The sequence below is a fragment of the Pseudomonas cichorii genome (genome assembly GCF_003700275.1).
Classification (GTDB): Bacteria; Pseudomonadota; Gammaproteobacteria; order Pseudomonadales; family Pseudomonadaceae; genus Aquipseudomonas; species Aquipseudomonas cichorii_B.
Window position 1 is genome coordinate 1 of record NZ_RBRE01000003.1, and the last position, 57,671, is coordinate 57,671.

The window sequence follows — 57,671 nt, forward strand, 5'->3', positions numbered from 1 at the left end:
CTTGATTCAGTTGTTAAAGAGCGGTGGGTTGATCCTTTCGTCTCAACCGAGGCGCGCATTCTACAGCGTCCTCTGTATCTGTCAAGCGGTTATTTTCAGAAGTTTTCAAAGTTTCCTTTGCAACTTCAACCACTTGCGCCTCGATCAACTTGGAGTTGCTCGTCAGCGGGAGGCGAACTATACAGTACTTGAGAAACGTGTCAAACCCCTTTTCTCAACTTTTTTACACCCACCTGAAACCCCGCTTGCGCTGCTTATATAGAGCAGGAAAACCCGCTGCGGCTGGCTCACTTGTGTGGCACCGAATCCATGGCCTTTTTCACCATGTCCGCAGTCGAGCGGCACGTATGCATCCGCTTCGCCCATTCGCTCTGAACACACTCCTGAGAACTGACAGCCGTTCGGCAAGCCTCGGGCATCGTCCGTCGCAGGTTATCCACGGCACAGTCGGTCTGGTAACTGTTATAGGAAGCAGCGGATCGCTCCCTGGTGCCCCCAGGCTTGGACATGACTACAAAGCCGATCGACATCAGGCCGTAGAAAGCGGCAATAATCAAAATACCCAACAACGCTTTCCTGCCCTCGAACATCCGCCTCAGGGCGGCGTAGGGCCGAGGATAACGGTACGGCGCAAAAGCCAGGCATGTAAGTGTCACGGCACCGTGTAGCGCCAGCCCAAACCAGCCACACTGCCACCACATCCCTCCACCGACCACAGCCAGCGGCATTCCGTGCTGCAGGACCCTGGCGTTCACGCTTGGTCCACTGAGGGTATCGGGCAGCAGGCGAACGCTCAGCCACTCATCCTGCCCCCGGATAACGTCGCAGGCCGGACGCCATACGCAAAAGTAAACGACAAGGGCAAGAGAGAGCTGGATGGAATACTGGATCAGGAAAAGAATCAGGTCCTGCTCTTCCTGAACATACAGTGAAAGCCCGAACAGCAAGATGATGGACAGCGCCGACAACCCCAGCCAACGTCTGGCACCTGAAGAGAAAGGCTGATGCGAGCGCTTCCAGGTTTCCAGATCGGCATGAGGGAATTCCTCAAGAACGCCGGGATAACGCAGGGTCACTTGATCGACCAACTGCTGGCAGACTATGCGCACATTGTCATCGACGCTTCTGGCCAACCGCCTGCGTTCGAGAAGGCTGTAAGGTGCCAGCAATAAATGAACAGCATGCCCTTCGACACTAAATGGCTTAGTGCCCAGCAAACGATGCAGATGCCGGACAAAATCATCCCGCTCACCGCGCTCAAGCAAATGCAGCCATATGAAAGCAGGTTGCGGATGCAACCCCTTCTTCTCATCCCAGCCAAACAACGCACACACCTGCTCGAACAAGGCAGTACTCCAGCCCGGCGTGTTGTGCAGCAGGATCATGACCCAGGACTGCAGTTGCTCATTGCGCTCCAGCGACGCCAGCCAGGGCTGTTGTCGCAGCGCCTGCAGCGAATCGATAAAACCGCCCTCCTCATCCTCCTGAAGCCGCACCTGCAATGGCGCCTGATAAACATCAAGCAGGATCTGGGTAACCCTCCCCGCCTGCTCACCATCCATGTGCACTTGTTGCCACGGGGTCAGCCAGTTCAAATGTCGGGTAGCAACCTGAAGCAGTTCGATCTCTTCTTCTGGGTCGATCAGGCAACGCTGCAGCAGTTGTTGCTCAAAACCCTGCGCGCACCCCAGCGCCTGCGCCTGACGGTATTGCTCAGGCAAGTTATCGACTGTTGTCTGATCGACAAGGGCTTGCCATGGCGGCGACTCGGACACAATCGGCTCAGGCAACCCGGCAATCGCCTCATCCGGCTCATCGCATTCATCACGATAGCGGGCAATATTCAACGCCTGCTCATAAGCTTCACGCAGCCGCTGAAAGCCGTCAGCATCCTCATCGGGACGGTTGTTCTTGAGCAGACGAGCATATTGCCGTTTGATACTGCGCTCGTCGGCACCCTCGGCCAGCGCCAGAACCGTCCAACAATCAGTCATCACGGCCACCTACTGCATTTAAAGCCGCCAAAACACGCCCTCCAGCCGAGCTTTCCATTATTTCGCAATACCCCACAGCACGATGCCGAAGGCCATCATAACCGCAGCCGACTGATGGCTTGTGCAACTTAAATTCAGAAAATATCTGCATTTTTCTAAAGCTCAACCGCTCAAGGTCGATAGTTTCAGGCTGTCAACTCCCTCTCGACGGCACTTTCCATGACTCTCAGAAATCTCAACATCGCCCCGCGATCGCTACTTTGCTTCGGCTTTTTTGCCTTGCTGGTTACCGCACTCGGGCTGTTCTCACTGCTGCAGGCTTCCGGCCTGCAAGAGTCCCGGGAAACCCTGCAAGACAACGTACTGCCTACTGTGCAGACCATCGACCAGATCAAGAACGATCTCCTGACCATTCGACTTGGCAACAGCGGCTTGCGCCTGGCGCAAGATGCCAACGCCATCAATGCGGCGCAACAGCGTGTCGTTCAGGCCCGCAACAGCCTTGAAGGCGATGTTCGCAAGTTGCAGGCATTGCTGGTCAGCGAGGCTGGCCAGAAGACTTACACCAACATGCTGCGCAACATGAACAGCTACCTGGCCGTTCATTCGCGCTACCTGGAAGCCGTTACACAGAAACGCGAGGACGTGATCAGCGCATTGACCCAACCGACGGGCGAAATGACCGTGGCAGCCGATCTGCTGACCAGGGACATTGCCGAGATTGCTCGCCTGGCCGACCTCAAGGTAGTGGAGTCGGATACCCTTGCCGACCAAACTTACTCCCAGGCACGCAGTGTCACCATCATTGCGATTCTGGTCGCGCTCGCTGCCACCCTGTTGCTGGCAGGCATCTTTACCCGCAGCCTGACAGCCCCTATTGCCAAGGCATTGGCAGTGGCCGAGCAGATTTCGGACAACGACCTGAGCAAACCCATTGAAGCCGACGGCAAGGATGAACCGGGACGGTTGTTGGCCGCGCTCGCGATCATGCAGCAGAACTTGCGACGCACGCTGGGCGAGTTGGGCAACTCTTCCAATCAACTGGCTTCCACTTCCGAAGAAATGACGGCCGTCACGGAAGATTCATTGCGCGGAGTTCAGCGCCAGAACGATGAAATCAACCAGGCAGCGACTGCCATCAATCAGATGAGCGCAGCGGTTGAAGAAGTAGCCCGTAACGCCGCAATGGCCTCAAGCGCGGCCCAGGAATCCAGCAAATCGGCAGACCATGGCCGTCAGCGCGTGGACGAAACAGTCAGTGTGATCAACCAACTGCATGAATCGGTGAGTGCCACTGCCATTGAAATCGATGGCCTGGCGATCGAAGTGCAAAGCATCAGCGGAGTCCTGGATGTCATTCGCGGCATAGCCGACCAGACCAACCTGCTGGCACTCAACGCAGCCATCGAGGCGGCTCGTGCAGGTGAAGCCGGTCGCGGGTTTGCGGTGGTCGCCGATGAAGTACGGGCACTGGCACATCGTACCCAGCAGTCGACTGCTGAAATCGAGAAGATGATCGCTTCCATCCAGGGCGGCGCAAGCAAGGCCGTGAGCGCAATGGGCCAAAGCAGCGAACGTGCTCGTACCAGCCTTGAAGTTGCCCAGGCAGCAGGGCTCGCGCTGACGCAAATCACTGCGGCGATCGTACAGATCAACGAGCGCAACACCAGTATTGCCTCGGCGACTGAAGAGCAGGCACAAGTGGCGCGTGAAGTTGATCGCAACCTGACCAGCATTCGTGATCTTTCAACGCAAAACGCTACCGGTGCAAACCAGACTTCGGCCGCAAGTGCTGAGCTGTCGCAACTGGCAGTAGGCCTTAACCGACTGGTGCTACAGTTCCGGATGTAAAATCACCAACTGGCCGCAGAGCATTCGCTCGGAAGCGGCCAGTTCACTCCACTTGCTCTGTGTGGCGATCAGGTCGCAATCGCCATAGCAAGGACTGTCGCGCATGGGCCACTCGTGGCTGACGCAAGGCACTGGGTGTCCACAACAGATAATACTCGCGACTGGCCGGACCAACCGGGGCCGGAATTTCCTGCAACTCGCCGCGAGCGATGTAAGGACGGCATAAATAAGCCGGCAAGGCGCTCCAGCCAAACCCTTCCCTGAGCAAGCTGCATAATGTACGCAAATCCTGGCCCACCATTGCCGGCACCAGGTTAGGCGTCTCTATCCCGTTAACCGCCAGCCAGCTATCGATAAGCGGCAGGTCCAGGTTATAGGCAAGCACCGGCTCTTCCAGCAATGCACCGATGAAGTCCGATGCACGCGTCAGGCGCTGAACCACTGAAGGCGCAGCCACCGCCAGGACATCATCGACAAACATCAACTCACTGCGCAGCCGCTTGTTGTTGGGTGGCGCCGCAGAGATCCCGAGGTCGCAGTGGCCTTCGATCAACATATGCGCAATCGATTCCTGGTTACCGCTCTGCATCCTGATGCGTATGCCGACCTCCAGCAAAGGCAGCAATTGCCTGGCTACTACCTCAGCCAGAACATCGGCATGTCCGATGATCTGTAGCGCTCCGGCCAACTCCACCGACCGCGCCCTGGCCGACGACAACGCAGCTTCTGCAGAGTCGAGTTTGTCACCGATATCGGCTGCCAGATCATCCGCTGCGGACGTGGGCTCGACACCGCGCGACTGGCGCTCGAACAGGCTTCTGCCTATCGCCGTTTCAAGCCCGGAAATGTGTTGCGATACCGCAGGCTGAGTCAGGTTCAAGGTTCGCGCCGCGCCACTGATCGAACGCTGCCGGTACACCTCGATAAAGGTTCTCAAACGCACAAGAGACATACATGACCCATAAATTATTTTATGACTGCGCAAAAAAGCCGTTGTTATACAGCAGGCAAGACGCTGCATAAGATAGCCACATCGCTTGAGAAAAGCGCTCATGAACTACGAAACGAATGACATTGCACTGAACAAAATCTTATACCAGACCACGCTCACCGCCGTAGGTCGGCCTTGATGTTCAGCCCCGATGTCACCCAGACCACGTCAATAGCTCAGGAGCAAAGGCCATGCCTTTCCAACCAGACACCCAGGAATTGAAAGCCCTTCTGTTGAACATGAAACGCGCCCACACAGCGGCAGGCCCGGCTGATGTAAAGCTGCGCCAGGACCGACTGATGCGTAGCGCCAGACTGCTCAGCGAGAATCATGAAGTCATCGGCAAAGCCATCAATGCCGACTTCGGCAATCGCAGCCTCTATCAGTCGCTGATGGCTGATACCGTCATGACGGTAAAAATGCTCCAGCACTCTGCCGAGCATGTGGCCGAATGGATGAAACCCGAGCGGGTTGCCGAGCCAGGCCCCGGCATGCAGGCCTGGATCCAGCAGCAACCGCTGGGGGTCGTGGGTGTCATCAGCCCCTGGAACTTCCCGATCAACCTGGCATTCGGCCCACTCGCCGGTGTGTTTGCAGCAGGCAATACCGCCATGCTCAAACCGTCCGAGCTGACACCCAGAACCTCCGAGTTGCTGGCCGAGCTGATTGCAGGCTACTTCGACCCACTGGAACTGGCGGTTGTGCTGGGCGATGCCAATACAGGCGCAGCATTCAGCGGATTACCCTTCGATCACCTGGTATTTACCGGCAGCACCAGCGTCGGCAAACATGTCATGCGTGCGGCGGCGGAAAATCTCGTGCCCGTCACTCTTGAACTGGGCGGCAAGTCACCGGTAGTCGTGGACGAAGATTTCGATATCCGCACGGCAATAGAGCGCACCCTGACGATCAAGACCTTCAATGCCGGCCAGATCTGCCTGTCTCCGGATTACATGATGATTCCGAAGGCGAAGGTCGAAGCACTGACCATTGCCGGCAAGGACTTCATCGCCAGCAGCTTCCCGAGTATCCAGAGCAATCAGGAATACACCTCCATCATCAGCCAGCGCCACTACGATCGCCTGGTGGGTCTGATCGACGATGCAAGAAACAAAGGCGCAACCATCGTCAATCTGGCGCCCGACGGCGAGCCGGGCTTTGACAGCAAGACGCGCAAGATCGCCCCTCATCTGTTGCTGGATGTCACGGATGAAATGCAGGTCATGCAGGAAGAGATTTTCGGCCCGCTGCTGCCGGTCAAGACCTACACCGACAGAACCGAGCCGGTGGCTTACATCAATGCCAACCCGCGACCGCTGGCCGCTTATTACTTCGGCAATGACAGCGAACGACAGAACGCCTTTGCACTCCAAACCACTTCAGGCGCACTGGTGGTCAACGATGTGATGAGCCATGTTTCCATCGACTGCCTGCCGTTTGGTGGCGTCGGAGCATCCGGTATCGGTGCCTATCATGGCATCCATGGTTTCAGACGTTTTACCCATGCCAAGCCTGTCGTTATCCAGAGTGAAGACGGCGCTGCAAACCTGCGAATGCGTGCACCTTATGGCGACAAATCGGCACCACTCGAAGCTTTCCTGAAAGGCTGAGCCATTATTTGCAACAGAGATCATGCGCAGGCGATCGACCCGAAAGCCTGCGCCCACCTGACTCATGGACATTACGAGGAAACTGCAATGAAAGTATTGATGGTACTGACCTCCCACGACCAACTGGGCAACACTGGCAACAAGACCGGCTTCTGGCTCGAAGAGTTTGCCGCGCCCTACTACACCTTCAAGGACGCAGGCGCCGAGATCGTAGTTGCCTCACCTGCTGGCGGCCAACCGCCTCTGGACCCGAAAAGCGACCTGCCGGATTTCCAGACCGAACTGACCCAGCGTTTCAAGACCGACCCTGCCGCACAACAGGTACTGGCGAACAGCGTCAAGCTGGACAGCATCAACGAGCAGGATTTCGACACCGTGTTCTATCCGGGCGGCCACGGTCCACTGTGGGATCTGGCGGAATCGAAACGCTCCATCGCGCTGATCGAAGCCTTTGAACGCGCCAACAAGCCAATCGGTTTCGTATGCCATGCCCCGGGCGTCCTGCGGCACGTCAAGGCCGCCAATGGCGAGCCGCTGATCAAGGGTCGCCGTGTCACCGGCTTTACCAATGGCGAGGAAGCTGCGGTAGAACTGACCGATATCGTGCCGTTCCTCATCGAGGACGAATTCATCGCATTGGGCGGCCTCTATGAAAAAGGTCCTGACTGGCAGCCCTACCTGGTCGAAGACGGCAAACTGGTGACCGGCCAGAACCCTGCCAGCTCCGAAGCGGTCGCCAAGGCCTTGCTGAAACAATTGGCGTAAGCGTCTGCAGGAAAAAGGAAATCACGCTGATCGAGGCGTGATTTCCTGATTAGCCGAGAATGTTGATCGACTTTTTACCCATAAAGCCAATCGATCAGCTCTGGCTGAAGCGGATCCGGTTACCAAACGGGTCCAGTACTTCCAGCACCTTTCCCCAGTCCTGCTCAACGATATCAGGACGTCCGTAACCGTAGCGTTTCGCAAGCAACTCATCGCGTAACAGCTCGATATTCTGCATCGGTACAAAAATTGTCGAACCGGGACTGGCGTCACCATGGTGTTCGGAAAGATGGAGCTGCAGCCCGCTGCGACTGATTCCCAGATAAAGCGGCAGGTCAGCCTCGAATCGGTGCTCGAATTCGACACTGAAACCCAGGAAATCAAGATAGAACTCACGCGCCTTGGCTTCATCGAACATTCGCAAGATGGGAATGGATTTGTCGAACGTCACGGCGGGCTCGGTACTGGCTGGCTCAAGCATCGCCGAGGCGGTGTTCCAGTCCTTGTAACCCAGTTGCTGCGCAACCAGTTCAAGCGCAGCGGAGTGAGACAATTCCTGATTGCGCGTCGCCAGCGAGGCACGCAGCCTCTTGGCCATTTGCTTGGCTTGCTCGATTGAAAACATCGTTCCTCCTGTAGTCGAGGCATTCTGGTGCTCGCATTGCCAAAACTCGACCGTAAAAGAGATACGACAGGGTTCGGAACATCTAGAAATGCTTTCACCTTCCCTTGGGGAGCGAGCGGCGGGCAGCATCGGCCAGCGCCGAGGATAACCGGGCTTTCCTCTGAACGGAAGTTTCTCCGCCGGCTTTCACTCAATGTCCATGAACAGTCCACGCCACCAACCGGGCAACAATCGGACGCACGACGATCACACAGAGAAATGCCGCAGGCATGGCCACGCGATACGCATTCATTACATTTTCCATGTAATGTTCATCAATGCCGAATTCGGCGACGGTGATCACCAGGCACATGAGAAATGCCATGATGGTCGCCATATAGAGTGCAAAAACATAAGGCGCGGAACGCTTTGGCAAGCGGAACAGGGCAGTATTTCTATTGGATCTGGAAGTCATCGATTAACCCTCGTCGACCTTGCGTGGTGAAAGAGCGGCTAACCTAGCAAGCGCTGGGTGGCATCAGTAGATGCATTTCGCTTGAGTCATTATTAAGTAAAACCAACGAATGGAATAACGAAGAACCGATGGATATTCTGGGCCTGATCAATAGCTACATTCGCGTAGTGGAAACCGGCAGCATCGCAGCCGCCGCTCGTGCACAAGGCATGAGTGCCGCCGCTGTCAGCCAGAGCATCACCCGACTCGAAACACACCTGGGCGTACGCCTGCTCTCGCGCACGACCCGCAGGATGGCGCTCACCGAAAGCGGCACGCGCTATTACGAAAAAATCCGCCACATTCCCCAGGATATCGATCTCGCCTCGCAAGCCGTTTCCAGTGCCACCGAGCCTCAGGGACCACTGTGCATCGCCACCACCGCCGCATTTGGCCGACATGTGCTCGCACCATTGATGCCCGCCTTCAAGACCGCCTACCCGCGTATCGATGTCGAACTGATCAGCACCGACCGGCGCGTCGATCATCGCCTGGAAAGAGTCGACGTCAGCATCCGTATCGAAGCGCAACTGAGCGATGACCTGGTGGCCCGACACATCGCTTCGCGTCCATTCATATTCTGCGCAGCGCCGGAGTATCTCGAACGTGCTGGCGTGCCGACCAGCATGGAAGACCTCAGGCAACATGCCTGCCTGGTGTTCCGCTATCCAACCGACGGCCGCTTTCTACCCTGGAACTTCATCGTCAATGGCAAGCGTATCGAAGCGAAGGTCAATCCCGGCTTCGTCTGCGACGACATCGACATGCTCGCGCAGATTGCGGTGAATGGCGGCGGCATCGTTCGTCTGGCCAGCTTCATCGCCCAACCACTCATCGACCGCGGACGGCTGCTACCATTGTTTGAATCCGACACCGGACATGCCGCGTCTGCGGTTTCCGAGCCGATGAATATTTACGCATGCGTCGCCGAGCGCTCGGCGCTGAACGCCAAGGTGCGGGCGTTTATCGAGTTTCTTGAGCGAGCCCTGCAAGGCTCGTTTGCGCACCTTGAAGCCAGGCGCTGAAGTAACACCAGCGGCTGCTTTTACTGTTCCCCCGGCAACACTTCATCAGCATTTATAGCCATACACGAGCAGTCGCCTGATGAAGCAGGATTCGTAACCTACTGTAATTCATGAAAAACCCCAGTGGCACACATGCTGCACTGCCGAAGCGACACTCACTTTCGTCGCTTTCGGAGATACGTCATGAGCCACTTACCGATCAAGTTCGCCTACTGGGTACCTAACGTCAGCGGCGGACTCGTCGTCAGCAAGATCGAGCAACGCACCAGTTGGGATATCGACTACAACCGCAAGCTCGCCCAGATAGCCGAGCGCTCCGGTTTTGAATATGCCCTCACCCAGATCCGCTTTACCGCCGGTTACGGCGCAGATAATCAGCATGAGTCGGTGGCGTTCAGCCATGCGCTGCTGGCCTCTACCGAAAAACTGAAAGTGATCGCCGCAATCTTGCCTGGCCCGTGGACGCCGTCGGTGGCGGCCAAGCAGTTGGCGACCATTGACCAGCTCACCGCCGGCAGAGTGGCGGTAAACATCGTCAGCGGCTGGTTCAAGGGTGAGTTTCAGGCAATCGGTGAGCCTTGGCTGGAGCATGACGAGCGCTATCGACGTTCAGAGGAATTCATTCAGGCGCTCAAAGGCATCTGGACCACTGACAATTTCACCTTCAAGGGCGACTTCTATCGCTTTCACGACTACACATTGCGCCCAAAGCCCCTACAACGCCCGCATCCGGAAATCTTCCAGGGCGGCAGTTCGCGGGCGGCCCGTGACATGGCTGCGCGAGTGTCGGACTGGTATTTCACCAACGGCAATACCCTGGAAGGCATCAAGGCCCAGGTCGATGATATTCGTGCCAAAGCGGCTGCCAACGGGCATTCGGTAAAGATTGGGGTCAACGCCTTCATCATTGCCCGCGACACCGAGCAAGAAGCGCGGGCTGTGCTGGAAGAAATCATCGACAAGGCCGACCCCGAAGCCGTGAATGCCTTCGGCGACGCGGCAAAACAGGCAGGCAAGGCCAGCCCGGAAGGCGAAGGCAACTGGGCCAAATCATCCTTCGCCGACCTGGTGCAATACAACGACGGCTTCAAGACCAACCTGATCGGTACACCCCGGCAGATCGCCGAGCGGATTGTCGCGTTGAAAGCCATAGGCGTGGATCTGGTGTTGTCTGCATTTCTGCATTTTCAGGAGGAGGTTGAGTATTTTGGCCAACAGGTGTTGCCGCTGGTGCGCGAGCTGGAAGCGGCAGGGGTGCATGAGGTAGAAGAGGTCAGTGTCTGATTCAGGGTTTCAGGAGGCTCAGGCTCTCCCGCTGCCCCACACCTGAATCAGGGAACGGCGTGTTATCTTTAGGGCTGGCCACACCTATTGAACGAGCATGATGAAACCCTCAAAGACCTCACTCCGTGACGATCTTGACGTTTGCGCCTACTCCCGCGATTGCGTGAAGGTGCTGGACGCTGTCGGCAAAATTGTCTCATTCAATGAAGATGGCCTGCGAATTATGGAGATCGATCATCTCGATCAGGTTCGAGATGTTTTCTGGCCAGAACTCTGGCCAGAAGATGTACGGCGCCTGGCAAGCGAGGGGCTGACGACAGCCAGGTCAACGGGTGTCGCCTCCTTCAAGGCCCCCTGCCCCACGGCAAAGGGAACGCTGAAATGGTGGGACGTGACAATCGCCGCAATTCCCGGCGCCTCATTCAGTTTTGCCGTCATATCCAGAGACATCACCGAGCAGTACGCCGAGGAAATTGCGCAACGCTCCAGCATCGAAAGGCTTAAAACCGTCACGGACTCCAACCCGGACATTCTGTGGGATGTTGACCTGAAAGCCGATCGTGTCTGGTGGAGCGAGGGCATACAACGCTTGTTTGGCTATGGACCGGATCAGATCGGCGAAGGCACCTCATGGAGCAACGAGCATATTCACCCGGAGGACCGTGAACGAGTCGTCGCCGGCATCGCCAGGGCGGTCGAGAGCGACGCGACACTTTGGGAGGATGAGTTTCGCTACCGGGCTGCTGACGGCTCCTATATCACTGTACTGGATCGCGGTTCAATCATTCGGGATGCCAATGGCACAGCCATTCGCTTCGTGGGCGTAATGCAGGACGTGACTGCCCGAAATGAAAAGACAAAGTTCCAGGAACTGGTCACAGCCGAGCTGGCCCACCGAGTCAATAACCTTCTGGCGGTGGCCTCGGCACTGTTTCAACAATCCCTGAATACATGCGAAGACAAGGATGCTCTGGGGCGGGCATTCGGCGCACGCTTGCTGGCGATGGCCAATGCCAATAAATCGATTGTCAAAGGGTCGGCCGATGCTGCTGACTTTCATACGCTTGTCGATGCCCAGCTAAGCCCGTTCATTAGCGACGGTCGCCTGATCGCGAACGGCCCGGCGATTTTTGTCAGCGCAGAGATAGCCCAGCCGATTGCCCTGGTACTCAACGAGCTTGCCACCAACGCTCTGAAATACGGAGCGCTGTCGGAAGATGCCGGCAGAGTGACGCTGGATTGGAGCCTACAGCCTGCAACATCGGCGGTTATCATTGAGTGGACCGAAAGAGACGGCCCCATAGTGCAAACGCCTGCCCACGTGGGGCTGGGCTCCCGGCTCATCCAGCACTGCATTCCCAAGGCCAAGGTAGAGCGTCGGTTTGATGCTGAAGGTTTTAGCTGCCTTATCGAGATATCTCTTCCCCACAAGCCGCACTGATCCATAACTGATCGCGCGGGCGTCAGAGCCAGCATTACTCAAAAGCCAGGTTGTAGTGGGCAGCACTGCCCATTGTCAGCCAGGCTCTTTGAGAATATCTTGTAAAAACTTATACAAGAGACGCTGCCATGTACAAGAAATCGACGTAACCACTGACCCTCTATTTTTACGGCCAATGCCTGCTCTGCGCTCGGGAAATCCTGATGGCGGCCCTGGCTGTCGTGACGCCTCCCTCTGATAATTGTCCCACTGGACTGGAACTACGCTGGATCTATTGAATGAAGCACTCTAACCGGCTGTGCCTGGTCCTGGGCGACCAGTTATCTTTCGACCTTGCCTCGTTGCAAGGGCTGGATAAGGAGAGTGACACGGTTCTCCTGGTCGAGGTGATGGAAGAAGCCAGCCATGTTCCCCATCATCCGCAAAAAATCACCCTGATCTTCAGTGCCATGCGTCATTTCGCCGAGGCACTGCGCCAGCGTGGAATCCGGGTGCAATACGTCACGCTCGATGATCCGGAAAATAGTGGATCAGTGGCGAGCGAATTGCAGCGCTGGCAGGCCTTGATACATCCAGATGAAATACACATCACGGAGTGCGGCGACTGGCGCCTGGAGCAATCACTCAAGGAGTGTGGCCTGGCGATCCAGTGGCATTCCGACAGCCGCTTTCTCTGCACACGTACCGAATTCTCTGACTGGGCCAAAGGCAAAAAGCAGTTGCGCATGGAGTTCTTCTACCGCGAGATGCGGCGCAAAAATAGCATGTTGCTTAATGGTGATGGCAGCCCGGTCGGCGGCGCCTGGAACTTTGACGCAGAAAATCGCAAGGCCTTACCCAAGGGAGTGAGGCCGCCATCACCCGCCCGGTTTACTCCAGACGCAATCACCCATGATGTCCTTGCATTGGTTGCCAGACACTTCACCAGCCACTACGGCACCCTCGACACATTCGACTACCCGGTGACACACGCAGAAGCCCAGGCGCTGTGGGATTATTTCCTGGACTGGGGCCTTGCGGCCTTCGGCGACTATCAGGATGCCATGGCCAGCGACGAGCCTTTTCTGTTTCATGCCCGGATCAGCGCCGCGCTCAATATTGGCCTGCTGGATCTTCGTCAGCTTTGCAGCGATGTAGAGTCGGCGTACTGGTCGGGCAGCATTGCGCTGAATGCTGCCGAAGGCTTCATTCGCCAGTTGATCGGCTGGCGGGAATACGTCCGGGGCGTCTACTGGCTGAAAATGCCTGATTATGCCGACGGCAATGTGTTCGGTAACACAAGGTCGCTTCCAGAGTTCTACTGGACGGGCGAAACCAGAATGAAGTGCATGCAGCAGGCCATTAGCCAAAGCCTTGAGCATGCCTACGCTCACCACATCCAGCGGCTGATGGTAACCGGCAACTTCGCGCTGCTCGCCGGCATCGCACCAAGTCAAATATGTGAATGGTATCTGGCGATCTACATGGATGCCTTCGACTGGGTGGAGCTGCCCAATACGCTGGGCATGGTCATGCACGCCGATGGCGGTTACCTGGGTTCCAAGCCTTACTGTGCCAGCGGCCAATACATCAAGCGGATGTCCGACTACTGCCGTGGCTGCGCCTACAAGGTGAGCGAAAGCACCACTGACGATGCTTGTCCTTTCAACGCGCTCTACTGGCACTTTTTGATGCGTCACGGTGACCTTCTGCGCGGAAACCAACGCATGGGCATGATTTACAAGAACCTCGACCGCATGCCTGAATCCAGGCAGGAGGCGCTTTGGCAACGTGGCCAGTCGTTGCTCGCCAAACTGGATGAAGGCGGGTCATTTTGAAAAAGAGTGAGCTTCCAGTCAAAACCTGCGTGACATGCGACCTTCCCTTCACCTGGCGGAAGAAATGGGCTCGCTGCTGGGAGGAAGTGCGCTACTGCTCGGAACGTTGCCGACGCAACAGGCCTGATAAACACTGAGTCCCAAAAGAGCCATGGCACCGACCTGGCAATCGTCCGCAAGTGCCAGTGCAGCCCACGGGTTTAACCGGGGGCCACACTTTTGTGCTGCTGGCTAGCTTACAAAGGCATCAATGGCCTGCGTGTCCGGCATCCCTGGAGGTGGACGGGTCCGCAGAGTCGCCAGCGAGGTAAACATTGACGCGCTGCATCATGCCGTTGTCCTCATGATCAAGGATGTGGCAATGCAGGACGTATTCGCCGATATAGCGCTCGTAGCGCGTGCGCATATAGACCTTGTAGCCCTGCTTGACGAACAGCGTATCTTTCCAGACCCCTTTCAGGTCGATGTACTGCGGATCCCCACCCTCCCATTGCAGCCGCTGGGCACGTGAGTAGTTCGGGTTGGTGACGTCCAGACAGCCGTCGTTCCTGGCCGCTTCAGCCTTGAGTTCTGCGGAGTCATCATCGCCGATATTCTTGCAGATGCGACTGACGATGAACGGGTTCACGTGAATGTGGAACGGGTGGTTTATCAAGGAGTTTGAAGACTGGATTTCATTGTGCGCTTCCAGCACCCATTCTTCTGCCGTTCCCAATTTCAGGTTGCGGGTTGGCATATCCTTGTCGCCAAAGGACTTGCCATCGATCATGAATTTAAATCCATCCTTGGGATTGCCTGCGATGGCGAAAGCCAGATGCTGCCGCTGCTCAAGAAGCTCGTCATCCGGGATGGGCTTGTGCTTGACGAAGTGGCTGAAAGCAATGGTTTCCTGCTGCAGATCGCTGACCACGGCTGCGCGAATGTCATCGGGCAAGCGCTTGGCCGCCGTCAACAGGGTCTGGCGGATGACTTCCTTGCTGTCCAGTGTCCCTTTGGTGGAAGCGGTCTTGACCTCGACGAAGCCAAGCAACTGGCTGGGCGTCTGCAGAGTCCGTTTGTTGGCGTTGATCGAGGCGGCCGAGACGGTCTTCTTGTCGATGACGCAATACTGCCCAGCCTTGTCGAAGACAGTGAGGAATTCCGTACGGTAGCCCGGTTGCAGCACGTTGCTTCTGATCGGCATCAGATGCGTCTGGGTCAGACCATCCGAGGCGTACTGCCACTGCACCTGCGCAGCGCCTGGTTCACCCTGAGCATCATCGTTCAGCCCTTCGCAGTTTTCCTGAATCCACATAGCTTCGGCACCGGGTTTCTCCGGGAAGGGCGCGGCATCTGCCTTGACCTTGTAGAACCCAAGATCGACGGTATCGCGGATACCGGCATGGACGACCCGCCAACGCTCGACCCGCCCGGCCACCGCATCGTCGAAGCGAGGTTGTACCATGCCATTGAGTGTGGTGTAGCGATTGGATTCGTCCCAACTGCTGGGCCCCAGATCTTCCAGATTATTGATGACACCGATATCGCCTTCGTCGCATGTCCAGCCGATGACTTCCCCACTGGACGTGGTGGTTTTCTTGATGTTGCCTTCCTTGTCCCGGCAGGCGTACTGGATCTGTTGCAAGACCACCACCCGCTCTGGGAGTTTTTCGCCATTCGGGGCTTTGAGGATGGTGTCGAGATCGCCGGTCTTTTTCAGCGTCGGCACCCGGTTGCCCTCGATTATCAGCGCGCCGCCCATACCGCCAGACACCTGGATGGCGGTCGAACCATGGGTATGCGGGTGATACCAATACAGGCCGGACGGGTGGTCAAGTGGCACGTTGTACTCGTACTGGAACTTGACTCCGGGCTTGATGCTCAACAACACGTTATCGCTGTTGCCCGCAGGCGAAATCCAAAGGCCGTGACTGTGCAGGTTGGTTACATTCAAAGCAGATTTGTCGTCTTTGCAATGTTCTGGAAACCTGGCCTGGTCGCAGATCAGTTGGTTATCCACATTCATGCGGACAGTGTCGCCAGGGCGAACGTGAACAGTCGGTGGAATCAGTTTCCCGTTGTAGGTGCGAACCTGCAGGTGGTCCAGCCGACCGGACATTGCATTGCGCACCAAAGTCTTGGCCGGGTCCGAGAACGTGAGTTTCAGATCGATCTCTGTCTCGTTACCCACCACGTCCACGAATGACTGGCCGGCCTTGGCATTTTGCTGAACGCCCGGCTGGGCCTGTCCCGGTGTGGCCAGGACGCGATAGTGCGTGCGCTCGCCGGTAAGTTCGCTGGGGTTGCCGACGCGGGGTATGCGCCCCTCATCCAGAGAAAGGGCCAGGGCCATTGGCGGGCTGAGCATGGTCAGGGCCAATGCACTCGAGAGAACGCTTGCGTGACGTTTGCGGCCCGACCGGGCCTCCTTGTTGACACTGATCATCCTGATGCCTTCCTTGTATTAGTGCCGGCCACGGGATACTGCTCGGCGACTGTGGTGTACGGATGGATTGAGTCGATAGGCTTGTATGCAGAACCACTTCAAGGATCGAGCCTGACTCTACATGTGTGGAAATGTACTCCTGATCCAATGACTGTAAAATGAATATTTGGCACATTGCCACCATTACTATTCAGGTCCGAATGCTGCGGCTATATAAGCTTCCAGCGGAGCGACGATCTGCTCCGCGCAGCCACCCACAAGGCAGATCCCGCCCGGAGCTCTTGGTCAGCAAAATGGCAATGCATTCAAGAGGGTTACAGCTCGCTGGGGGTGTTCTGTGAGGTGGTCCATGCTCTGGCGCCAGAGCACGACGATCTGTTCCCGGGGGGATTTAGCTTCGATGATTTCTGGTCTTGAGCGCGCCGGGACAGGCTTCAGAATATGAGCGAGCCGCAGCTCTGATTGACGGTTTTACGTGCAGCAGTGTTGGCAGGCAAAAGCCGAGAATTTGGGGCATTCGTCGATGCGATCCAGAGCATGGGCGCCGAGGCAGTGATCCCATTCAGAAAAATGCATTAACTCTTTGATTAGTATGGTGTCCCAGGGCAGGTTCGAACTGCCAACCTTCCCCTTAGGAGGGGGATGCTCTATCCAATTGAGCTACTGAGACACTGAGTTGCCAGCACACCGATTGGTGCCAGCGAGGACGGCGTGCATGTTAACGGCATGGAGGGATTTTGTCATGTCGTCATTGCCTTCGATAATCGTAGTCCACCTCCCGGCGCAGAGCGCTCGCAGGGCGGGTCGTGCATTTTGCATTACCCCAAAAAGCCATCATTGCAAAACGCAATATTCAGCCTCCAAAAACAAAACATAAGTTATTGTTTTATAAGGTTTTTTTAGGCAAATAAACTTGGCATGCAGGCTGCATTATCAGTACCTGTGACGATACTCCACGTAAGGTACCTGAAAATGAACATGACTCTCTCAGTGTTGAACGCAGTAGCTCTGGTGGCTCTTGTAGCATTTCATTTTCAGGATACTCATATTCAAGAGGATCGAATCAGCTCCCATCCTCAATCCCATGAGCTGGTTCGCCAGGCACCGCAATTGGCGGTCATGAGTGACAGAAGCGCCAATGCAGCTACGCTGAGCCTTGAGGTCAAGGAAGCCCCGCTGCCAAATCGTGCTGAAGAGCGTTGGATCTTCTGAGATCGTCACACGTAGCCCACCTTCACGAGAGAGTAGCCATGTCAAAACCCGCATTGTCATTCATGATCCTGGCACTGATGGCTGTTGCCGTTGATCTTCTTCTCCCGGAGCAGGCGCACGCATTGAACTCCGTCTCCAGAATTGCTGCCGGGCTGTTTGCGAGCCTTTTCGTTGCGGCAATGGTCATTGGACGACGTTTCAAGTTCGATCCGGTTCTGCGCTGACTGAACACCCGCTGATGGTTGTACTGGTCGGTAGGGCTTCAAGCCATTGCTGACTGGGTCATCGGCCTCTCAGGCAACCCTCTCCTCCCCCGCCACAGCACGCCCGTCGGCATCTTTCGTATTGTTGCCAATAACCATCTACGCTGAAGACAGATAGCCATCATGGCAAAAAGTAGTCAGGCGCTCGCCGTGTCACCCTGATGAGCTGGAATTGGCAACCTTTGCAAATCCGCTCGCAATTCTGATAATTGGTGCTGGCTAAACGCCTTTATCTGAGTCAATATTTGTCACAGAATTGACGCCAAGGATTCGACGTAATAGGGCATGATGCGGCGCCCTTGGATAACTCGGTGGAACATTTGGCCAAAACGACTGTCCTAAGATCACAATCTTGCGGCCACTTGCGAAACCGCTTCCCCTGAACTAACCGGTTAAATATATGAGCCCGATGAAACAGGCTACTTATTCCAGCCGTACGGCTGACAAGTTCGTCGTTCGCCTACCAGATGGCATGCGTAATCGTGTGCAAGAGGTAGCTAAAAACCACCACCGAAGCATGAATTCGGAAATCATTGCTCGACTCGAACAGAGCTTGATTCAGGAAGGAGCCCTTGGCGATGAGCCAAGCCTGCGCCTTGATAGTCCTGAGCTGTCATTGCACGAACGCGAGTTGCTGCAACGCTTCCGTCAACTCTCGCACCGCCAGCAGAACGCCCTGGTGTCACTGATCGCTCATGACACGGAACTCGCTTCAGAAGAGTCCTGAAAAACCAGAGTGACAAGAATTCAAGCCAGCGCAAGCTGGCTTTTTTTGTTGTAGTCCTTTTCCCGATACTTATAAGAGTCTTTCTTATACAGTAGGCACTTCAAACCTTTTCCTTCTCCGATCACTGCGCCTGAGGCAATGGTTGTTCGGGCATCGCAATTATCAAATCCTGCGAGGAGCTGCGAAATGCTCGGCAAAGCCTTCCTTCCCCTGATGCTGGTCGCATCGATGAGTCAGGCCGGTCAGACCGTCAAGGTATTCAGCTGGGTGGATTATTTCGCCCCGGACACGCTGAAAAACTTCCAGAAAGACACCGGCATCCAGCCCACCTATGACACCTATGATGGCAACGACGTCCTGGAGGAAAAGCTCAGGGCAAGAAATTCCGGTTACGACATTGTGGTGCCATCGAGCCATTTCATGGGCGGGCAGATTCAGCGGGGGGATTTGAAGAAGCTGGATAAAAGCCAGTTACCCAACTGGAAAAACCTCAACCCGGTTCTGCTCAAGGCACTCAAAGGCATCGACCCTGGTAACGAGCACGCCTTTCCATACCTATGGGGGACGACCGGCATCGGCTATAACGCTGCCAAGGTCAAGGCAGCGCTGGGCAGCGATGCGCCACTCAACTCCTGGGATATGGTTCTCAAGCCCGAGAACATGAAAAAGCTGGCCCAGTGCGGCGTGGCATTTATCGACAGCGCCCCCAGCGTACTGCCCATCGCGCTCAACTATCTGGGCCTGCCGCCACACAGCGAAAAACCAGAGGATTACGCAAAGGCCAAAACGGCGCTGCTCGCGATACGCCCTTACGTGCGTTACTTCAATTCGGTCGATTACGTGAAGGATCTGGCCAATGGCACAATTTGCGTCGCGATCGGCTACTCAGGCGACATCATGCAGGCAGAGCGCAGCGCCCAGGAGGCTGGCAGCGACACTGAAATCAATTATCTCGTCCCCCGCGAAGGCGCGCCGATGTGGTTCGACATGATTGCCATGCCAGTCGATGCGCCTGACGAAAAAGCTGCCTACGCCCTCATGAACTACCTGCTCAACCCAAAGGTGATGGCTGACATCTCCAACTATCTGCACTATGCGAACGGTAACGAGAAGTCCGAGGCGCTGGTCGATGCGGCAGTGCGCCAGGACACCCGAATCTACCCGGATGACGAAACCCTTGGCACTCTGTTTGTCCAGCAAGCACTGCCCACCAGGATTGAAGCGCTGAGACTGAATACATGGAAGGAGATCAAGGCCGGGCAATAATCATCTTCCCGGGCCTTCAAAGTAAAAAACCGCCTGATCAGGCGGTTTTCTTGTTTTAAAGCGACGATCAAAGCAGAAAGATGGTCGCCAGCCCGAGGAAAATAAAGAACCCGCCACTGTCGGTCACCGCAGTAATCATCACACTGGCACCCATAGCCGGATCGCGGCCCAGACGCGCAAGCGTCATCGGGATCAGGACGCCCATGAGCGCGGCCAGCAGCAGATTGAGTGTCATAGCAGCCGTCATGACCACGCCCAGCGACCAGCTGTCATAGAGCAAGTAGGCAACCACCCCGATCACTCCGCCCCATATCAGGCCGTTGAGCAACGCAACCCCAAGCTCCTTGCGCAATAGCCGCGAGGTATTGCCGTTGCCGGTGCTGACCTGGTCCAGCGCCATGGCGCGCACGATCATGGTAATGGTCTGGTTGCCGGAGTTACCGCCGATACCGGCAACGATCGGCATCAGCGCCGCCAGGGCCACCAGCTTCTCGATCGAACCCTCGAACAGGCCGATGACCCGCGACGCCAGGAACGCGGTAATCAGGTTGATCGCCAGCCAGGCCCAGCGGTTACGCAGCGAGCGCCATACCGAAGCGAAGATATCTTCCTCTTCACGCAGACCCGCCATGTTGAGGACTTCACTTTCGCTCTCCTCACGAATCAGGTCGACCATTTCATCGATGGTCAGACGACCAATCAGCTTGCCGCTCTTGTCGACCACCGGTGTGGAAATCAGGTCATAACGCTCGAAGGCCTGCGCAGCGTCATAGGCATCGTCTTCCGGATGAAAGCTGACCGGATCGTCGGCCATGACATCGCCGACCTGCTTGTCCGGATCATTGACCAGCAGACGCTTGATCGGCAGCACACCCTTGAGCACGCCGTCGTAATTGACCACAAACAGTTTATCGGTATGGCTCGGCAGCTCCTTGAGCCGGCGCAGGTAGCGCAATACGACTTCCAGGCTGACATCCTCACGGATCGTCACCATCTCGAAGTCCATCAGTGCACCGACCTGCTCTTCGTCGTAGGACAGCGCGGAACGCACACGTTCGCGCTGCTGGACGTCCAGCGCTTCCATCAGTTCGTGAACGACATCACGGGGCAGTTCGGGGGCAAGGTCGGCGAGTTCGTCGGCGTCCATCTCCTTGGCCGCCGCCAGCAACTCGTGATCGTCCATGTCGGCGATCAGGGTTTCACGGACCGAATCGGAAACTTCAAGGAGGATATCGCCGTCGCGCTCGGCCTTGACCAGTTGCCAGACCGTCAGGCGCTCCTCAAGAGGCAGCGCCTCAAGGATATAGGCGACGTCCGCAGAGTGCAGGTCATCAAGCTTGCGCTGCAGCTCGACAAGGTTCTGGCGATGAACGAGGTTTTCTACGCGATTCTGGTTCTGACCTTCCTGACGGTGGATCAGGTCTTCAACCACACGCTGGCGCTGCAGCAGATCGACGACTTGAGCAAGTCGATCCTGCAAGCTTTCCTGCGTTTTCTTTACTTCTATTTCAGTCATAGGCGAACTCCACTCCCAGCAGCGGAGCACGCCGGGAGGTTCAATCAGTTGATTCTTGATTGGTGAAACGAGCTATTGAGTAACTACTGGGTAAGTCCATGGAGGTATTCCACAAGCCCCGGCGGGGCTGACGGGCGCAATGATACACCGCTTTGAGCGGATCGCACGTGAGAAAATTCAGGCAAGAACAGGCGCTTGCAAGACAAACCTGAGTGTTTTTGCGAGACAGCAGGGTTACGAAGTTACATTCAGCGAAGAAAACCCGCTCGCCGGGAGACAAGAGCGCAATTAGGGTGATGACTCACGTCATGGAGGACTCTGTAATGCGCATCACACCCCGTGTTTTTCTTTGCAGCAACCTGCTCTGCCTGCCGATCTATGCCGAAGCCAATACCGTCCAGCGCTGTGAAGACCCGTCCGGCAAAGTCATGTTCACGACCCTGGGCTGCCCGCCCGGCCACAGCAGCGCGCTGCAGGAAGCTTACAACGCTCCCCCGGGGAGTCTGGTGCCGAGTCTGCCAGCCACCGAAAGCCGGCCTGTAGCCCGCAGGGAAATCGTTGTGGTCGGTCAACAGGACGATGGGTGCGGCAATCGATTGAGCGCAGAACAGCGCCGCAAGGCCATCATCAATCAACGCACACCACCCGGCATGACCCGGCGCGACGTCGAAAGCCTGCTGGGCCGGCCCGACAAGGTCAGCAATAACAATGGAGAACTGCGCTACACCTACCATCTGAAAAATGGCCGTAGCAACCACGTGACATTCGACGCAAATGAATGCGTGAAAGAAAAAGGCAAAGGAAAGCGCTAGAAAGCAAAAAGCCCGCATCTTTCGATGCGGGCTTTCTGGTGTATGGTGCACTCGACAGGATTCGAACCTGTGACCGCTCGGTTCGTAGCCGAGTACTCTATCCAGCTGAGCTACGAGTGCATTGGTATTTTTAGACCAGATCACCTCTGGTTGAAGCCAGTTATCCGGAAGTCTGTATTTAACTACATTCAACCAGTTAACCTTAAATGGTGCACTCGACAGGATTCGAACCTGTGACCGCTCGGTTCGTAGCCGAGTACTCTATCCAGCTGAGCTACGAGTGCATGTGTTGGTGCCGCGCATTATAGGTCGTTAAATCATTTTGTAAAGAACTTTTTCTAGTAATTTCAACAACTTACAGAAGAAGCCAGATCCAACGCACTACAGAAATAATGGCGGAGAACGGGGGATTCGAACCCCCGACACCCTTGTGAGGTGTACTCCCTTAGCAGGGGAGCGCCTTCGGCCACTCGGCCAGCTCTCCGCAACACGGGGCGTATAATAACCACCCTTTTCCCCGTTTGCAAACCAAAAATTCAATAAAAATTAATGGCTTGGTTCTTCGTCCTTCTCTTTCTTGATGCGCAGGTAAATTTCTTCACGATGCACAGCTACTTCCTTGGGCGCATTGACACCAATACGCACCTGATTACCTTTGACGCCGAGCACAGTCACAGTGATCTCACCATCACCAATGATCAGGCTTTCTGCGCACCGACGAGTCAAAATCAGCATACCTTTCTCCTTATGCATTTCAGGGACAACAGTCTGCAAAACCAGTAGGCATCAGCCTGCGACGAAAAAGCCACGAGCCAAGCCTGAGTATTGACCAGCGCGAAGAAAAGAACAGTCTTTGCCTTACGCCCAGCACAAGAAAACGAAAGGCGCGGTCAAGCCACGCCTTTCGGGCAGATCACTCACCCTGCCGCGGAGCATCCAGCTCAAAGGCCGTGTGCAGTGCGCGCACAGCCAACTCCAGGTACTTCTCTTCGATCACGACCGAAACCTTGATTTCCGAAGTGGAGATCATCTGGATATTGATACCTTCCTTTGCCAGGGCCTCGAACATGCGGCTGGCAACACCTGCGTGGGAACGCATGCCGACGCCGACGATGGAAACCTTGGCAATCTTGGTATCACCGGAAACTTCACGAGCGCCGATTTCGCGCGCGGTGGTTTCCAGAACCTGCAACGCCGACTGGTAGTCGTTGCGATGAATGGTGAAGGTGAAATCGGTGGTGTTATCGTGCGCAACGTTCTGCACGATCATGTCGACTTCGATATTCGCCGCGCTGATCGGGCCGAGAATCTTGAAGGCAACACCCGGCGTGTCTGGCACACCACGGATAGTCAGCTTGGCTTCATCGCGGTTGAAAGCGATGCCGGAAATGATCGGCTGTTCCATGGATTCCTCTTCATCAATGGTAATGAGGGTGCCCGGCCCCTCCTTGAAGCTGTGCAGAACGCGCAGCGGGACGTTGTATTTGCCTGCGAACTCTACCGCACGGATCTGCAACACCTTGGAACCGAGGCTGGCCATTTCCAGCATCTCTTCAAAGGTGATCTTGTCCAGGCGCTGAGCTTGCGAGACGACACGTGGATCGGTGGTGTAAACGCCATCCACATCGGTGTAGATCTGGCATTCATCGGCCTTCAGGGCAGCTGCCAGCGCCACGCCGGTGGTGTCGGAACCGCCACGGCCCAGCGTGGTGATGTTGCCGTTCTCGTCGACGCCCTGGAAACCGGCGACCACCACGACCCGACCGGCCTTGAGGTCGGAGCGGATCTTCTGGTCGTCGATCTGCAGGATGCGTGCCTTGTTGTGCGCGCTGTCGGTCAGGATTCGCACCTGATTACCGGTGTAGGACACCGCCGGCACGCCGCGCTTCATCAGCGCCATGGCCAGCAACGCAATGGTGACCTGCTCGCCGGTGGAGACAATCACATCCAGTTCGCGGGGAACCGGCTGATCGCTGATCTGCTTGGCCAGCTCGATCAGGCGATTGGTTTCGCCACTCATGGCCGACAGCACGACCACCAGGTCATCGCCCGCTTCGCGGAACTTCTTAACCTTGTCGGCGACCTGCTCGATGCGCTCTACAGAGCCAACGGAGGTGCCTCCAAATTTTTGTACGATCAAAGCCATCTCAAAGCCGCCTCAAACCCGTTAAGGGCACCCATTAACATTCAAATCCAAGTGCCGGGCCTGCCATGCGCCGGCAGGCCTGGAGGTTCGACTCAGATACCCTGCTCTACAAAAGGAACAGTCAGCGCCAATGCCGAATCCAGCGCACCGGCATCGACACCGCCACCTTGAGCCATGTCAGGACGTCCGCCGCCTTTACCACCGACGGCAGCGGCCGCTTGTTTCATCAAATCACCGGCTTTGAGTTGGCCAGTCAGGTCCTTGGTCACGCCTGCAACCAAGACAACCTTGTCTTCATGAACACTGCCGAGCAGGATCACTGCGCGGCCGAGCTTGTTCTTCAACTGGTCGACCAGCGCCAACAGCGCCTTGCCATCCTGACCATCCAGGCGAGTGGCCAGAACCTTGACCCCTTTGACATCCAGAGCAGCGGCAGACAGATCGTCGCCCGCCGCACTGGCTGCCTTGGCCTGCAGTTGCTCCAGTTGTTTTTCCAGCTGACGGTTGCGCTCCAGCACAGCCGACAGCTTGTCCAGCAGGTTGTCGCGATTCCCCTTCACGAGGGTCGCAGCTTCCTTGAGTTGGTCTTCGGCCGAATTCAGCCATGCCAGTGCTGCGGCACCGGTGACGGCTTCGATACGGCGCACGCCGGCAGCCACGCCACCTTCGCTGACAATCTTGAACAGGGCGATATCGCCGGTACGGTTGGCGTGAATACCGCCACACAGCTCGACGGAGAATTCACCGCCCATGCTCAGCACGCGCACGCTGTCGCCGTACTTCTCGCCAAACAGCGCCATGGCGCCTTTCTTTTTGGCGGTTTCGATATCGGTTTCTTCGGTGACCACCGGAGTGTTCTTGCGCACTTCGGCGTTGACGATATCTTCCAGGGCTCGCAGTTGCTCGGGCTTGATGGCCTCGAAGTGACTGAAGTCGAAGCGCAGACGCTGACTGTAGACCAGCGAGCCTTTCTGCTGGACGTGCTCACCCAGCACCTGACGCAATGCAGCGTGCAACAAGTGGGTGGCCGAGTGATTCAGGGAAGTGGCGCCGCGTACCTCGGCAGCAACCCGGGTTTCAAGCTGGGCGCCGACCTTCAGGCTGCCTGCGACAACCACGCCATGGTGCAGGAATGCGCCGCCGGTCTTGGTGGTATCGCGTACGTCGAAACGCACCGCACCCGCCTGCAGGTAACCGCTATCGCCTACCTGACCGCCAGACTCGGCGTAGAACGGCGTGCTGTCGAGGATCACAACGCCCTCTTCGCCTTCGCTCAACTGCTCGACCGACTGGCCATCCTTATAGAGAGCCACGACCTTCGCACTGCCGCTGGTGGCGGCATAGCCGGTGAACTCGGTGGCGACATCAACCTTGACCAGGCTGTTGTAGTCCATGCCGAACGAACTGGCCGAACGGGCACGTACACGCTGGGCTTCCATTTCGCGCTCGAAACCTTCCTCGTCGAGGGTCAGGTTGCGTTCACGGGCGATATCGCCAGTCAGATCCATCGGGAAACCGTAGGTGTCGTACAGCTTGAACACGACCTCGCCCGGTACGACAGAACCCTTGAGTTCGGCCAGATCCTGTTCGAGGATTTTCAGGCCCTGCTCCAGGGTCTTGGCGAACTGCTCTTCCTCGGCCTTGAGCACGCGCTCGATATGCGCCTGCTGCTGGGTCAGTTCCGGGAACGCAGTGCCCATCTCGGCAACCAGCGCAGCCACGATCTGATAGAAGAAGCTGCCCTTGGCGCCCAGCTTGTTGCCGTGACGGCAGGCACGGCGAATGATTCGGCGCAGAACGTAGCCACGTCCTTCGTTGGACGGCAGAACGCCATCGGCAATCAGGAAGCCACAGGAGCGAATGTGATCCGCTACGACCTTGAGCGAGGCCTGATTGTCATTGCTGCAACCGATGGCCTTGGCCGAAGCGCTCAGCAGGCTCTGGAACAGATCGATTTCGTAGTTGGAATGCACGTGCTGCAGGACCGCACTGACACGCTCCAGGCCCATGCCGGTATCCACCGAAGGCGCTGGCAGCGGATGCAGAACGCCATCGGCAGTACGGTTGAACTGCATGAAAACGTTGTTCCAGATTTCGATGTAACGGTCGCCGTCTTCTTCCGGCGAGCCAGGCGGGCCACCCCAGATTTCAGGACCGTGATCGAAGAAAATCTCGGAGCAAGGACCGCACGGGCCGGTATCGCCCATGGTCCAGAAGTTGTCGGAAGCGTAAGGCGCACCCTTGTTGTCGCCGATACGCACCATGCGCTCGGCCGGAACACCGATCTCTTTGGTCCAGATATCGTAGGCTTCGTCATCGGTGGCATAGACCGTGACCCAGAGTTTTTCCTTGGGCAGGTTCAGCCATTTTTCCGAAGTGAGGAAGGTCCAGGCGTAGGTGATCGCATCGCGCTTGAAGTAGTCACCGAAGCTGAAGTTGCCCAGCATCTCAAAGAATGTGTGGTGACGAGCGGTGTAGCCGACGTTTTCCAGGTCATTGTGCTTGCCACCGGCACGTACGCATTTCTGACTGGTGACGGCGCGGGTATAGGCGCGCTTTTCCTGGCCCAGGAAGCAATCCTTGAACTGGTTCATGCCTGCGTTGGTGAACAGCAGGGTTGGGTCATTGCCCGGAATCAAGGAGCTGGAGGCTACACGGGTGTGGCCTTGCTCTTCGAAGAAGCCAAGGAAGGCTTCACGGATTTCTGCGCTTTTCATAGGTTCTTCCACGGAGACTGCAGCCAGAGGCAAATGCAAAACGTCAAATGACGTAGCGACGGCAAAGGGCCGCATTATATAGGCGTTGCGTCCTCGGTACAGCGTGTTTGTACGATAGAAACCAGTAACTGGACTATCGGCATCTTATATGCGTGCAAACTCGGCGAATACGGCGATCACCCGCTCAAGCTGGGCACGCGAAACATTCATGTGGGTGACCATGCGCAGACGCGGCGCGGCGGTGAGCCTGATCTCCCGCTCGGCACAGAATGCCCTGAGCGAATGAGCCCGCTCCCCCATGCGCACATACACCATGTTGGTCTGCACAGGCTCGACTTCATAACCCAGCTCGCTCAAGGCCGCAGCCAGGAATGACGCATTGGCGTGGTCGTCGGCAAGCCGTTCGACCTGATGATCCAGCGCATACAACCCGGCAGCCGCGAGGATGCCGGCCTGACGCATGCCGCCACCGACCATCTTGCGCAAACGACGGGCCTTGGCGATCAGTTCCTCGCTGCCGCACAGTACAGAACCGACCGGGGCACCTAGTCCCTTGGACAGGCACACCGACACCGAATCGAAGTAACCCGCGATTTCCCGGGCATCGACGCCCAGCTTGACCGCTGCGTTATATAAACGTGCACCATCCAGATGCAGGGCCAGGCCTTTTTCCTCGGTCAGCTTGCGCGCCGCCGCCAGATAACTCAGCGGCAGCACCTTGCCTTGCATGGTGTTTTCCAGGGCCAGCAGGCGTGTGCGGGCAAAATGGAAGTCGTCGGGTTTGATGCTTTCAAGGACCTGATTCAGGTCCAGCGAGCCGTCGGCCTGGACTTCCAGCGGCTGGGGCTGGATCGAACCCAGTACCGCCGCGCCGCCACCTTCATATTTGTAGGTATGGGCCTGCTGGCCGACGATGTACTCATCCCCCCGCTCACAGTGCGCCATCAAGGCCAGCAGATTGCTCATCGTGCCGGAGGGCACGAACAGAGCACGGGCAAAACCCAGGCGTTGCGCCAGCGTGGCTTCAAGAAGATTGACGGTCGGGTCTTCGCCGTAGACATCATCCCCGACCGGGGCATGCGCCATGGCGTCAAGCATACCGGCCGTTGGCTGGGTCACGGTGTCGCTACGCAGATCGATGACTGTCACGAATACACTCCCTGAAAACTCGAAAATCGATAATGCAGGCAACGTCAAGGTTGCAACAAGGCATTACTTGGGTTTGACATGATAATCAAGGTCCACAGCCCTCGACACCCAGTGTCCTTATAAGCAAAAGGTAGGGACACTGTACGAAAGTGTCCATGCAGGATCGAAAAAACTGTGATAAAAATCCCGCGCCGACAACAAACAGTGTCGGCAACGTTCTCAGGGCGGGGCGTAATTCCCCACCGGCGGTAATGGCGCGCAATGCGTCTAGCCCGCGAGCGCTTGGCGAGCTTCAGGTTTTACCGAAGCGCTTCAAGGTCAGCAGACCCGGTGTGATTCCGGGGCCGACGGTCATAGTCCGGATGAAGAGAGAACGGGATAGCGTCAACAGGAGCGTCTGCAAAACCGCTGCATGGACTACCTGGTTCATGAGGTTTTCTTACGCGAACTGAATCCCTTTCGATCCAATGCCCTGTTTTTTTCATAAACAGGAGTCAGAACACGTGCAACCCACTGCAATCGACAGCAAAAGCAAAAACCACTCGAACGAGCGCATCGCTTTCATCCAGGCTTGCTGGCACAAGGATATTGTCGATCAAAGCCGCAAAGGCTTCGTCACTGAAATGGTCAACCAGGGTTACGCCGAGAGCGATATCGATTTCTTTGAAGTCGGCGGTGCCTTTGAAATTCCCCTGCATGCCAAACTGCTGGCCAATACGGGCCGCTACGCCGGCATCGTCGCGGCCGGACTGGTAGTCGATGGCGGCATCTATCGCCATGAGTTCGTGGCGCAATCGGTGGTCAGCGCGCTGATGCAAGTCCAGCTGGAGACCCAGGTGCCGGTTTTCTCGGTAGTCCTGACCCCGCACCACTTCCATGCAGGCGAAGAGCATCACAAATTCTTCTTCGAGCACTTTGTCCACAAGGGCGAAGAAGCGGCCAAAACCTGTGCCGACACCCTGAACAAGGTTCGCGCCTTGCGTCGTATCGAGACACAGCAAAAAGCAGCCAGCTGATCTTGTGTGCAGGAGCGAATCCATCCGCGAAGAGGGTGTTCCAGCCGCTAAATATTCACCGGCTATAAAAACCTTTCGCGAATGAATTGGCTCCTACGTGGGCTGTGTAGATGGCACGATCAGGATGCCGGCTCGCAGCCCATTGCCGACCTTCGGATTCGGGAAGATGATTCTTGCCCCTTCCTCTTCCACCACCCAGCGTGAACCACCCGCGTCTTCGGCCAGCAGAAAGCCCTTCTCCAGCAATGAAAAGTTTTCCACATCGTCCGGCAGGTTGAGGGTGAAGGCATCGCTGCGCTTGATGATTTCCCGCGCCACGCTGAAGAGCTGCAAGCCGTCCAGGTCTTCGCTCATCTCAGGTTCGACACCTTCGACAAGCTGCTCCAGAACCCGGCGCAAGGGTGTGAGGTTGACCTGCTGGTTATGGCCGAATGGCCGCGCCTTGCCCAGTTCCAGAGTGAAAGACTCGGCCCCGAGCTGATCGTAGGTATAGGCGCTGAACACGATGGATGGCTTGTTCTGCAGCAGCACCGCACTCATGCCCGCTGCGCGCAGCCGCGCCAGTTCACGGCGCGAATGCTGGCGCCCGTCTTTCCATGGATACAGCGCGAACTGCTCGATCTTCGAGCCACGAATGGCGGTGTGCAGGTCGTAATGCAGGCGATAGCGATCCGGCACACTGAAAAAGCTCGCTGCCAGACGTTCAAGCTCACAGGCGCGCATGGCCTCCGAGCCGCTGCTTTGTTCATGACGGCCATTGAACAGCCGATTGACGTCCTGCTCGACATACCGCGCACCACGGCGCATGGCCTCGGGGTTGCCGAACAGAAACAGAATACGGGCCCGCGGTTTGAGATCGCCGCGGGCGATGCTGCGGATCAACTCATCCAGCAGCTCGATGGGGGCCGTTTCGTTGCCATGGATACCGGCCGACAACAGCAAGTCAGTGCCATTGTCCCGATCCTGGGGCGCCCGCACTTCCAGGGCGCCCTCCCCCAGCCAGCGCATACGCACGCCGCCGACGGTCAATTGAGTCTTTTCTGCGGGCTCGCGCCCGGCCAGAGTCAGTTCCAGCAATTTACCGAGAGCGAGCATGGGCAGCTCCTCAATCCTTAATGATTGCAGTCAGGTCCGTGTACATGCTCTTCATCGCCGCTCATGTCGGCAGGTTCCATTTCCAGTTGCAGGCTGACCAGATTGGTGGCCAATGGGCGCAGCAGCAGGTTGGCGTATTCGGCATCGTCTTCTTCGACATCGACACCGATCAACAGCTGGCCACGACCATCCTGCTGAATCCACAGCTCTTTACCCTGCCAGATGACGGCTACGCGGGTGCAGGAAGTTTCCAGCTGGGTGCCGTCGGTGTCTTCGAGGATTAATTGCAGGGCGTCGCTCATGTTCGGATTCTCTATGCAGATGGAAATCACGCGCCGGACCGATGCCCGGCGCGTCAGGACTTTCAAACCAGTTGAAAGGGGTAAACGCTGCCCAGTTTAAGGATTTGCGTGAGCTCATCCAATGCCGTGCGGCATTCAGTCAACAATTGTGGATCAGCCAGGTCGCTTTCGCTCATGCGATCACGATAGTGCCTGTCGACCCAGCGGGTCAGGGTTTCGTACAGGGGCACGCTCATGATCACGCCTGGATTGACCGCTGCCAGTTCCGTCTCATTGAGCGCAACCCGCAGGCGCAGACATGCCGGGCCACCGCCGTTCTGCATGCTTTGCTTGAGGTCGAAGACTTTCACTTCACGGATCGGCCCGCCATCGGCCAGAAGACGCTGAAGATAGTTCCAGACGCGCAGATTGGCCTGGCACTCCTGCGGCACGATCAACAGCATCGAACCATCGGCACGTGACAACAACTGGCTGTTGAACAGGTAGGAGCGCACCGCGTCCTCGACCGACACTTCGTCACGCGGTACGCAGATCGAGCGGAACAGCCCGCCGACACGAGCGAGCTTGTCATGCAGCTCGCCCAGCATCGACTCGGTATTGATAAACGCATCCTCATGATGAAACAGCACTTCGCCATTGCCGACCGCAATCACGTCGTTATGAAACACACCCTGATCGATCACCGCCGGGTTCTGCTGGCCGTAGACCACACCGCTTTCGTTCAGGCCATGCAAGCGGGCAACCGCTCGGGAGGCTTCGAGGGTCTGCCGGGCCGGGTATTTCTGCGGTGCCGGGTAGCGCGTATCGAAGGCACTGCGGCCAAACACGAAAAACTCCACGCCAGCCTGACCATAGTCGCGACAGAAACGGCTATGGTTGGCCGCACCTTCGTCACCGAACTGCGCCACTGCGGGCAAGGCCGGGTGATGAGCGAAATGCTGTTCATGGGCGAACATCGCTTCCAGTACCCGGCTGGTGGTCGGATGCTCGATGCTGCGGTGATATTTGCAGTTCAGGTTTGCGGCCGTGAAATGCACCCGGCCATCGGCCGTATCGGCGCTCGGACTGACGGTCGCGGCATTGGCGACCCACATGCTCGACGCCGAACAACTGGCGACCAGCAGCGGCATATCGTGCCTGGCTGCCTGCTCGATCACTTGCGCATCGCTGCCGCTGAAGCCCAGTTGCCGCAAGCCGGCCACGTCAGGACGCTCCTGCGGAGCCAGCACGCCCTGGGTAAAGCCCATGTCCATCAGCGCTTTCATCTTCGCCAGGCCCTGCAATGCAGCTTCGCGAGGATTGGAGCACTGCTGGCTGTTGCGCTGGGAAGCCACATTACCGTAGGACAGACCGCCGTAGTTGTGGGTAGGCCCAACCAGACCGTCAAAATTGACTTCACAGGATTTCATCGGCAAGGCTCCGTAGATCTGTTTTTTATAGGTGCATCTTTGCAGTGCTATCAATGAGCAGTGCTATCAAAGCGTAATGCCGGGCGTCAGGGCTGTCGGCAAGGTCAGGGCTCCAGCCTCCAGCGACGCGACCGGGTAGGCGCAATAATCGGCGGCGTAATAGGCGCTGGCCCGATGATTGCCCGAAGCGCCGACACCACCGAACGGTGCGCTGCTCGCTGCGCCAGTCAATTGCTTGTTCCAGTTGACGATCCCGGCCCGGCTTTGCAGCCAGAACTGCTGGTAACGCGCCTCGGAATCCGACAGCAAACCTGCCGCCAAACCATATTGCGTGTCGTTGGCTTCAGCTATCGCAGCGTCGAAATCGGCGTAGCGAACCACCTGCAGCAAAGGCCCGAACAGTTCTTCATCCGGCCGCTCGCCGACCGCGCTGACATCGAGAATGCCGGGAGTCAGCAAGGCAGCGCGGGACTGCGGTTGAGTCATTGCCAGCAACGGCACTGCGCCATTGGCCAGCAGATGCCGCTGAGCGTCCAGCAAGGCTTCGGCAGCCGCAAGGGAAATCACCGAGCCTATGAACGGCGCCGGCTGCTGGTCGAAGGCTCCGACTTGAATAGTGGCAGTCACAGCCACCAGCCGGGCCAGGAAAGCATCGCCCCAGGCACCTTGCGGCACCAGCAGCCGCCGGGCACAGGTGCAGCGCTGGCCGGCAGAGATAAAGGCCGACTGGATCACGGTGTACACCGCAGCATCGACATCCTGGACCTGATCGACCAACAGCGGGTTATTACCGCCCATTTCCAGCGCCAGGATCTTGTCCGGGCGACCGGCGAACTGTTGATGCAAGGCATGCCCGGTCCGGCTGGAGCCGGTAAAGAACAGGCCATCGATTCCCGGATTGGCTGCCAGAGCGATGCCGGTCTCGCGGCCGCCTTGCAGCAGGTTGATGACACCGCTCGGCAAACCGGCTTCGATCCAGCACTTGACCGTCAGCTCGGCGACTTTCGGGGTCAGTTCACTGGGTTTGAACAACACCGTATTGCCAGCCAGCAAGGCGGGCACGATATGCCCATTAGGCAAATGGCCAGGAAAATTATAAGGCCCGAACACCGCCACCACGCCATGCGGCTTGTGCCGCAACACCGCCGTTGCATCGCCCAGCGGACCACTCTTTTCGCCAGTCCGCTCGCGGTAGCTCTGCACCGAGATAGCAATCTTGTTGACCATGCTGGTCACTTCGGTGGCCGACTCCCAGAGCGGCTTGCCGGTTTCCTCACCAATGCAACGAGACAGCTCGTCAGCATGGTCCTTGAGGCTGGCAGCAAAGGCCTCCAGCACAGTAATCCGCTCATCCAGCGAACGCATGGCCCAGCCGGCGAAAGCCTGCCGCGCCGCTTGCACGGCAGTCTCGACCTGGGCAGCCGTTGCGCCCTGACCGGACCAGATGACCTGCTGGCTCACCGGATTCAATGAATCGAATGCTTCACCCTGCCCGGCCTGCCAGGAACCTGCGATATACAGCGAGTTCATCAGACACCCTCCCGCACCGCCGACAAAGGCACCGCACGCACATTGTCGCCCGCGCTCATGCGCAAGCGCCGGGCAGTTGCCGGATCGACCACCAGGGTTCCGGCCGCCATGCGCGCCTGTCCGACAGTGATCCGGCCGTCTTCACGCTTGCGGTTGAAGATGAGGAATTTCGGCGCATCATCGCCTGGTGTACCAATCGCCAGTACCAGCGCCTGGCTGTCGCGCACGGCACGAATCTTTTGCGTTTCACATTCGATGGCCGGGCCGGCATCGAAGATGTCGACATAGCCCTGATAGTTGAAACCTTCGCTCTTGAGCATCGTCAGCGCAGGTTCGGTATCGGCGTGAACACGGCCGATGACACTGCGCGCATCTTCCGAAAGGAAACAGGTGTAGAGCGGAAACTTGGGCATCAGCTCGGCGATGAACGCCTTGTTGCCAACGCCGGTCAGGTAATCGGCCTGGCTGAATTCCATCTTGAAGAAGTGCCGACCCAGGCTTTCCCAGAATGGCGAACGGCCCTTGTCGTCCGACATGCCACGCATTTCGGCGATGATCTTGTTGCCGAACAATTGCGGAAACTCGGCGATGAACAACATCCGCGCCTTGGACAGCAGGCGACCATTGAGGCCGGTACGCGAATCGCTGTGCAGGAACAGCGAGCACAACTCGGAGTTACCGGTCAGGTCGTTGGCCAGGAACAGGGTCGGAATCTCGCGATAGATATTCAGTTCCTGAGAGGCACTGACCGTCAGCCCGACCCGGTAGTTGTACCAGGGCTCACGCAACCCCACGGCACCTGCGATGGCAGAAATACCGATCACTCGTCCGTCATCGTCTTCGAGCACGAACAGGTAATCGGCATCGGCACGCTCGGCTTCGCCACGAAAGGACTTTTCCGCCCAGCCAACCCGATGCCCAAGGCGCTGCTCATTGGCCGGCAATGTCGTCAGGCCTGCGCCGGTGCTGCGCGCCAGCTCGATCAGCGCTGGCAGGTCACTGCTGCGTACGGGACGAACGATCATGTTATCTCCTCGACCGGGCTCTTCTGGAGCCCGAAAAACTGGCTAATCCGCTGTGTTCGGACGATCAGGATCAGACGGCGACCAGCCGCACGCTGGCGCCTTCACCGACCCCCAGCGCCTCGGCGGCATTCAGGCTCAGCACCACCGGGCGGCCAGGCGCCCAGTCCAGATCCAGCAACACCGCGCGGTAATCCTGCAGCAGGCCGTTGGTCACCAGATACAGGCGTCCGCCCTTGCCGCCATCATCGCTGGCGCCGCTGTCGACCTTGACCGGCACCAGACGGCTCTGGGCAATCGAACGAATCCCCGATACCCGCGCATGCAGGGTCGGGCCACCGTCGAAAATATCGATGTAATGATCGGTCTCGAAGCCTTCGCGCATCAGGATGTCGAAAGTGATCTGGGCGCGAGGATGCACCTGGCCCATGGCTTCCTGAGCGGCGTCGGTCAGGAGCGGGACATAGATTGGATAATGCGGCATCAACTCGGCCAGGAAGGTCCGGCTTTTCAGCCCGCACAAGCGCTCGGCCTCGGCATAGTTGAGGTCGAAGAAGTTACGCCCGATGGCGTCCCAGAACGGCGAATCGCCATTCTCGTCGCTGTAGCCCACGATCTCGGTCACCACCGAATCGGCGAAACGCTCGGGATGGCTGGCGACAAACAGCAGGCGGCCACGCGAGTTGAGTTCCGACCAGGCTGTGCCCACCAGTTCGGGAATCACATAGAAACTGGTCAGCAGGCTGTTACCGGTCAGATCGTGGCACTGCGACAGGACGTGGATCTTGTTATGGATCTTCAGTTCGCGGGAAGCATGCACGAAGGTTTCGTTGCGAAAGCTGTAGAACGGCTCGGAATAACCGGCAGAAGCAACGATGCCGGAACATCCCACCAACTGGCCGCTATCGCTGTCTTCCAGGACAAAGAAGTAGGTTTCCTCGCCATTGAAACTGACTTCAGCCGCGAACGAGGCTTCCGAAGCACCGATCTTGTCGCCCAGACGACCCGCATCGTCAGGCAAGGACGTAACACCAATCGGACTGTCGGCAGCGAGGCGCTGGACCTCTGCCAGATCAGCCATTTGCGCGGGGCGCATCACCAGCATGGTGCCACTCCTTACCAGATAACAGGCCGGCAACACCGGCACTAAAAAGAGCGCCGCGCAGCCTGAAAACCGCCCGGCACAGGAAAAATGTCCGACGCCCGCCATGGGGCGAACGCCGGAAGGTACAACGTTGAATCAGTGTGCGACGGTCAGGACGTGAGCTTGGCGATGGCGCGCTCGAAGCGGGCCAGGCCCTCTTCGATATCGGCGTCTTCGATCACCAGGCTTGGCGCGAAACGAACCACGTCAGGACCGGCTTGCAGAATCATCAGGTCCTGGGCTTCGGCAGCGTTGAAGATATCCTTGGCCTTGCCTTTCCAGGCATCGGACAGCACGCAACCGATCAACAGACCCAGACCGCGCACTTCTGTGAAGACGCCGTACTGTTGACCGATCTGCTCCAGGCGAGCCTTGAACTGCTGATGCTTGTTCTCGACACCCTGCAACACTTCAGGTGTGTTGACGACATCGATCACCGCTTCGCCCACTGCACAGGCCAGCGGGTTGCCGCCATAGGTGGTGCCGTGAACGCCGACCGCAAAGTGCCTGGCCAGTTTCTCGGTGGTCAGCATTGCCGCCAGCGGGAAACCGCCGCCAATGCTCTTGGCGCTGGAAAGAATGTCCGGGATCACGCCGTAATGCATGTAGGCAAACAGGTGACCGCTACGGCCCATGCCGCTCTGCACTTCATCGAAGATCAGCAGCGCGTTGTGCTCGTCGCACAGTTGACGTGCGCCTTGCAGATATTCCAGCTCGGCCGGCAAGACACCGCCCTCGCCCTGGATCGGCTCCAGCACCACGGCGCAGGTCTTGTCGGTCACTGCAGCTTTCAGTGCTTCCAGATCGTTGTACGGCACATGACTGATGCCGGTGATCTTCGGCCCGAAGCCATCGGAGTACTTCGGCTGGCCACCGACGCTGACAGTAAACAGGGTGCGACCATGGAAGCTGTTCAAGGCGGCAATGATTTCGTACTTTTCCGGGCCATGCAGGTCATGAGCAACCCGACGCGCCAGCTTGAAAGCAGCTTCGTTGGCTTCGGCGCCGGAGTTGCAGAAGAACACACGCTCGGCGAAGGTCGCATCCACAAGCTTGCGAGCCAGACGCAAGGTCGGCTCGTTGGTGAAGACGTTGGAGACATGCCACAGATTGTTGGCCTGCTCGGTCAATGCACCGACCAGCGCCGGATGGCAATGGCCCAATACGTTGACGGCAATCCCGCCAGAGAAATCCACCAGTTCGCGTCCCGCCTGATCCCATACCCGGGAGCCCGCGCCACGCACGGGAATGAACCCGGCAGGTGCGTAGTTGGGGACCATCACCTGGTCGAAATCGGCGCGTTGCACCGCAGCTTGCTCAACGGACATCGGAGTCTCCTGAAGAGGAACGCCTGCCTGATACGGGCAAGCGATGGGAAGATTGTAAGGACTGATTTCTGTTCGGCCTTGTCGCCAGGCGACAACTTGTTACAGCGCAAAACCGCTTTCTCTGGCCGCTTTCGGCAATGCGACATATTTCATCACAAAGGCGCAGTTTAACCCCAATGTCTTTCGCGGATAAATCCGCGCCCACACAGTGGCACTTACCCGCGCTCGGCCGGGACCGAAGACAACTCGAAAGGACTGTTGCTGCGCCGCTGGTTACGGTCTTCACGCGGCGTCGCGCCGAAGAAGTTGCGGTAGGCGCTGGAGAAGTGCGGGCCGGAAGAGAAGCCACAGGACAGCCCGATCTGGATGATCGACTTGCTGGTCTGCATCAGCATCTGCCGCGCCTTGTTCAGACGCAGCTCCAGGTAATACTGGCTCGGCACCCGATTGAGGTACTGCTTGAAGATCCGCTCCAGTTGGCGGCGCGACACGCAAACATGCTGGGCGATTTCATCGGTGGTCAGCGGTTCTTCGATATTGGCTTCCATCAGCAGGACCGCCTGGGTCAGCTTTGGATGGCTGGAGCCCAGGCGATTCTGCAGCGGAATGCGCTGACGCTCACCGCCTTCACGAATGCGTTCGACCACCAGTTCTTCGGAAACTGCACCGGCCAGTTCCGCGCCATGGTCACGGGACAGCACGGCCAGCAGCAGATCCAGTACCGACATGCCGCCACAGGCGGTCAGCCGGTCACGGTCCCAGTCGAACAGATGACTGGTCGCAATCACCTTCGGGAAACGCTCGCTGAAATCATCCTGCCAGCGCCAGTGCACCGCCGCCCGATAGCCATCGAGCAAGCCAAGCTGGGCCAACGGATAGACACCGGCAGACAGGCCACCGATCACACAACCGGCGCGCACCACTTGCTTGAGGGCACTGGCCAGCGCCGCCGACATCGGGGCAGGCGGCTCGTCGGCAAGCAGGAACAGCTTCTGGAAGCCGTCGATCCGCCCCGTCCACGGCTCGCCCGGCAATTGCCATGCACCAGCGGCAACAGGCTCGCCTGCAGCTTCGGCCTGAAGGAATGACAACTCATAGACCACTTCAGGGTGAACACTCTGGGCAACGCGCAAGGCTTCCTCGGCCAACGCCAGGGTCAGGGCTTTGGTGCCGGGCCAGACAAGGAAACCTATTCGATGGGCAGTCATTGGGACATCCGATACGTATCGCCGCAAGGGTCGAACCTCAACGGGCTCGATCTGGAGTGGCCAGGTCATGTTGCGTGCTGCGCAGCATGCCCTGTTCTGCCGTAAAAGGCATCGCCAAAGCGACGCCGTCGATTACTTGAGACTGCCCGAGAGAAACTGTTGCAGGCGCTCGGTCTGTGGATTGCTCAACACTTCACGCGGATCACCCCGCTCCAGCACCACGCCTTGATGCAGGAAGATCAACTGGTTCGACACCTCACGAGCAAAGCCCATTTCGTGAGTGACCACCACCATGGTCCGGCCTTCCTGCGCCAGCCCCTGCATGACCTTGAGCACATCGCCGACCAGTTCCGGATCCAGCGCGGAAGTCGGTTCATCGAACAGCATGACCTCCGGCTCCATCGCCAGGGCGCGGGCTATCGCCACTCGCTGCTGCTCGCCACCGGACATATGACCCGGATAGGCATCCTTGCGATGCGCAACGCCGACTTTTGCCAGGTAATACTCGGCCTTTTCCAGCGCTTCCTTTTTCGGTACGCCGAGCACATGCACTGGCGCTTCGATGATGTTCTGCAGGGCTGTCATGTGCGCCCACAGATTGAAATGCTGAAACACCATCGACAAGCGCGAGCGCATGCGCTGCAACTGCCTGGGGTCGGCAGCCTTCAGGCCGCCTTCCTTGTTCGGCACCAGCTTGAGCTCTTCATTGTTGAGCAGGATCCTGCCGGCATGGGGTTGCTCAAGCAGGTTGATGCAACGCAGAAAAGTGCTTTTACCCGAACCACTGGAACCAATGATGCTGATGACATCGCCTGCCCTGGCTGTCAGAGAAACTCCCTTGATTACTTCATGACTGCCATAACGCTTGTGCAGGTCCTGGACTTCAAGTTTGTTCATGCTTTCAATTCTCACAAGACAGTCAGTCACTGAGCAGGCGCCCCTGGCGCAGCGCAGTACGCCCCGCCACTTTGGCCAGCCAGAAACCTGGTTGAGCATAGCGAAGCCGCTCGATGGCGAATAACACACCGGCAGTATTCGCACAGATGGTGCTGACCCGATCGGACAGCGGGTCGATGACCTCGAACAACGGATCGCCGACTTCGACCCGGCTTCCCACCTCGCGCAGGAAACTCACCACGCCAGGATGAGGCGCGTATAGAAGCTCGGTGCCCTCGAACGGCATGCCTTCGCAGGCTTCACGAACCGGTTGCGGCCAGTCGCCACTGATAAAGCCCTGCTCGGCCAGAAACGCCAGAATACCTTCGGCATGGGTTTCGGCCTCAGCCCTGCCGGTATCGGCCTGGCCACCCAGTTCAATGGTCGTGGCCAGACAGGCCAGGGGAATCTGCGCATCGGCAAAGATTCGCGACAGACGCAGCCACGGCAGCGAACAGGCCTCATCGAAGGAGCTGCCACCGGAGTCCTCGGCCAGCAGCGCCACCTTGATATCCAGATGCGCAGACAGCGAACGCCATTGCGGCCAATGCTGCGGCAAGGCGTACATGTGCAGGGCGGCATCGGCATCGCAATGCAGATCGAGCACCACATCGGCAGTGCAGGCATGGCCGAGCAACAGGCGCTGCATACCCTGCAATTCGCTTTGCGCAGCCGGCAAACGCTCCAGCGCCGCGCTCATGGCCTGACGAATCAGTTGAATATTGGCCCGCGGATCATCGCCCAGCTGGCCTTCCAGCATCTCGGCGACCGGCTCGCTCAATTCGGTGAAGTCGCGATTGAAATTCTTGCCGCTGCCGAACTCGAAACGCCCTTGATGCGCGCCTTGCAGCAGTTGCCCAAGGCCCAGCGGATTGGCTACGGGAACCAGCTCGATGACGCCCTTGAGAGCACCCTGCTCTTCAAGCTGAGCCAGGCGCTTTTTCAGCTCCCATGCCGTGCGCATGCCCGGCAACTCGTCAGCGTGCAGGCTGGCCTGGATATAGGCCTTGCGCTCACCGCTACCGAAACGAAAGACACTCAGTTGACGCTCGGTGCCGAGGCTGCCCCACGGCAATACATGATCGATTCTTTGCATGTCAGACCTTGCGCGGGGCCAGATAACCCAGCCAGCGACGTTCAGCAAGCTTGAACAGTCGCACCAGAATGAATGTCAGGCACAGATAGAAAACGCCTGCGGTTATGTACGCCTCGAAAGGCAGGTAGAACTGGGCATTGACCGTGCGCGCCGCACCGGTGATGTCGATCAGGGTCACGATGGAAGCCAGACTGGTGGTCTGCAGCATCATGATCACTTCATTGCTGTACTGCGGCAGCGCCCGGCGCAGTGCCGAAGGCAACAGGATGCGGCGATACATCTTGATCGGCGACATGCCCATGGCCCTGGCCGCCTCGATCTCGCCAGCGGGTGTGGCCTTGAGACTGCCGGCAATGATCTCGGCAGTGTAGGCGCTGGTATTGATGGCAAAAGCCAGGCAGGCGCAGAAGCTGGCACTGGACAGCATCGGCCACAGGAAACTCTCGCGCACCGCCTCGAACTGGGCCAGCCCGTAATAGATCAGGAACAACTGCACCAGCATGGGTGTGCCGCGAATCACGTAGGTGTACAACCAGGCCGGCAGGTTGACCCAGCGACGTTTGGAGACACGCATCAACCCCAGCGGCAAGGCCGCAAGCAGGCCGAACGACAGGGAAATGCCCAGCAGCTTCAGGGTCACCAGCAGACCGCCAAAGTACAGCGGCAGGCTTTCCCACACGACGTTGTAGTCGAAGATCATAGCTCGGCCGCCCTTACGCCCACGGAGTAGCGTTTTTCCAGATAACGCAAGGCGAGCAGCGAGACACTGGTAATGACCAGGTACATCGCAGCGACCGCCAGGAAAAAGGTGAAAGGCTCGCGGGTGGCATCTGCCGCCTGCTTGGCCTTGAACATCATGTCTTGCAGGCCCACCACGGAAATCAACGCGGTTGCCTTGGTCAGGACCAGCCAGTTATTGGTAAAGCCGGGAATCGCCAGACGGATCATCTGCGGAACCAGAATCCGGAAAAACACCTTGAGGCGACTCATGCCATAGGCCATGCCCGCTTCGGCCTGCCCCTTGGGAATGGCCATGAAGGCACCACGAAAGGTTTCTGACAGATAGGCACCGAAAATGAACCCCAGAGTACCGATACCGGCCATCAGGGGGTTGAGGTCGATATAGTCATCGAAGCCCAGCAGCGGAGCGACGCGATTGAGCAGATCCTGGCCACCATAGAAGATCAGCAGGATCAGCACCAGATCGGGAATGCCGCGAATCACGGTGCAATAAAGATCACCCAGCCACGCAAGCCAACGTACAGGCGACAGGCGCAGTGCCACGCCAATCAGACCGAGGACGATTGCCAGGGCCATCGACGAGAGGGCCAACTGCAAGGTCAGCCAGGCACCTTCGAGGATTACAGCCCCGTAGCCTTTCAACATGTTGTACGGTCCTCGAACCGGGGTATAAAAAATGGCGCAATCCAGGCTGCCCTGCTTGCGCCATCTCGTTCAGTGGTGTTGCGACAACTTACTTGCCGTAGATATCGAAATCGAAGTACTTGTCCTGGATTGCCTTGTACTTGCCGTTGGCACGAATCGCGGCAATCGCAGCGTTGATTCGCTCCAGATTGGCCTTGTCGCCCTTGCGCACGGCGATGCCGATGCCTTCACCGAAGTATTTCGGATCGGTGAACGAAGGCCCGGTGAAAGCATAGCCCTTGCCTGCGTCGGTCTTCAGGAAACCGTCCTGCAGCAGGGTGGCGTCGGCGACGGTGCCGTCCAGACGACCTGCTGTGATATCCAGGTAGATTTCGTTCTGCGAACCGTAAGGCGTGACTTCTGCACCCAGGGGAGCCAGAGCTTCGCGGGCAAAGCGCTCGTGGATCGAGCCACGTTGCACACCGATTTTCTTGCCCTTGAGTTCAGCGAGGTTTTCGCCGACCACGGTACCTTCCTTCATCACCAGACGAGCCGGGGAATTGTAGTACTTGCCGGTGAAATCAACGGACTTCCTGCGGTCGTCGGTAATCGACATCGAGGACAGGATGGCGTCGATCTTGCGTACCTTGAGTGCCGGGATCAGGCCGTCGAATTCCTGCTCGACCCAGGTGCACTTGACCTTCATCTCTTCACACAGGGCATTACCGATGTCGTAGTCAAAACCTACGATGCTGCCATCAGGTGCCTTGGAAGCGAACGGAGGGTAAGCGGCTTCGATACCGATCTTGAGCGGTTTTTCATCGGCGAAAACCGGCTGGGCCAGCACAGACAACGCCAGCGCGCCAAGAAGCATGAGCTTTTTCATTTACAGGACTCCATCGATGAAACACGACAAATGGCAAAGTGAGCGAGAGCCCAAGATGCGAAAGAACAATCCGGAGAGAGCGACGCCAGGCAACTGATACCGAAATTCCGGTCAGACGACCTCTGACAAGTGAAGGGCATTTTAGCGACAGGTACGAAGTCGATATTTCTTCAATGCGACAACTAGTTACAGATGCACCGAGAAACCCTCAAAACCCCATTGACAGACAGAAAACTTCATGATTCTGAAAATCAGAAAAAGCAGTTAATGCAGCAAAAAGCGCGCCCATTATTGGCAAAGCCTTCTAATACGGCAAGTCCAGCATTGTAAACACGGACGAAGCGCTGAGAAACGCACCACATTCCTACAAAAAATCATCATGACGTCCTACAAAGAAGCAGGCTCGATAACCCATGGGTGAACGGGTAACACTTCGATATATATCCTTTTTGCGGCGGCCCGCCGTAAAGACGGAGCCGGTAGTCGCACTACCGGATAATCTGGATATGCCCAACTGCACGCGCCTGTTCCTTGTTGATCCCTGCCGCTTTCGCGAATGAATTCGCTCCTGCTGGCCCAAAACCAGAAACGCCCCGTCCGGCGTTGACCGGACGGGGCGTTTCTCATCGCATCAAGGAATCAGGCAGCGCTCATCGTCTTGTGGGTATCGACCAGATGCTGAACCACACCCGGATCTGCCAGCGTCGAAATATCGCCCAACGAATCGTATTCGCCCGTCGCAATCTTGCGCAGAATACGACGCATGATCTTGCCCGAACGAGTTTTCGGCAGCCCTGGCGCCCACTGAATGAAATCAGGCGAAGCGATCGGACCAATCTCCTTGCGCACCCAGTTGCGCAACTCGATACGCAAGGCTTCGTCCGGCACCTCACCCGCATTCAAAGTGACATAGACATAAATGCCCTGCCCCTTCAGATCATGCGGCACACCCACCACAGCAGCCTCGGCGACTTTCGGGTGCGCAACCATCGCACTCTCGATCTCGGCTGTACCCATACGGTGGCCTGAAACGTTGAGCACATCGTCCACACGTCCGGTAATCCAGTAGTAACCGTCCTCATCGCGACGAGCCCCGTCACCGGTGAAATACATGCCACGGAAAGTCTTGAAGTAGGTATCGACGAAACGGTCATGGTCGCCATACAGCGAACGGGACTGGCCCGGCCAGGAATCCAGAATCACCAGATTGCCTTCCGCCGCACCTTCGATCAGGTTACCCAGGTTATCCACCAGCGCCGGGATCACACCAAAGAACGGACGGGTCGCCGAGCCGGGTTTCAGGGCCGTTGCACCAGGCAGCGGGCTGATCAGGATGCCACCAGTTTCGGTCTGCCACCAGGTATCGACAATCGGGCAGTTTTTCTTGCCCACTGTGTCGTAGTACCAGCCCCAGGCCTCAGGGTTGATCGGCTCACCGACCGAACCCAGCAGACGCAGGCTCGAACCGTCGGCGCCTTCCACCGACTTGGTACCTTCGGCCATCATGGCGCGAATCGCGGTCGGGGCGGTGTAGAGAATATTGACCTTGTGCTTGTCGACGATCTTCGACACACGAGTGATGTCCGGATAGTTCGGCACACCCTCGAACAGCAACGTGGTCGCGCCATTGGCCAGCGGGCCGTAGACGATATAGCTGTGACCCGTGACCCAGCCCACATCCGCCGTACACCAGTAGACTTCGCCCGGCTTGTAGTCGAACACGCGCTCATGGGTCAACGCGGCATACAGCAAGTAGCCGGCAGTGGTGTGCAACACGCCCTTGGGTTTGCCGGTCGAGCCGGAGGTATAAAGGATGAACAGCGACTCTTCGGCGCCCATTTCTTTCGGCGCGCAGGTGCTCGATGCCACTTCCAGCAGAGCGTGATACCAGATGTCGCGGTGACGGTTCCACTCGATCTCGCCGCCGGTGCGCTTGCAAACGATGACCTTCTGCACGCTGCTGGTTTCAGGGTTGGTCAACGCCCGGTCGACGTTGGCCTTGAGTGCAGTCTTCTTGCCGCCGCGCAGACCTTCGTCGGCAGTGATCACCACTTTGGAGCTGCAGTCGATAATCCGGCCAGCCAGAGCCTCAGGCGAGAAACCGCCGAACACCACCGAGTGAATCGCACCGATCCGGGCGCACGCCAGCATGGCGACCACAGCCTCAGGGATCATGGGCATATAAATAGTGACGACATCGCCGCGGTGTACATCCTGGCCGCGCAAGGCGTTGGCGAACTTGCAGACTTCGGCATGCAACTCGCGGTAGGTAATTTCACGATGTTCGGAAGGATCGTCGCCTTCCCAGATGATTGCGATGCTGTCGCCGCGCTCTTCCAGATGGCGATCCAGGCAGTTGTAGGCAACGTTCAGGGTGCCGTCGGCAAACCATTTGATATCGACACGGTGATCGTCGAAAGAGGTCTGTTTGACGTGGGTAAAGGGTTTGATCCAATCGAGGCGCTGCGCCTGCTCGCGCCAGAAACCATCCGGGTTGACTACCGACTGCTGGTACATGGCCTTGTAGGTCGCCTCATCGGTCAGCGTATTGGCTGCGACTTCGGGGCGCACGGGGTACAGAGAAGCTGCACTCATCTTGGATACCTCGGTGGAATAGTTGTTGTTTTATGACTCTGTTGTATCCCGCCACATCCCGTGGGGCCATTCGACGATGGTCTTACCGCCTGCCCCCGTGATCCCCCGGCGCGCCAGGCAGACAACCCGAAGCAGAAAGTTCATTGTCGATTATTACCGTTTCGATAAAAGCCATTATCAAAACACTTCCTGTATAACGCCCTGCAAGAGGCATAGAATCAGCTCCGCCAACAAGGCAACCAACTAACAGCCCCCACGCTGGTTTATCGAACACAACTCAATGCTCGCCCGCACATCACCTCAAAAGGCCGATGTGTCCCCGCTCGAATTCAAGAAGGTAATTAGCACATGAACGTTTCAATGCTGGTTCTGGCACTTTGCGGCTTCAGTACTCTGGCCATGGCCGAAGAATCGCAGACAAAAACAGCAGCGCAGCCCGTACCGGTGGAGCAATACAGCTACGACACGCATCCCGACATTGCCCGGGTTCTGTCTGTAAGCAAGACGCCAGACGTCTGCAGGGTCGTCCCGGCACGCATGCGCTATGAGGACTCGCAGGGACAACAGCACATCATGAGTTACCTGGTCATGGGCAACGGCTGCAATAACGGCTGAACAACTTTCCATGCACCGACTGTACGTCGGAGTTATTTCAACACTGACGTACAGCCTGAACTTTCAGCCCACACCCATAATATTAAATCTTGCATCCCGAACATTTAATCAGTCCATGAAAAATCAATAACCGAATACTTTCATGCCCAGCAAAAATCGCCATCGATATCCACATTGCATGGCAAATCCGGCCGGCCTGAAAAATGCCTGGCCTACCCTAAACCGAAAGAAATAGTCCAATAACTGTACGCCAAGACGCGCCCGATCAGGCTACCCTGTAAAAAAACAATAACTCCCCAGGGAGGTAGCATGAGCCAGACGCAATACGTGGCCCGTGAACCCGATGCCACAGGCTTCATCGATTATCAGCCTGCCGAACACGCAGTCTGGAACACGCTGATCACCCGTCAGATAGAGGTGATTCAAGACCGTGCCTGCCAGGAATATCTGGACGGCATCGAACAGTTGAACCTGCCCCACGACCGTATCCCGCAACTGGGCGAAATCAACAAGGTACTGGGCGCGACCACCGGCTGGCAGGTGGAGCGGGTTCCGGCGCTGATTCCGTTCCAGACCTTCTTCGAGCTACTGGCCAGCAAGCGCTTTCCGGTGGCCACCTTCATTCGCAGCGCAGAAGAACTCGACTACCTGCAAGAGCCGGATATCTTCCATGAAATCTTCGGCCACTGCCCGTTGCTGACCAATCCATGGTTTGCCGAATTCACCCATACCTACGGCAAGCTGGGCCTGAGCGCGAGCAAGGAACAGCGGGTCTATCTGGCGCGCCTGTACTGGATGACCATCGAGTTCGGCCTGGTGGATACTGCGCAAGGACGCAGGATATACGGCGGCGGTATTCTCTCTTCGCCCAAAGAAGCGGTGTACAGCCTGTCACCGGCACCGGAACATCAGCTTTTCGATCCACTTGAAGCGATGCGCACGCCCTATCGCATCGATATCCTGCAACCCGTCTATTTCGTGTTGCCCAGCCTCAAGCGCCTGTTCGATCTCGCCCATGAAGACATCATGAGCCTGGTCAGTCAGGCCACGCAGCTGGGTCTGCATCCCCCTAAATTCGAGCCACGGCCGCCTACCCGAAACCACGCGGCCTGAACAGGAGTCCTGGCATGTCATCTCTCAATCAAGCCCATTGCGAAGCCTGTCGCGCTGACGCCCCGCAGGTCAGCGAAGCCGAACTGGCCGATCTGATCAAACAGATCCCGGACTGGAACATTGAAGTACGCGACAACGTGATGCAACTGGAGAAAGTCTTTCTCTTCAAGAATTTCAGATTCGCCCTGGCGTTTACCAATGCCGTCGGCGCCATTGCCGAGGCCGAAGGTCATCATCCGGGGCTGCTGACCGAATGGGGCAAGGTGACCGTGACCTGGTGGAGCCACTCGATCAAGGGCCTGCATCGCAATGACTTCATCATGGCCGCGCGCACCGACCAGGTAGCCCTGGACGCCGAGGGCCGCAAGTGATGCATTTCAAGGAGATTCAGCGGGTCCCGGATGATCCGATCCTCGGCCTGATCGCGGCCTATGCCAGTGACAGCAACCCGGACAAGTTCGACCTTGGCGTGGGCGTCTACAAGGATGCCCAGGGCCTGACCACCATCCCGCGTGCCGTCAAGCTGGCCGAGCAACAACTGATCGAGCAGCAACTGACCAAGACCTACATCGGTGGGCATGGCGATGCGCGTTTCGGTGCCTTGCTGAGCGAGCTGGTCCTGGGCAGCGACTCGCCCGTGCTCAAAGCCGGACTGGCCGGCACCACCCAGACACCGGGCGGAACCGGAGCCTTGCGCCTGACTGCCGACTTCATTGCCGAATGCCTGCCGGGCAAGGGCATCTGGCTCAGCGATCCGACCTGGCCGATCCACGAAAGCATCTTCAACAAGGTTGGCCTCAAGGTCAGTCACTACCCTTACGTGGGTAGCGACAATCGCCTGAACGTCGAAGCCATGCTGCATACTCTGGCGCAGATTCCCGAAGGCGATGTGGTACTGCTGCATGCCTGCTGCCACAACCCGACCGGTTTCGACCTGAGCCATGACGACTGGCGTCAGGTGCTGGAAATCGTGCGCAGCCGCCACCTGCTGCCGCTGATCGATTTTGCCTACCAGGGCTTCGGTGACGGTCTTGAACAGGACGCCTGGGCCGTGCGCCTGTTTGCTGCCGAGCTGCCGGAATTGCTCATCACCAGTTCCTGCTCGAAAAACTTCGGCCTGTACCGCGAACGCACCGGCGGGCTGATCGTCTGTGCGGACAACCCGGAAAAACTGCAGGATGTACGCAGCCAGCTCTCGGGCATCGCTCGCAACCTGTGGTCCAACCCTCCAGATCATGGCGCAGCGGTGGTCGCGCAGATTCTGGGTGATCCCGAACTGAAAAACCTGTGGGCCGAAGAGGTCGAAGAGATGCGCCAGCGTATCGCGCAACTTCGTAGCGGCCTGGTCGAAGCCCTGAAGCCATTGGGGTTGGGCGAGCGTTTTGCGCACATCGCCATGCAGCGCGGAATGTTTTCCTATACCGGGCTCAATAACGGACAGGTCGCACGCCTGCGCCACGAACACAGCGTTTATATGGTCAACGCCGGACGAGCCAATATTGCCGGTATCGATGCAACGCGCCTCGCGCAACTGGCCCAGGCAATTGCAGCCGTGTGCAAGGAATGAAGGCCTTTGGCAGGACACTGAAAAGCCGTTTTTGTTTCACTCACTGACCAGCGGATCGAAAAAATATCCGGATTGTCATTTTCAGTGCTGTATCCTGCAGAAGCTTTTTAAAGCACGGTTCAATCTGCAAACCCTTGTGAGGCGACGACGATGCATGAAATCCCAAACTTCCCCTTCCCAAGTCAACAGGAACCAAAGCAGTCTCCCCTGGCTCAACAGGAGCTTGGTCAAACTGCCGCAATGAAAGCAGCATCCTCGGCTGAAACCAGCCAGAAAGCCCGACGCAAAGACTGAAGGCGATTGTTTTCAGGCGTATCGAAAACCGGTTTGACCGCTTTTCAATACGCCTGAAAAACCAACCACGAAAAGCAGATTCATGACCGATTTCACCGAACACCAGGCCAAGGCCCTGATTGGCGCTGCGGAAAAGATGATCAATATCTGGGAACGTCTGAGCCCGGAAAAACAGAGCGCCCTGCTCGCCCGTTTCGGTACCCAGGAAAATGCCCTGGCGGCCTTGATCACTACCCAGCTCGTGGCTTCAAGCAACGAGTAAGTCTCTGCCCTGCGCTTTAATTTCGTTTTATTCGCCTGTATCCGCCGCTGCATCGTTATCATGGCCACTTCGAGAGCTTGCTAAGGGTTTTGCCTGCGCCGGTTTCGTACGCCCTGCTCTCGCCCATCCGTCGCCAGAATGGACCGCTACCTAATGCCCCAGATACAAAACGCCGCCCAGCAACCGCCTTTGATGGTGACGTTGCAGGTCGTGTCTATCGTGCTTTTCACCTTTATCGGCTACCTGAACATCGGTATCCCGCTCGCCGTACTGCCAGGCTATGTGCATACCGATCTGGGCTTTGGCGCAGTAGCCGCCGGGCTGGTGATCAGCGTGCAATATCTGGCGACGCTGGTCAGCCGGCCATGGGCGGGTCGCATCATCGATAACCTGGGCAGCAAGAAAGCAGTGCAATACGGCCTGACCGGATGCGGGCTCAGCGGGGTCTTCATGTTGCTGCCCCTCGCCATGCCCGGCTGGCCGGTGGCAAGTCTGGTCAGCCTGTTCCTTGGCCGCATTCTATTGGGCAGCGCGGAAAGTCTTGTGGGCTCCGGCTCGATTGGCTGGGGCATCGGCCGGGTTGGCGCACATAACACCGCCAAGGTGATTTCCTGGAATGGCATCGCCAGCTATGGCGCGCTGGCAATCGGCGCGCCTCTGGGCGTGTGGCTGGTCAAGTCGCTTGGGCTGTGGACCATGGGAGTCAGCATCATGCTGCTGTCCACACTCGGGCTGCTGCTGACCCTGAAGAAACAGGCTGCGCCTATCGTGCATGGCGAACGCCTGCCCTTCAGTCATGTGCTGAAACTGGTTTTCCCCCATGGCATGGGCCTGGCGCTGGGTGCCATCGGCTTCGGCACCATCGCGACATTCATCACCCTGTATTACGCCAGTAACAACTGGGCCAATGCGGTCTGGGCCCTGAGCCTGTTCGGCGCCTGCTTCATCATTGCGCGGCTGCTGTTCGGCAACCTCATCAATCGCCTGGGCGGATTCCGCGTGGCGATTGCCTGCCTGTCAGTAGAGAGCCTGGGGCTGTTGCTGCTGTGGATCGCACCGACTCCCGACCTTGCCCTGGCCGGAGCTGCCTTGAGCGGCTTTGGTTTCTCGCTGGTTTTCCCGGCACTGGGCGTCGAAGCGGTGAATCTGGTCCCGGCTGCCAGTCGCGGTGCGGCGGTGGGCGCCTATTCATTGTTCGTCGACCTGTCGCTGGGCATCACCGGCCCGTTGGCAGGCGCGATTGCGGCCGGGTTCGGTTTTGTCTCGATCTTTCTGTTCGCCGCGCTGGCATCCCTGAGCGGGCTGGCCCTGAGTGTCTATCTGTATAAACAGGCGCAGGTATTACGGGAACAGAAGAGCCCGTGAAGGCCGGTCAGTAATCCACCTTGCCGCGCCCGGCCTTGATCGAGCCACGCTTGCTCTTGGACTCCAGACGACGGGTCCTGGAACCCAGCGTCGGCTTGGTCGGGCGCCGCTTCTTTTCAACCTTGGCAGAGTTGACGATCAGTTCGCTCAAGCGCAACAACGCATCGGCACGATTCTGTTCCTGGGTGCGGTACTGCTGCGCCTTGATCACAATCACGCCATCGCCGGTAATGCGGCTGTCACGCAACGCCAGCAACCGCTCCTTGTAGAACGGCGGCAATGACGAAGCGTTGATATCGAAACGCAAATGCACCGCACTGGAAACCTTGTTGACGTTCTGTCCACCCGCGCCTTGCGCGCGAATGGCGGTCAACTCGATTTCGGTGTCCGGTAGATGGACGTTGTTGGAGATGATTAACATTGAGTTCTCAGGGCAATTGCAGAGAGCATCTTACTCGCGATTAAAAAATCACTTAACCCCTCTCTTCCAAGGCGGCTGCCGGCAACATTGATCACGCTCGATACGCAAAGGCCAGCCACTGATCAATCCGGTTCATGACCTTATGCAACCAGACAGCTTATTCAGGTTGAGGGCGGCCTTTACCATGCAGGCTTTTCTGGATCCCGAGCAATCGATGTATGCTGCCGGGGCCGGGCGACATGTCAGCGGATGACTCATAAACAAGAGAGACACAGATGATCAGGGATTTCGCGCTGCGCGACTATTTCAGCGGCCTGCTGGCCTTCATGGCCGTCGCCCGGGAGCGCAGCTTCACCCGTGGCGCGGCACAGCTGGGCCTGTCGCAATCTGCGGTCAGCCATGCCGTTCGCGGCCTGGAAACCTCACTGGGCGTCCGGCTGCTGGCACGCAATACCCGCAGCGTGACCCCGACCGAAGCCGGTGAGCGACTGCTGAAAAACATCACTCCGCAGTTCGAGGAGATCGACGCAGAACTGTCCTCGCTCCAGGACCTGCGCGACTCGCCCACCGGCACGATACGCATCACGGCCTCCAACCATGCCATTCGTGGCGTGCTTTCGCCGAAACTGAAGAAGTTTCTACCCAGGTACCCCGGGATCAAGGTTGAGCTGTTCTCCGAAAACCAGATCGTCGACATCGCCGCGCAACGCTATGACGCCGGCGTTCGCCTGGGTGAACAGCTCGATCAGGACATGATTGCGGTGCGCATCAGTCCCGATGTCCGCTTTACCGTAGTGGGCACCAAGACTTACTTCGCCAAATACCCAATACCTCAAACTCCCGGCGACCTGATCAGTCACAACTGCATCAATATTCGCTTCTCCACCCATGGCGGCCTGTGGCCCTGGGAATTCGAGCGCGATGGCAACCAGCTCAACGTGCGGGTTGATGGCCAGCTTATCTACAACAATATCTACGAAGTACTCGATGCCGCGATTGCCGGCCTTGGCCTGGCGTATGTCCCTGAAGACCTGGCCAATGCCTATATTCGCTCCGGGCACTTCATTCAGTGCCTGCAAGACTGGTGTCCGCTGTGGTCAGGGTTTCATCTGTACTACCCGAGCCGCAGACAGCCTTCAGGCGCAATGTCGCTGCTGATTGCCGCGCTGCGTCACGAGGAGTAGCACGGTTCAGGAAGAAACCGCGCCAACAGGGTACGCAACGGATTCGTCATCCGGCACTTCCTGGCGCTGTTTGGCGATGGCGACCGAATACTCACGGGGCAGCGGAACGTTGTTCTTGGCGGCAAGAATTTCGGCCATGACGCTGACCGCAATTTCTGCGGGAGTCTTGCTGCCGATATAGACGCCGATGGGGCCGCGCAGGCGCTGCAAGGATGCTTCTGTCTCGCCGAAATGGGTTATCAGCCGTTCCCGGCGACTCTGGTTGTTGCGCCGCGAGCCGATGGCTCCGATATAGAACGCCTGGCTTTTCAGGGCTTCCAGCAGCGCAAGATCGTCCAGTTTGGGGTCGTGGCTCAGCGCGACAATGCAGGTACGCAGATCAGGCCTCAAAGCCGCCACCACATCGTCGGGCATGCCGCTGCTCTTCTCCACACCCGCGACCGCCCAGGTGTCCATGTACTCGATGCGCGGATCGCACACGGTCACCTTGAATCCATTGAACAGTGCCATGGTGGAAACATACTCGGCCAGGGCTCCGGCGCCGATCAGCAGCATGCGATAGCCGGGGCCCAGAGTGTTGACCAGGCAATCGCCGTCGAACCTGAGTTCTTCGGGGATCGGTGTCGTCTCCAGGCTTGCGTGACCATCGGCCAGGTTCACACTGCGCCGCACCAGAGAACCTTGCTCAAGGCTGGCAACCAGTTGCTGCAGGGTTTGCAGCACCGGGTTGAACTCCAGGACCAGTTCCAGAGTGCCGCCACACGGCAGCCCGAAACGGTGGGCTTCATCAGCGCTGACACCATAGCGCACCACCTCGGGCGGCATCTGCGGAATGCTGCCGGCACCGTAGGCCGTGGTGTAGCGATGGATCAGATCATCCTCGATGCACCCGCCCGAGACGCTGCCCACCGCCCGGCCATCGTCCCGCAGGACCATCATCGAGCCTACCGGCCGTGGCGATGAACCCCAGGTTCGTACCACCGTCGCAAGCAGGATCTGCCGACCACCGGCAAGCCAGTCACAGGCAGTGCGCAGCACCAGCGCATCAATGCTCTCCATGATCAACGTCCTGTCTGTTCACGATGCAATGAAAAGCCTGGGCCATGGGTTTGCTCACGGGGGGTCGGGAGTGCAAGGAAATACACAAGGAAGAATAGAAGCGGAATCAATGCTCTGCCCTTTTCGGGACATCCTTCATTAAAGAGCCCGAATGGCTGCAGGGAAAGACCGTAATGACGAATATAGTCATGAGCCATATCGATCAATCGCAGCGCACACCGCCAATCGGCTTCAGGCTTGCTGCGGCAGTGTTTGGCTCTTGATACAGTTGCCCCCCGCCCATGCAGAGAGTCGATGAATGCCCAAGGAAAACTACAGCGACCTGCTCGCACTGATTGCCGTAGCGCGAGAGCGCAGTTTTACCCGGGCAGCGTCTCAACTGGGCATCTCGCAATCCATGCTCAGCCACACCATTCAGGGCCTGGAGGCACGTCTGGGCGTGCGCCTCCTGACTCGTACCACGCGCAGTGTTTCCGTGACCGAAGCCGGTGAGCGCCTGCTGCAAACCGTCGAACCGCGGCTCAAGGCCATCGAGGCCGAGCTGATCGCCGTCGCCGAATTCAAGGATACACCTGCGGGCAATATCCGCATCACGGCCACCGACCATGTCATCGACACACTGCTCTGGCCGAAGCTGGCGCAGATTCTGCCCAAATATCCGCAAATCAGCGTGGAAATGGTCATCGACTACGGCCTGACCGATATCGTCGCCGAAAACTTCGATTTCGGCATTCGCCTGGGCGACGGGCTGGCGAAGGAAACCGAAGCGGTGCGTATCGCTCCCGACATGCGTCTGGTGATCGTCGGTGCGCCCTCGTATCTGGAATCCCGCACGATGCCCGACAAGCCTCAGGATCTTACCGAGCATGAATGCATCAACATGCGCTTGCCGACCCGCGGCGGTTTATATGCCTGGGAACTGAAAAAAGACAATCGCCAAGTCAACGTGCGGGTAAAAGGCAAACTGATTTTCAACGGCATCAACCAGATCCTCAATGCCGCCGTGTCCGGCTTTGGCCTGGCCTATGTTCCCGAGGACATGGCGCAACCGCATTTCGATGACGGCAGCCTGATCCCGGTGCTGGAAAGCTGGTGGATGAGCTTTCCGGGCCTGCATCTCTACTATTCCAGCAAACGCGAAAAATCGCGGGCGATGCAGACCCTCATCGATGAACTGAGGTACGAAGAGTAGTCAGCGAGGTACGCCGTCAACTCACGAACGCTCCACTGGCTTCTCGCGCATCGCCAACAGGCTCATGCGCAACTCTGAAGGCCGCAGCGGCTTGGACAGGACGGACACTTCCCGGGCCTGCAACTCTTCCAGCACCCTTTCCACTTCCCGGCCAGTGACGATCAGGGCCGGGACCTCCCAGCCACGCGCGGCACGAATGCTGTCGATACAGTCCAGGCCGTTGGCGGTAGTGCCCAGATCGTAATCGGCGACGATGATGTCGCAGTCGGTAATCAGGCCTTGCGCAGAACGTGCCGTCTGTACCTCGCAGCCCCAACGTTCGAGCAGCGCAGCGGTAGCCATCAGCACGTTATTGTCATCTTCCACCAGACAGATTTTCACACCTTCGAGCAGGCTGTCGCCGAGGCTCTTCCTGACCGACGGCAAAGCCGGAGCGGCCACTTCTTCAAGCCCGCGAATCGTCACCGAAGTCCCGCGATCCACCTGCGACTCAATACTGACCTGCACGCCGAGAAGCTGACTGAGGCGCTTGACGATGGACAAGCCCAGCCCCACACCTTCGACGTCTTTATCCCGTACATGGCGTACCCGGTAGAACTCATCGCAGACTTTGGGCAGGTGTTCGGCGGCAATGCCGCGGCCCTGATCATGAACGCTGATCGACAGGCCATCCTTGCGCCGACGTACACCGATCAGCACCGGATGCTCGGGGGCATATTTGAGCGCGTTGGAGAGGATGTTCTGCACCATGGTGGCGAGTAGCGTGCCATCGGTCCTGGCCCAGCGCCGGCAGGGCCTGACCCGTAACTCGACACCGGCCCAGCCGGCCGCCGCCGTGTTTTGCTGGACGATGTCGCGCAGCATCTCGTCCAGATTGACCACATCCGACTTGGCGGAAACCTTGCCGCTGTCCAGGGTGTAGATATCCAGAATGGAGCGAAACAGTTGCGATACGTTGTGCAGGGAACGATCGATGCTATCAACCAGTTTGCGCTCGTAATCGCCCAGTGGGCTGGCGCGCAGGCACGCGGTAAACATGCCGATGGAGTGAATCGGCTGACGCAGATCATGACTGGCCTGGGCGAGGAATCGCTCTTTCTCGCGATTGGCCACAGTGGCCTGCTCCGTTGCCTCGCGGGTTCTGACCAGCAGGATATGAGCGTAGGCCGGGACCAGAATGGTCACCGTGACCAGCATCACGACCATGAACGGCTGCGCCTGCCAGTACGGCGTCAATTGGTAGGTGATCAGGATCGACAGTAGCGCCAGGCAGGCAGCAACCGCCAGATAGCGCGAGCCGAAGCGCATGCCGTTGCCGAGCGTGACCCAGACCATCACACTGAAGATCGGCAGCGTCGCTTCCCCGCCGACGATCAACCCGATGGAAATCCCTGTGTAGTCATGCAGCATGCCCAGCACCCGGCGGACCGGATACACACCGGGATAACGCACGATGTGCTGACGCAGGATCATGGAAACCACCAGGAAGCCGGTGTAGTAACCAATGATCGGCTCGTACTGGTCCATGTCGAAGTTCGGCAGAAAGCCGATTGCAATCACATAAATGATGGCAAAGGTGGCGACGATCAATCTCAGTGTCGCCTGATCCAGTTCCGCGTTTCTCCGTTCCTGCATATGCGCCCCTTGCTTCAAGACAGGGCAAGTTGCCTACCCGTCCTGGACTTCACTATAAATACTGGCGCACTAATATCACTTAAATAGCCACTACTTGATAGTCACGGAAAATAACCAGATGAAAGGCGTATCATTTCTGATACAAATCATCTCTATCGAGTATGATGTGCCCACTTAACATACGGAAGCAAAGGCATGTCGTGCAGAATCATCGTGGCCGACGACCACCCTTTATTTCGTGAAGGCATGTTACGCACTATCGAGAGACTGTTGCCCGAGGCAGTTATCGAGCAAGCCGGCAATCTCAATGAAGTTCTGGCCCTGGCACGCACGGGCGATGAAGTTGATACGCTGATTCTCGATCTGCGCTTCCCCGGTCTGAGTTCGATGCAGACTATTGCCGAACTACGCGATGAGTTCAGACGTACAACCATCATTGTTGTGTCCATGATCGATGACCTGGAAACCATTTCCCAGGTCATGTCACATGGCGCCGATGGTTTTATCGGCAAGAACATCGACCCGCTGGAAATCACCGAGTCCATCATTGCGATCCGGCAGGGCGAAGTGGTCGTCAAATACAAGTCCGAAGGCTCTATCCTCAATGACTCGGAGGTCAAGGCACTCAGCCCGCTGACTTCGCGCCAGAAACAGGTTCTGAGCCTGGTCGCCGCCGGCAAGACCAACAAGGAAATTGCCAAGGAACTCGGTATCTCACCTTTCACGGTGCGTATCCACGTGTCCAGCCTGCTCAAGGTGCTTGGCGTGTCGACCCGCTCTGCTGCGGCGGCGCAATTTTCCAGCATGGCCATCAAGTAAGACCCGTAATTCTGGCTGTGCCGCTCTCTTCGCTCCACTGTCGGACCAGGAAACATGATGTCGCTACTTTCCAGATGCAAAGACCTGGAAATGATCCAGGCCCTGTTGCGAATGGCGGTCATCGCCACGTCCGCGCTGTATGCATTGATCATGTATGCGCTGGACGACATGCCGGAAAACAGGATGTGGGTGATCCTCGCCTACTGCCTGGGCTTCGGCGTTGTCGGCATCGGTCTGATCGTGCGTATAGCCCAGCGCCCGGGCGTCTCCACCCGGCGCCGGATGTTCGCGCTCGTGGTCGACAACCTTGCCGGGATCGTGACCATTACCGTGGGTGGCGAACCGATGCTGCCCGTGTATTCGGTGATGCTCAGCATGACGGTCGGCTACGGCATGCGTTACGGGCGCAACTACCTGTTGCTGGCCACCGGTTTTGCCATGGCTTCGCTGGCGATCATCATCGCGCTCACGCCATTCCTGCAGGAGCATCCCGCGGTCGCAGTGATGATGATCCTGACCATGCTGGTCCTGCCGCTGTTCGTGTACTTCCTGCTCTCGCGCCTGCATATTGCCCTGGAAGAAACCCAGGCAGCCAACGAGGCCAAATCGCAGTTTCTGGCTCAGGCCAGCCATGACCTGCGCCAGCCGATCCACTCGATCAGCCTGTTTACCGCCTGCCTGCATGACGCAAAACTGGGCACAGACGAACGTCGGCTGGTCGACAATATCGACCGGGCATTAAGCGTGGTGGAACAGCTTTTCCGCTCCCTGCTGGACAGCCACACGCTCAACCAGGGCGAAGTGACGGCGCGCCCGGAAAGCGTCGATGTCGACGCGCTCTTGAGTGGCCTGGCCAGCCAGAACAGCGAGGCAGCCAACTGGGCCGGGGTCGAAATCCGTGTGCGCCCCTGTCACCTGCATGTCTACAGCGACCCGGCACTGCTGCGCACCCTGCTGCAGAACCTGATCTCCAATGCATTCAAGTACGCTCCCGGCAAACCGATGCTGATTGGCTGCCGACGCCAGCATGGCAGGCTGAGCATTGGGGTCTATGACCTGGGCCGCGGCATATCGGCGCAACACC

The 57,671-nt window shown here is 57.8% G+C and carries 52 protein-coding genes, 4 tRNA genes and 1 riboswitch (1 of these 57 running past the window's edge); of the genes, 25 read left to right on the forward strand and 31 right to left on the reverse strand.

Annotated elements, in window-relative coordinates:
- Nucleotides 1–287: 287 nt before the first annotated feature.
- On the reverse strand, nt 288–1,595 hold the full coding sequence (locus ALQ04_RS26835) for a hypothetical protein (protein WP_183142070.1): 1,308 nt from the start codon (nt 1,593–1,595) through the stop codon (nt 288–290).
- Here ALQ04_RS26835 and ALQ04_RS26840 point away from each other — a divergent pair, their 5' ends adjacent.
- Nucleotides 1,596–2,126, forward strand: coding sequence for a hypothetical protein (locus tag ALQ04_RS26840; RefSeq protein WP_183142071.1), 531 nt, complete (start codon nt 1,596–1,598; stop codon nt 2,124–2,126).
- A gap of 87 nt (nt 2,127–2,213) precedes the next feature.
- Nucleotides 2,214–3,845, forward strand: coding sequence for a methyl-accepting chemotaxis protein (locus ALQ04_RS00560; RefSeq protein WP_122313729.1), 1,632 nt, complete (start codon nt 2,214–2,216; stop codon nt 3,843–3,845).
- 43 nt (nt 3,846–3,888) lie between these two features.
- Here ALQ04_RS00560 and ALQ04_RS00565 read toward each other — a convergent pair whose 3' ends face one another.
- Nucleotides 3,889–4,797, reverse strand: a complete 909-nt coding sequence (locus tag ALQ04_RS00565) for a LysR family transcriptional regulator (RefSeq protein WP_122313730.1) — start codon at nt 4,795–4,797, stop codon at nt 3,889–3,891.
- Nucleotides 4,798–5,027: 230 nt separating this feature from the next.
- On the opposite strand from ALQ04_RS00565, the gene ALQ04_RS00570 reads away from it, so the two are divergent.
- Both ALQ04_RS00570 and ALQ04_RS00575 read left to right on the forward strand, forming a co-directional pair.
- Nucleotides 5,028–6,446, forward strand: a complete 1,419-nt coding sequence (locus ALQ04_RS00570; RefSeq protein WP_122313731.1) for a coniferyl aldehyde dehydrogenase — start codon at nt 5,028–5,030, stop codon at nt 6,444–6,446.
- Nucleotides 6,447–6,533: 87 nt separating this feature from the next.
- Nucleotides 6,534–7,211 (forward strand): type 1 glutamine amidotransferase domain-containing protein, encoded by a 678-nt coding sequence (locus tag ALQ04_RS00575; protein ID WP_122313732.1) that lies wholly within the window; start codon nt 6,534–6,536, stop codon nt 7,209–7,211.
- Between the two features lie 94 nt (nt 7,212–7,305).
- Here ALQ04_RS00575 and ALQ04_RS00580 read toward each other — a convergent pair whose 3' ends face one another.
- Nucleotides 7,306–7,836 carry a glyoxalase superfamily protein gene (locus tag ALQ04_RS00580; protein ID WP_122313733.1) on the reverse strand — a complete coding sequence of 177 codons (531 nt, stop codon included), beginning with the start codon at nt 7,834–7,836 and terminating at the stop codon, nt 7,306–7,308.
- Between the two features lie 190 nt (nt 7,837–8,026).
- Complete coding sequence (locus tag ALQ04_RS00585; RefSeq protein ID WP_122313734.1) at nt 8,027–8,290, reverse strand: DUF2798 domain-containing protein; 264 nt, start codon at nt 8,288–8,290, stop codon at nt 8,027–8,029.
- 128 nt (nt 8,291–8,418) lie between these two features.
- Here ALQ04_RS00585 and ALQ04_RS00590 point away from each other — a divergent pair, with 128 nt between their 5' ends.
- The 5 genes from ALQ04_RS00590 (at nt 8,419) to ALQ04_RS00610 (ending at nt 14,033) form a co-directional block, all read left to right on the forward strand.
- A complete protein-coding gene (locus tag ALQ04_RS00590; RefSeq protein ID WP_122313735.1) occupies nt 8,419–9,354 on the forward strand; it encodes a LysR family transcriptional regulator in 936 nt (311 codons plus the stop codon).
- A gap of 183 nt (nt 9,355–9,537) precedes the next feature.
- Entirely contained in the window at nt 9,538–10,638 is a 1,101-nt protein-coding gene (gene sfnG / locus ALQ04_RS00595) for a dimethylsulfone monooxygenase SfnG (protein WP_122313736.1), read from the forward strand.
- A gap of 97 nt (nt 10,639–10,735) precedes the next feature.
- The gene (locus tag ALQ04_RS00600) at nt 10,736–12,079 is read left to right on the forward strand and encodes a sensor histidine kinase (RefSeq protein WP_122313737.1); all 1,344 of its coding nucleotides are present in this window, start codon (nt 10,736–10,738) and stop codon (nt 12,077–12,079) included.
- Between the two features lie 278 nt (nt 12,080–12,357).
- Entirely contained in the window at nt 12,358–13,896 is a 1,539-nt protein-coding gene (locus ALQ04_RS00605) for a cryptochrome/photolyase family protein (protein WP_122313738.1), read from the forward strand.
- Nucleotides 13,893–14,033, forward strand: a complete 141-nt coding sequence (locus ALQ04_RS00610) for a DUF2256 domain-containing protein (RefSeq protein WP_122313739.1) — start codon at nt 13,893–13,895, stop codon at nt 14,031–14,033. Before ALQ04_RS00605 ends, ALQ04_RS00610 begins: the two co-directional genes overlap by 4 nt.
- Nucleotides 14,034–14,143: 110 nt before the next feature.
- Here the strand turns inward: ALQ04_RS00610 and ALQ04_RS00615 are convergent, their stop codons facing one another.
- Both ALQ04_RS00615 and ALQ04_RS00620 read right to left on the reverse strand, forming a co-directional pair.
- Nucleotides 14,144–16,321 carry a multicopper oxidase family protein gene (locus tag ALQ04_RS00615; protein ID WP_122313740.1) on the reverse strand — a complete coding sequence of 726 codons (2,178 nt, stop codon included), beginning with the start codon at nt 16,319–16,321 and terminating at the stop codon, nt 14,144–14,146.
- 593 nt (nt 16,322–16,914) lie between these two features.
- A tRNA-Arg gene (locus ALQ04_RS00620) sits at nt 16,915–16,991 on the reverse strand.
- Between the two features lie 302 nt (nt 16,992–17,293).
- On the opposite strand from ALQ04_RS00620, the gene ALQ04_RS00625 reads away from it, so the two are divergent.
- The 4 genes from ALQ04_RS00625 to ALQ04_RS00640 all read left to right on the forward strand — a co-directional run bounded on the left by ALQ04_RS00625 (nt 17,294) and on the right by ALQ04_RS00640 (nt 19,789).
- On the forward strand, nt 17,294–17,533 hold the full coding sequence (locus ALQ04_RS00625) for a hypothetical protein (RefSeq protein ID WP_122313741.1): 240 nt from the start codon (nt 17,294–17,296) through the stop codon (nt 17,531–17,533).
- Nucleotides 17,534–17,571: 38 nt separating this feature from the next.
- Entirely contained in the window at nt 17,572–17,757 is a 186-nt protein-coding gene (locus ALQ04_RS00630; RefSeq protein ID WP_122313742.1) for a PA3371 family protein, read from the forward strand.
- Nucleotides 17,758–18,196: 439 nt separating this feature from the next.
- Entirely contained in the window at nt 18,197–18,523 is a 327-nt protein-coding gene (locus tag ALQ04_RS00635; protein ID WP_002554423.1) for an Arc family DNA-binding protein, read from the forward strand.
- Between the two features lie 186 nt (nt 18,524–18,709).
- Complete coding sequence (locus ALQ04_RS00640; RefSeq protein ID WP_122313743.1) at nt 18,710–19,789, forward strand: polyamine ABC transporter substrate-binding protein; 1,080 nt, start codon at nt 18,710–18,712, stop codon at nt 19,787–19,789.
- Between the two features lie 67 nt (nt 19,790–19,856).
- Here the strand turns inward: ALQ04_RS00640 and mgtE are convergent, their stop codons facing one another.
- Nucleotides 19,857–21,305 carry a magnesium transporter gene (mgtE, locus tag ALQ04_RS00645; RefSeq protein WP_122313744.1) on the reverse strand — a complete coding sequence of 483 codons (1,449 nt, stop codon included), beginning with the start codon at nt 21,303–21,305 and terminating at the stop codon, nt 19,857–19,859.
- A gap of 323 nt (nt 21,306–21,628) precedes the next feature.
- Here mgtE and bamE point away from each other — a divergent pair, with 323 nt between their 5' ends.
- Nucleotides 21,629–22,117, forward strand: a complete 489-nt coding sequence (bamE, locus tag ALQ04_RS00650) for an outer membrane protein assembly factor BamE (protein WP_122313745.1) — start codon at nt 21,629–21,631, stop codon at nt 22,115–22,117.
- Between the two features lie 43 nt (nt 22,118–22,160).
- On the opposite strand, the gene ALQ04_RS00655 is transcribed toward bamE, so the two are convergent.
- From ALQ04_RS00655 to ltaE, 7 genes are all read right to left on the reverse strand, one after another.
- Nucleotides 22,161–22,237, reverse strand: a tRNA-Arg gene (locus ALQ04_RS00655).
- A gap of 87 nt (nt 22,238–22,324) precedes the next feature.
- Nucleotides 22,325–22,401, reverse strand: a tRNA-Arg gene (locus tag ALQ04_RS00660).
- A gap of 109 nt (nt 22,402–22,510) precedes the next feature.
- Nucleotides 22,511–22,601 (reverse strand) — tRNA-Ser (locus tag ALQ04_RS00665).
- Between the two features lie 62 nt (nt 22,602–22,663).
- Entirely contained in the window at nt 22,664–22,852 is a 189-nt protein-coding gene (gene csrA, locus ALQ04_RS00670; RefSeq protein ID WP_002554426.1) for a carbon storage regulator CsrA, read from the reverse strand.
- 178 nt (nt 22,853–23,030) lie between these two features.
- The gene (locus ALQ04_RS00675) at nt 23,031–24,263 is read right to left on the reverse strand and encodes an aspartate kinase (protein WP_122313746.1); all 1,233 of its coding nucleotides are present in this window, start codon (nt 24,261–24,263) and stop codon (nt 23,031–23,033) included.
- A 92-nt stretch (nt 24,264–24,355) separates the two neighbouring features.
- Nucleotides 24,356–26,980, reverse strand: a complete 2,625-nt coding sequence (gene alaS, locus ALQ04_RS00680) for an alanine--tRNA ligase (protein ID WP_122313747.1) — start codon at nt 26,978–26,980, stop codon at nt 24,356–24,358.
- 144 nt (nt 26,981–27,124) lie between these two features.
- Nucleotides 27,125–28,129, reverse strand: a complete 1,005-nt coding sequence (gene ltaE, locus ALQ04_RS00685) for a low-specificity L-threonine aldolase (RefSeq protein ID WP_122313748.1) — start codon at nt 28,127–28,129, stop codon at nt 27,125–27,127.
- A gap of 211 nt (nt 28,130–28,340) precedes the next feature.
- Nucleotides 28,341–28,508, forward strand: a riboswitch (FMN riboswitch).
- Between the two features lie 124 nt (nt 28,509–28,632).
- Between ltaE and ALQ04_RS00690 the strand changes: the two genes are divergently transcribed.
- On the forward strand, nt 28,633–29,145 hold the full coding sequence (locus ALQ04_RS00690) for a 6,7-dimethyl-8-ribityllumazine synthase (RefSeq protein WP_122313749.1): 513 nt from the start codon (nt 28,633–28,635) through the stop codon (nt 29,143–29,145).
- A 93-nt stretch (nt 29,146–29,238) separates the two neighbouring features.
- On the opposite strand, the gene astE is transcribed toward ALQ04_RS00690, so the two are convergent.
- From astE to acs, 14 genes are all read right to left on the reverse strand, one after another.
- Nucleotides 29,239–30,240, reverse strand: coding sequence for a succinylglutamate desuccinylase (gene astE, locus ALQ04_RS00695; protein ID WP_122313750.1), 1,002 nt, complete (start codon nt 30,238–30,240; stop codon nt 29,239–29,241).
- Between the two features lie 17 nt (nt 30,241–30,257).
- On the reverse strand, nt 30,258–30,542 hold the full coding sequence (locus ALQ04_RS00700) for a topoisomerase II (protein WP_122313751.1): 285 nt from the start codon (nt 30,540–30,542) through the stop codon (nt 30,258–30,260).
- Nucleotides 30,543–30,604: 62 nt separating this feature from the next.
- Entirely contained in the window at nt 30,605–31,951 is a 1,347-nt protein-coding gene (astB, locus tag ALQ04_RS00705) for an N-succinylarginine dihydrolase (RefSeq protein WP_122313752.1), read from the reverse strand.
- A gap of 66 nt (nt 31,952–32,017) precedes the next feature.
- A complete protein-coding gene (gene astD, locus ALQ04_RS00710) occupies nt 32,018–33,484 on the reverse strand; it encodes a succinylglutamate-semialdehyde dehydrogenase (protein WP_183142074.1) in 1,467 nt (488 codons plus the stop codon).
- Complete coding sequence (gene astA / locus ALQ04_RS00715; RefSeq protein ID WP_122313754.1) at nt 33,481–34,506, reverse strand: arginine N-succinyltransferase; 1,026 nt, start codon at nt 34,504–34,506, stop codon at nt 33,481–33,483. Before astA ends, astD begins: the two co-directional genes overlap by 4 nt.
- Nucleotides 34,507–34,576: 70 nt before the next feature.
- Complete coding sequence (gene aruF / locus ALQ04_RS00720) at nt 34,577–35,608, reverse strand: arginine/ornithine succinyltransferase subunit alpha (RefSeq protein WP_122313755.1); 1,032 nt, start codon at nt 35,606–35,608, stop codon at nt 34,577–34,579.
- Between the two features lie 149 nt (nt 35,609–35,757).
- A complete protein-coding gene (locus ALQ04_RS00725) occupies nt 35,758–36,975 on the reverse strand; it encodes an aspartate aminotransferase family protein (protein ID WP_122313756.1) in 1,218 nt (405 codons plus the stop codon).
- A gap of 215 nt (nt 36,976–37,190) precedes the next feature.
- Nucleotides 37,191–38,183, reverse strand: coding sequence for a GlxA family transcriptional regulator (locus ALQ04_RS00735; protein ID WP_183142072.1), 993 nt, complete (start codon nt 38,181–38,183; stop codon nt 37,191–37,193).
- A 132-nt stretch (nt 38,184–38,315) separates the two neighbouring features.
- On the reverse strand, nt 38,316–39,080 hold the full coding sequence (locus tag ALQ04_RS00740) for an ABC transporter ATP-binding protein (RefSeq protein WP_122313759.1): 765 nt from the start codon (nt 39,078–39,080) through the stop codon (nt 38,316–38,318).
- Nucleotides 39,081–39,102: 22 nt separating this feature from the next.
- Complete coding sequence (locus ALQ04_RS00745) at nt 39,103–40,215, reverse strand: succinylglutamate desuccinylase/aspartoacylase family protein (RefSeq protein ID WP_122313760.1); 1,113 nt, start codon at nt 40,213–40,215, stop codon at nt 39,103–39,105.
- A 1-nt stretch (nt 40,216) separates the two neighbouring features.
- Nucleotides 40,217–40,915, reverse strand: coding sequence for an ABC transporter permease (locus tag ALQ04_RS00750; protein WP_122313761.1), 699 nt, complete (start codon nt 40,913–40,915; stop codon nt 40,217–40,219).
- Nucleotides 40,912–41,601, reverse strand: a complete 690-nt coding sequence (locus ALQ04_RS00755) for an ABC transporter permease (RefSeq protein ID WP_122313762.1) — start codon at nt 41,599–41,601, stop codon at nt 40,912–40,914. Before ALQ04_RS00755 ends, ALQ04_RS00750 begins: the two co-directional genes overlap by 4 nt.
- An 88-nt stretch (nt 41,602–41,689) precedes the next feature.
- A complete protein-coding gene (locus ALQ04_RS00760) occupies nt 41,690–42,466 on the reverse strand; it encodes an ABC transporter substrate-binding protein (protein ID WP_122313763.1) in 777 nt (258 codons plus the stop codon).
- Between the two features lie 639 nt (nt 42,467–43,105).
- Nucleotides 43,106–45,061 carry an acetate--CoA ligase gene (gene acs / locus ALQ04_RS00765; protein WP_122313764.1) on the reverse strand — a complete coding sequence of 652 codons (1,956 nt, stop codon included), beginning with the start codon at nt 45,059–45,061 and terminating at the stop codon, nt 43,106–43,108.
- A 348-nt stretch (nt 45,062–45,409) separates the two neighbouring features.
- Between acs and ALQ04_RS00770 the strand changes: the two genes are divergently transcribed.
- The 6 genes from ALQ04_RS00770 (at nt 45,410) to ALQ04_RS00795 (ending at nt 50,277) form a co-directional block, all read left to right on the forward strand.
- On the forward strand, nt 45,410–45,676 hold the full coding sequence (locus tag ALQ04_RS00770; protein WP_122313765.1) for a DUF2790 domain-containing protein: 267 nt from the start codon (nt 45,410–45,412) through the stop codon (nt 45,674–45,676).
- A gap of 309 nt (nt 45,677–45,985) precedes the next feature.
- On the forward strand, nt 45,986–46,789 hold the full coding sequence (gene phhA, locus ALQ04_RS00775) for a phenylalanine 4-monooxygenase (RefSeq protein ID WP_122313766.1): 804 nt from the start codon (nt 45,986–45,988) through the stop codon (nt 46,787–46,789).
- 14 nt (nt 46,790–46,803) lie between these two features.
- Nucleotides 46,804–47,160, forward strand: coding sequence for a 4a-hydroxytetrahydrobiopterin dehydratase (locus tag ALQ04_RS00780; RefSeq protein WP_122313767.1), 357 nt, complete (start codon nt 46,804–46,806; stop codon nt 47,158–47,160).
- Complete coding sequence (locus ALQ04_RS00785; RefSeq protein ID WP_122313768.1) at nt 47,160–48,356, forward strand: amino acid aminotransferase; 1,197 nt, start codon at nt 47,160–47,162, stop codon at nt 48,354–48,356. The genes ALQ04_RS00780 and ALQ04_RS00785 overlap by 1 nt, the downstream gene beginning before the upstream one ends.
- A 376-nt stretch (nt 48,357–48,732) precedes the next feature.
- Entirely contained in the window at nt 48,733–48,912 is a 180-nt protein-coding gene (locus tag ALQ04_RS00790; protein ID WP_122313769.1) for a hypothetical protein, read from the forward strand.
- 153 nt (nt 48,913–49,065) lie between these two features.
- Complete coding sequence (locus ALQ04_RS00795) at nt 49,066–50,277, forward strand: MFS transporter (protein WP_122313770.1); 1,212 nt, start codon at nt 49,066–49,068, stop codon at nt 50,275–50,277.
- Between the two features lie 7 nt (nt 50,278–50,284).
- Here ALQ04_RS00795 and arfB read toward each other — a convergent pair whose 3' ends face one another.
- A complete protein-coding gene (gene arfB / locus ALQ04_RS00800) occupies nt 50,285–50,698 on the reverse strand; it encodes an alternative ribosome rescue aminoacyl-tRNA hydrolase ArfB (protein WP_122313771.1) in 414 nt (137 codons plus the stop codon).
- A gap of 275 nt (nt 50,699–50,973) precedes the next feature.
- Here arfB and ALQ04_RS00805 point away from each other — a divergent pair, with 275 nt between their 5' ends.
- Entirely contained in the window at nt 50,974–51,882 is a 909-nt protein-coding gene (locus tag ALQ04_RS00805) for a LysR family transcriptional regulator (RefSeq protein WP_221033377.1), read from the forward strand.
- Nucleotides 51,883–51,888: 6 nt separating this feature from the next.
- Here the strand turns inward: ALQ04_RS00805 and ALQ04_RS00810 are convergent, their stop codons facing one another.
- Nucleotides 51,889–52,941, reverse strand: coding sequence for an XdhC family protein (locus ALQ04_RS00810; RefSeq protein ID WP_122313772.1), 1,053 nt, complete (start codon nt 52,939–52,941; stop codon nt 51,889–51,891).
- A 298-nt stretch (nt 52,942–53,239) separates the two neighbouring features.
- Between ALQ04_RS00810 and ALQ04_RS00815 the strand changes: the two genes are divergently transcribed.
- Nucleotides 53,240–54,133, forward strand: a complete 894-nt coding sequence (locus ALQ04_RS00815) for a LysR family transcriptional regulator (RefSeq protein WP_122313773.1) — start codon at nt 53,240–53,242, stop codon at nt 54,131–54,133.
- Nucleotides 54,134–54,154: 21 nt separating this feature from the next.
- Here ALQ04_RS00815 and ALQ04_RS00820 read toward each other — a convergent pair whose 3' ends face one another.
- A complete protein-coding gene (locus ALQ04_RS00820; protein ID WP_122313774.1) occupies nt 54,155–55,768 on the reverse strand; it encodes a hybrid sensor histidine kinase/response regulator in 1,614 nt (537 codons plus the stop codon).
- A 195-nt stretch (nt 55,769–55,963) separates the two neighbouring features.
- Here ALQ04_RS00820 and ALQ04_RS00825 point away from each other — a divergent pair, with 195 nt between their 5' ends.
- Nucleotides 55,964–56,587 carry a response regulator transcription factor gene (locus tag ALQ04_RS00825; protein ID WP_122313775.1) on the forward strand — a complete coding sequence of 208 codons (624 nt, stop codon included), beginning with the start codon at nt 55,964–55,966 and terminating at the stop codon, nt 56,585–56,587.
- A gap of 90 nt (nt 56,588–56,677) precedes the next feature.
- Nucleotides 56,678–57,671, forward strand: the 5' portion of a protein-coding gene (locus ALQ04_RS00830) for a hybrid sensor histidine kinase/response regulator (protein ID WP_183142075.1). 602 nt of this gene lie beyond the right edge of the window; 994 of the gene's 1,596 nt are visible here — the first part of the coding sequence; it begins with the start codon at nt 56,678–56,680; its stop codon lies off the right edge, out of view.

Excerpts from the sequence above, each read along its gene's own strand:
- ALQ04_RS26840 (WP_183142071.1), top strand. The coding sequence starts at position 1,596 with ATGTCGGGTAGCAACCTGAAGCAGTTCGATCTCTTCTTCTGGGTCGAT.
- ALQ04_RS00560 (WP_122313729.1), top strand. The coding sequence starts at position 2,214 with ATGACTCTCAGAAATCTCAACATCGCCCCGCGATCGCTACTTTGCTTC.
- ALQ04_RS00565 (WP_122313730.1), bottom strand. The coding sequence starts at position 4,797 with ATGTCTCTTGTGCGTTTGAGAACCTTTATCGAGGTGTACCGGCAGCGT.
- ALQ04_RS00570 (WP_122313731.1), top strand. The coding sequence starts at position 5,028 with ATGCCTTTCCAACCAGACACCCAGGAATTGAAAGCCCTTCTGTTGAAC.
- ALQ04_RS00575 (WP_122313732.1), top strand. The coding sequence starts at position 6,534 with ATGAAAGTATTGATGGTACTGACCTCCCACGACCAACTGGGCAACACT.
- ALQ04_RS00580 (WP_122313733.1), bottom strand. The coding sequence starts at position 7,836 with ATGTTTTCAATCGAGCAAGCCAAGCAAATGGCCAAGAGGCTGCGTGCC.
- ALQ04_RS00585 (WP_122313734.1), bottom strand. The coding sequence starts at position 8,290 with ATGACTTCCAGATCCAATAGAAATACTGCCCTGTTCCGCTTGCCAAAG.
- ALQ04_RS00590 (WP_122313735.1), top strand. The coding sequence starts at position 8,419 with ATGGATATTCTGGGCCTGATCAATAGCTACATTCGCGTAGTGGAAACC.
- sfnG (WP_122313736.1), top strand. The coding sequence starts at position 9,538 with ATGAGCCACTTACCGATCAAGTTCGCCTACTGGGTACCTAACGTCAGC.
- ALQ04_RS00600 (WP_122313737.1), top strand. The coding sequence starts at position 10,736 with ATGATGAAACCCTCAAAGACCTCACTCCGTGACGATCTTGACGTTTGC.
- ALQ04_RS00605 (WP_122313738.1), top strand. The coding sequence starts at position 12,358 with ATGAAGCACTCTAACCGGCTGTGCCTGGTCCTGGGCGACCAGTTATCT.
- ALQ04_RS00615 (WP_122313740.1), bottom strand. The coding sequence starts at position 16,321 with ATGATCAGTGTCAACAAGGAGGCCCGGTCGGGCCGCAAACGTCACGCA.
- ALQ04_RS00625 (WP_122313741.1), top strand. The coding sequence starts at position 17,294 with ATGAACATGACTCTCTCAGTGTTGAACGCAGTAGCTCTGGTGGCTCTT.
- ALQ04_RS00630 (WP_122313742.1), top strand. The coding sequence starts at position 17,572 with ATGTCAAAACCCGCATTGTCATTCATGATCCTGGCACTGATGGCTGTT.
- ALQ04_RS00635 (WP_002554423.1), top strand. The coding sequence starts at position 18,197 with ATGAGCCCGATGAAACAGGCTACTTATTCCAGCCGTACGGCTGACAAG.
- ALQ04_RS00640 (WP_122313743.1), top strand. The coding sequence starts at position 18,710 with ATGCTCGGCAAAGCCTTCCTTCCCCTGATGCTGGTCGCATCGATGAGT.
- mgtE (WP_122313744.1), bottom strand. The coding sequence starts at position 21,305 with ATGACTGAAATAGAAGTAAAGAAAACGCAGGAAAGCTTGCAGGATCGA.
- bamE (WP_122313745.1), top strand. The coding sequence starts at position 21,629 with ATGCGCATCACACCCCGTGTTTTTCTTTGCAGCAACCTGCTCTGCCTG.
- csrA (WP_002554426.1), bottom strand. The coding sequence starts at position 22,852 with ATGCTGATTTTGACTCGTCGGTGCGCAGAAAGCCTGATCATTGGTGAT.
- ALQ04_RS00675 (WP_122313746.1), bottom strand. The coding sequence starts at position 24,263 with ATGGCTTTGATCGTACAAAAATTTGGAGGCACCTCCGTTGGCTCTGTA.
- alaS (WP_122313747.1), bottom strand. The coding sequence starts at position 26,980 with ATGAAAAGCGCAGAAATCCGTGAAGCCTTCCTTGGCTTCTTCGAAGAG.
- astE (WP_122313750.1), bottom strand. The coding sequence starts at position 30,240 with ATGCTCGCTCTCGGTAAATTGCTGGAACTGACTCTGGCCGGGCGCGAG.
- ALQ04_RS00700 (WP_122313751.1), bottom strand. The coding sequence starts at position 30,542 with ATGAGCGACGCCCTGCAATTAATCCTCGAAGACACCGACGGCACCCAG.
- astB (WP_122313752.1), bottom strand. The coding sequence starts at position 31,951 with ATGAAATCCTGTGAAGTCAATTTTGACGGTCTGGTTGGGCCTACCCAC.
- astA (WP_122313754.1), bottom strand. The coding sequence starts at position 34,506 with ATGATCGTTCGTCCCGTACGCAGCAGTGACCTGCCAGCGCTGATCGAG.
- aruF (WP_122313755.1), bottom strand. The coding sequence starts at position 35,608 with ATGCTGGTGATGCGCCCCGCGCAAATGGCTGATCTGGCAGAGGTCCAG.
- ALQ04_RS00725 (WP_122313756.1), bottom strand. The coding sequence starts at position 36,975 with ATGTCCGTTGAGCAAGCTGCGGTGCAACGCGCCGATTTCGACCAGGTG.
- ALQ04_RS00735 (WP_183142072.1), bottom strand. The coding sequence starts at position 38,183 with ATGACTGCCCATCGAATAGGTTTCCTTGTCTGGCCCGGCACCAAAGCC.
- ALQ04_RS00740 (WP_122313759.1), bottom strand. The coding sequence starts at position 39,080 with ATGAACAAACTTGAAGTCCAGGACCTGCACAAGCGTTATGGCAGTCAT.
- ALQ04_RS00745 (WP_122313760.1), bottom strand. The coding sequence starts at position 40,215 with ATGCAAAGAATCGATCATGTATTGCCGTGGGGCAGCCTCGGCACCGAG.
- ALQ04_RS00750 (WP_122313761.1), bottom strand. The coding sequence starts at position 40,915 with ATGATCTTCGACTACAACGTCGTGTGGGAAAGCCTGCCGCTGTACTTT.
- ALQ04_RS00755 (WP_122313762.1), bottom strand. The coding sequence starts at position 41,601 with ATGTTGAAAGGCTACGGGGCTGTAATCCTCGAAGGTGCCTGGCTGACC.
- ALQ04_RS00760 (WP_122313763.1), bottom strand. The coding sequence starts at position 42,466 with ATGAAAAAGCTCATGCTTCTTGGCGCGCTGGCGTTGTCTGTGCTGGCC.
- acs (WP_122313764.1), bottom strand. The coding sequence starts at position 45,061 with ATGAGTGCAGCTTCTCTGTACCCCGTGCGCCCCGAAGTCGCAGCCAAT.
- ALQ04_RS00770 (WP_122313765.1), top strand. The coding sequence starts at position 45,410 with ATGAACGTTTCAATGCTGGTTCTGGCACTTTGCGGCTTCAGTACTCTG.
- phhA (WP_122313766.1), top strand. The coding sequence starts at position 45,986 with ATGAGCCAGACGCAATACGTGGCCCGTGAACCCGATGCCACAGGCTTC.
- ALQ04_RS00780 (WP_122313767.1), top strand. The coding sequence starts at position 46,804 with ATGTCATCTCTCAATCAAGCCCATTGCGAAGCCTGTCGCGCTGACGCC.
- ALQ04_RS00785 (WP_122313768.1), top strand. The coding sequence starts at position 47,160 with ATGCATTTCAAGGAGATTCAGCGGGTCCCGGATGATCCGATCCTCGGC.
- ALQ04_RS00790 (WP_122313769.1), top strand. The coding sequence starts at position 48,733 with ATGACCGATTTCACCGAACACCAGGCCAAGGCCCTGATTGGCGCTGCG.
- ALQ04_RS00795 (WP_122313770.1), top strand. The coding sequence starts at position 49,066 with ATGCCCCAGATACAAAACGCCGCCCAGCAACCGCCTTTGATGGTGACG.
- arfB (WP_122313771.1), bottom strand. The coding sequence starts at position 50,698 with ATGTTAATCATCTCCAACAACGTCCATCTACCGGACACCGAAATCGAG.
- ALQ04_RS00805 (WP_221033377.1), top strand. The coding sequence starts at position 50,974 with ATGATCAGGGATTTCGCGCTGCGCGACTATTTCAGCGGCCTGCTGGCC.
- ALQ04_RS00810 (WP_122313772.1), bottom strand. The coding sequence starts at position 52,941 with ATGGAGAGCATTGATGCGCTGGTGCTGCGCACTGCCTGTGACTGGCTT.
- ALQ04_RS00815 (WP_122313773.1), top strand. The coding sequence starts at position 53,240 with ATGCCCAAGGAAAACTACAGCGACCTGCTCGCACTGATTGCCGTAGCG.
- ALQ04_RS00820 (WP_122313774.1), bottom strand. The coding sequence starts at position 55,768 with ATGCAGGAACGGAGAAACGCGGAACTGGATCAGGCGACACTGAGATTG.
- ALQ04_RS00825 (WP_122313775.1), top strand. The coding sequence starts at position 55,964 with ATGTCGTGCAGAATCATCGTGGCCGACGACCACCCTTTATTTCGTGAA.